The organism is Pseudomonas sp. GD03944 (assembly GCF_029839275.1).
GTDB lineage: Bacteria > Pseudomonadota > Gammaproteobacteria > Pseudomonadales > Pseudomonadaceae > Aquipseudomonas.
Genome location: NZ_JAOCAH010000016.1, coordinates 54,542 through 109,209 on the forward strand (window position 1 = coordinate 54,542; position 54,668 = coordinate 109,209).

Consider the following 54,668-nt stretch of genomic DNA (forward strand, 5'->3'; position numbering starts at 1 on the left):
CCATTCGGCGACCCAGCCGCGGGCCTGCCATTGCTGGACGGTCTCGACAAAACGTCGGTCGCGGGCGGTGAAGTACTGGGCACCCAGGTCGAGGGCGCCGCCGTCGCTGCGCTTGCTGGCCATCCGTCCGCCACTGCCCCGGCTCTTGTCGAACAGCTGCACCTCATGCCCGGCGGCGTGCAGGGCCTGGGCGGCAGACAGTCCGGCGATACCGGTACCGATGATGGCGATAGGGGCTGTTGCTGTCATGATCTACCTCGTGTGTCAGAGCGCCAGGGCGGGGCGCTGTGAAACCGGAACGGGCCCTACGCTACGCGGTCGGCAAAAGCTATACAATGCCGGCCTGCTGTACAGCTTTGCGCTGCGTCGAATCGTCCCTCGCTATAGTTGGGACAACCCCGAGTTGGATTTTAGGCACGTCGTTCCGCCCTAAATCAGACTAGGGCGATAAGCGTGTTACGTCATGCGAGGACGATGTCATGCACATATTGCTGACCGGCGGTACGGGTCTGATCGGGCGTGCGCTGTGCCGGTACTGGGCAGCCCAGGGCCACCAGTTGACGGTGTGGAGCCGCTCCCCAGGGCAGGTCGCGGCGCTGTGCGGCGAGTCGGTGCGAGGCATCGGCCGGCTGGAAGAGCTGGGCGAGGAACCGCTGGATGCAGTGATCAACCTGGCCGGTGCGCCCATCGCCGACCGCCCGTGGACGAGCAAGCGCAAACGCCTGCTGTGGGCCAGCCGCATCGGCCTGACCGAGCACCTGGTGGCCTGGCTGGAAAGCCGCACGCACAAGCCGGCGCTGTTGATCTCCGGCTCGGCGGTGGGGTTTTACGGCGATGGCGGGGAGCGCGAACTGCACGAGGACTCACCCCCGGTCAGCGAGGATTTCGCGGCGCAGCTGTGCGGCGCCTGGGAAGAGACCGCGATGCGGGCCGAGGCCTTGGGCATCCGCGTGATCCGGGTGCGCACCGGCCTGGTACTGGCGGCGGACGGTGGGTTTCTCAAGCGTCTGCTGCTGCCCTTCAAGCTGGGGCTGGGCGGGCCGGTCGGCAAGGGGCGGCAGTGGATGCCCTGGGTTCATCTGGCCGATCAAATCGGTCTGATCGATTTTCTCTTGCGGCACCCCGGGGCCGAGGGTCCCTATAATGCCTGCGCGCCGCAGCCGGTACGCAATGCCGAATTCGCCAAGGCGCTGGGCCGCACGTTGCATCGCCCGGCCGTGATGCTGCTGCCGGCCCCTGTGCTGCGTATCGGGCTGGGGGAGTTGTCGGGGCTTTTGCTGGGTGGACAGCGGGCCCTGCCAAGCCGGGCAATCGAGGCCGGCTATGTGTTTCGTTTCACCGATCTGAACGTGGCCCTTGCGGACTTGCTGGGCCGCCACTGACTGAAAAGGATTACCCATGAGCGATCACGCCCTGTTACTGGTCAACCTGGGGTCTCCCGCGTCGACCGATGTGGCTGATGTCCGGCGTTACCTCGACCAGTTCCTGATGGACCCCTATGTAGTTGACCTGCCATGGCCGCTGCGGCGCCTGCTGGTGTCGCTGATTCTGATCAAGCGCCCGGCGCAGTCGGCCCATGCCTACGCCTCGATCTGGTGGGAAGACGGCTCGCCGCTGATCGTGCTGAGCAAGCGCCTGCAGGAGGCGATGAAGAGCCAGTGGACCCACGGTCCGGTGGAACTGGCCATGCGCTACGGCGAGCCGTCGATCCAGACCGTACTGACCCGCCTGGCGGCCCAGGGCATCAAGCAGGTCACCCTGGCGCCGCTGTACCCGCAGTTCGCCGACAGCACCACCACCACGGTGATCGAGGAGGCCAAGCGTGTGGTGCGCGAGCAGGGCCTGAGCATGAACTTCTCGGTGCTGCCGCCGTTCTACGACCAGCCGGAATACCTCGACGCCCTGGTCGACAGCGCCAAGCCGTACCTGGAACAGGACTTCGACCACCTGCTGCTGAGCTTCCACGGGTTGCCCGAGCGCCACATTCGCAAGCGGGTCGCCGGCATCGATCCCAAGCATGACCTGCGCGCGGCCGACAGCCGTGGCGTGAGCGACGCGGTCATGGCGGTCTGTTACCGCAGCCAGTGCCAGCGCAGCGCCGAGCTGTTCGCCGCGCGCATGGGCCTGCGGCCGGAGCAGTGGTCGGTGTCGTTCCAGTCGCGCCTGGGCCGCGACAAGTGGATCGAGCCCTACACCGAAACCCGCCTCGACGAACTGGCCGCCCAGGGGGTGAAGAAGCTTCTGGTGATGTGCCCGGCGTTCGTCGCCGACTGCATCGAGACCCTCGAGGAAATCGGCGACCGTGGCCGCGAGCAGTTCGTCGAGGCCGGGGGCGAAAGCCTGCAGCTGGTGCCTTGCCTGAATGATCACCCCAGTTGGCTGGCCGCTCTGAAAACCCTCAGCGAGCGTGCGCCCAAGGGGCTGTGACGGGCATTGCCAGGGGGCGCCCTATCGGACTGGGCGGCCCCTGTCATTCGCCTGAAAGGATGCACTGCATTCGTCTGACTGATAACACCTTGGGGCGATACTCACCGCCCTGTATATCGGCCTAAGCTGGCAGCTCTTTCCAACCGTCGCGCACCGCGTCTGCGGTGTCGAGGAGACTGCCCGTGCATAACAACAATAACGGCTATCCCTCCAGTACCCGAGCCTGGGTCACTGTTGCCATTCTGATGGTGGCCTACGTGCTGTCATTCATCGACCGGCAGATTCTCAACCTGCTGGTGGGCCCCATCCGCCGTGACCTGATGATCAGCGACACGCAGATGAGCCTGCTGATGGGCCTGTCCTTCGCCTTGTTCTATACCGTCTGCGGCATCCCTCTCGGCCGTCTGGCCGATACCCGCAGCCGGCGCGGCCTGATCGCCATCGGCATCCTGTTCTGGAGTGCGGCCACCGCGGCCTGCGGCATGGCCAAGCTGTACTGGCAGTTCCTGCTGTGCCGCATCGGGGTTGGCGTGGGCGAGGCGGCACTGTCGCCGGCGGCCTATTCGCTGATTGCCGACAGCTTTCCCGCCGAGCGCCGGGCCACGGCGATTAGTGTCTATTCCATGGGCGTGTACCTGGGGTCCGGCCTGGCGTTCCTGCTGGGCGGGCTGGTCATCCAGTTCGCGTCGGCCCAGGGCGACGTGGTGCTTCCGGTGTTCGGTGAAGTGCGGCCGTGGCAGCTGATCTTCCTGATCCTTGGGGCGGCCGGGATTCTCTTCACCCTGCTCATGCTGGCGGTCAAGGAGCCGGCGCGCCGTGGGGTCGGTGCCGGCGTCGCGGTGCCCCTGGCGGACGTCGGTCGCTATATCCGCGCCAACCGCCGCACCGTGCTCTGCCACAACTTCGGCTTCGCCGGCCTGGCCTTCGCCGGCTACGGCAGCGCGGCCTGGGTGCCGACCTTCTTCATCCGCACCTACGGCTGGGATGCCGGCCAGGTGGGCATCGTGTACGGCAGCATCGTGGCGGTGTTCGGTTGCCTGGGCATCGTCTTCGGTGGCCGCTGGGCCGACTGGATGACCAAGCGCGGCAGCAGCGACGCCAACATGCGCGTGGGCCTGTATGCCGCCGTCGGCGCGCTGCCCTGCGTGATCGCCTTCCCGCTGATGGACAGTGCCTTCGCCGCCTTCGTGCTGATGGGCCCGACAGTGTTCTTCCTGAGCATGCCGTTCGGCGTGGCGCCGGCGGCGATCCAGGACATCATGCCCAACTCGATGCGCGGGCAGGCCTCGGCCATCTACCTGTTCGTCATCACCCTGATCGGCCTGGGCATCGGACCGACCGCGGTGGCGCTGGTCACCGACTACGTGTTCGCCGACGACAATGCGCTGCGCTATTCCGTCCTGATCGTCACCGCACTGGCAGTAGTCAGCTCGGTGATCCTGCTCAGCCAGGGGCTCAAGCCGTACCGCGAGAGCGTGGTGCGCTTGCAGAACTGGAGCGCCAACCCGGCGTGATGCCAGGGTAGTTTTCAAGAGCTGTTCGAGAGCGCCCGATGCCGTTGCATCGGGCGTTTTCGTTTGTGCGGGAGGCGGTGGAGGGGTTCAAGGAGCAGCTATCCCGGGTGTCGCTGCGCTCGACCCAGGCTACTTCGCTGGGGATTGTGCGATGAGTGAGCACAAAGACTAGGCGTCTGTAGGAGCCGCGACCCGCGGCGAATGGTGGTCACGACATGAATTCCATGGAGTGGCTACAATCGTTTCGCGCCGAGGGCGACGCTCCTACACCCCAGCCTCTGAACAGGCTCTGGTAGACGATATACAGGTTTGCACGCCAGAAAAATGCCGCTTTCCTGGCGAAAGGAAAGCGGCATTTCTCGTGTGAACAGCATTACCGCATTGGCGGGGCTTTTTTCGTTACGTCTCAGGCTGTTCGCCTTCCTTGAGCGCTTTGTTGCGCCAGCCCTGGCCGCCGGGCAGTACCAGGTTGAGCACCAGCGCGCAGATGGCGCTGAGGGAGATACCCGACAGGGCGAACTCCGGCGTGCCGATGGTCATGCCGCCGATACCGAACACCAGGGTCACCGAGACGATGATCAGGTTGCGCGCTTCCGACAGGTCGACCTGGTTGCGGATCAAGGTGTTCAGGCCCACCACGGCGATCGAGCCGAACAGCAGGCACAGGATGCCGCCCATCACCGGCACCGGGATGCTCTGCAGGGCGGTGCCGAACTTGCCGATGAAGGCCAGGGCGACGGCGAAGATCGCCGCCCAGGTCATGATCTTCGGGTTGTAGTTCTTGGTCAGCATCACCGCGCCGGTCACTTCGGCGTAGGTGGTGTTGGGTGGCCCGCCGAACAGACCGGCTGCAGACGTCGCCAGTCCGTCGCCGAGCAGGGTGCGGTGCAACCCAGGCTTCTTGATGAAGTTCTTGCCCGTGACGCTGCCGATCGCCACCACGCCGCCGATGTGCTCGATGGCCGGTGCCAGGGCAACCGGAACGATGTAGAGGATCGCGCCCCAGTGCAGCTCGGGGGCGACGAAGGCCGGTACGGCCAGCCAGGGCGCGGCAGCGATGTTGCTGGTGTCGATCACGCCGAACAGCGCCGAGACGATGCAGCCGACGATGATGCCGGCCAGGATCGGCACCAGGCGGAAAATCCCGCGCCCCAGCGCCGCCACCGCCACGGTGGTGACCAGGGCCGACATGGAAATCACCATGGCGGTGGCATAGGGCACCAGCGCCACGCTGCCGTCGCCGGCCTTGCCCATGGCCATGTTCACGGCCACCGGCGACAGGGCCAGGCCGATGGAGATGATCACCGGGGCGATCACCACCGGGGGCAGCAGGCGGTCGATGAAACTCGCCCCCCTGACCTGCACCACCAGGCTGAGCACGATGTAGACCAGGCCCGAAGCGATGATGCCGCCGAGGACCGCCGGCAAGCCGAATTCGCCCTTGGCGGCGAGGATCGGAGCGATAAAGGCGAAGCTGGAGGCCAGGAATACCGGCACCTGGCGTTTGGTGACCGCCTGGAACAGCAGGGTGCCGATACCGGCGGTGAACAGTGCGACGTTGGGGTCCATGCCGGTGATCAGCGGCATCAGCACCAGGGCGCCGAAGGCCACGAACAGCATCTGGGCGCCAGACAGGATCTGGCGCGGCAGCGGATCGTTGAATTCATCCTGCATGGATCAGGCGTCCTTCTGCTTGGTGCCGAAGATCTTGTCGCCGGCATCGCCGAGGCCGGGAATGATGTAGCCATGCTCATTCAGGCACTGGTCGATGGAGGCGGTGTAGATGGTCACGTCCGGGTGCGCGTCGTTCACCACCTTGATGCCTTCCGGCGCGGCCACCAGCACCATGGCGCGGATTTCCTTGCAGCCGGCTTTCTTCAGCAGGTCGATGGTGGCGACCATGGAACCGCCGGTGGCCAGCATCGGGTCGATGATCATGGCCAGGCGCTCGTCGATTTCCGGCACCAGTTTTTCCAGGTAGGTGTGGGCCTGCAGGGTTTCTTCGTTGCGGGCCACGCCCACGGCGCTGACCTTGGCACCCGGGATCAGGCTGAGCACGCCGTCGAGCATGCCGATGCCGGCGCGCAGGATCGGCACCACGGTGATCTTCTTGCCGGAGATCTTTTCCACCTGCACGGGGCCGGCCCAGCCAGGGATTTCATAGTTTTCCAGCGGCAGGTCCTTGGTCGCCTCGTAGGTCAGCAGGGCACCGACTTCCTGGGCCAGCTCGCGGAAGTTCTTGGTGCTGATATCGGCGCGGCGCATCAGGCCTAGCTTGTGGCGGATCAGCGGGTGGCGGATCTCGAGGACGGACATGGCGGGTTCTCCGGAGGTGCTGGCAAAAATGGCGTTAGATTAATGCATTGGGCGGCCCGGGCGGTATCGGGACTTGCAGTCCGTGGTGCCCGGGGTGGCAGAATTCGTCGCATTGACGACAGATGGCGGGTGCTTGCAGGCTGTTCGCCGCGTTTGTCCGGTGGGGCTTGCTCTGCTCGAGGCAGATGCGTACCTTTGCCGGCTTTTATTTTGACCCATCGATCAGCTTCCCTGTCTATTGCCAGGCTGGCTCGTCACCTAGAGGAAAGACCATGTCCGCTGATCTCGCGCACATCCGCCAAATCATGGCCGAAGCCGACTGCCTGTACACCGAAGCCCAGGTGGAAGCCGCCATCGACCAGGTCGCCGTGGCGATCAATGGCGAACTGGCCGAGCGCAACCCGGTGGTGTTCTGCGTGATGAACGGTGGCCTGATCTTCTCCGGCAAGCTGGTGCCCAAGCTCAACTTCCCGCTGGAGCTTTCCTACCTGCACGCCACCCGCTACCGCAACGAAACCAGCGGCGGCGAGCTGTTCTGGAAGGCCAAGCCGGAGATTTCCTTCATCGACCGCGACGTGCTGATCATCGACGACATCCTCGACGAAGGGCACACCCTGGGCGCGATCATCGATTTCTGCCGCCACGCCGGCGCCCGTGCGGTGCACACCGCCGTGCTGATCGACAAGGAACACGACCGCAAGGCACGTCCGGACCTGAAGGCGGACTACGTCGGCCTGTCCTGCATCGACCGCTACATCTTCGGCTACGGCATGGACTACAAGGGCTACTGGCGCAACGCCGCCGGCATCTTCGCGGTCAAGGGCCTGTAACCGTGCCGGCGCCGCGCTTTCTCGACCAGGCCCTGTTCGCCGAGCTGGCCGAGAAGGCCGCGGCCAACCCCCGGCAACGCCAGCACCACAACTTCCACCAGATGGAAGAGCCCTGCCACCGCCTGGCGGTCGGGCTGCAACCCGACACCTACATCGCGCCGCACCGTCACCTGTCCGCCGACAAGGCCGAAACCCTGCTGGTGCTCAAGGGGCGCCTGGGGCTGCTGATCTTCAGCGAGCAAGGCGAGTTGCTGGAGCGGCGCGTGCTGAAGGCCGGTGGCGATGCGGTGGGCGTCGACCTGCCGCCTGGCGTGTTCCATGCGTTGGTGGTGCTGGAGGCGGACAGCATCCTGTTCGAGTGCAAGGCCGGCCCGTATCGGGCGCTGGGCGAGGGCGAAACGGCCGAATGTGCGCCTCGCGAACGTGAACCGGGTGTGGCGGACTACCTGGCCTGGATGCGCGCACAGTTCGCTTGAAACTGCAGGTGTTGTAGCGCTAGTCGAGTAGATGGGAGGGACTTTAGCCGCGAGCTTCTCCGTTCTCGAGACAGGTCGCGGCTGAAGCCCTTCCCACGGTCCCGGTGGCCGATACTCCGTCTATCCATTCCAGCGCCTTGCGCCGCGCCTGCTCCAGGTTGCGCACGTAGGCGAGTTCACCATCCCGGCGCTGGATGCCGGCGTGGCGCAGTTGCAGGCGCACCTGGGCGGTGGTGCCGCTGAGGATCAGGCCGGTGCCCTGTTCCTGGTAGTCACGCAGCACATTCTCCAGGGCCGCCAGGGCGGTCATGTCCAGCAGCGGCACGGCGCTGATGTCGACGATCACCACCTTCACCTCGGGAGCCAGCCGGCGCAGCACGCTGAGTGCCTTCTCGGCCGCACCAAAGAACAGCGGGCCGCGGATGGCGTAGACCAGCACCTGCTCCGGCAGGTCGGTAAGCGACTGGCGCTTGGGCAGCTCAGCGGTGTCGGTCAGCTCGCTCATGCGCTTGATGAACAGGCCGGCCGCCAGCAGCAGGCCGACGCCCACCGCCAGCACCATGTCGAACAGCACGGTCAGCACCAGGCAGCTCAGCAGTACCAGCACGTCGCTGCGCGGCGCGATGCGCAAGGTGTGGCGCACATGGCGCGCTTCGCTCATGTTCCAGGCGACCATCAGCAACAGCGCGGCCAGGGCCGCCATCGGCAGATGGCTGAACAGCGGCGCCAGGTAGAGGATGGCGATCAGCACCACCCCAGCGTGGATCATCGCTGACAGCGGCGAGAACGCCCCGGCCCGCACGTTGGCGGCGCTACGGGCCAAGGCGGCGGTGGCGGTGATGCCGCCGAACAGCGGCGCCGCCAGGTTGCCGATGCCCTGGCCGACCAGCTCGGCGTTCGGGTCGTGCTTGCTGCCGGTCATGCCATCGGCCACCACGGCGCACAGCAGCGACTCGATGGCACCGAGCATGGCGATGGCGAACGCCGGGGCGAGCAACTGGCGAAACAGTTCGAAGGACAGCGACAACGGCAGGCCATCGGGACCGGGCAACTGCCAGGGCCAGGCGAAGGTCGGCAGAAACGGTGGAATGCCCGGGTACTCGACGCCATCCAGGCTGTAGCTGAAGCGTTCGCCCAGGGTGGCTACCGGCAGGCCGGCGCGCTCCAGTGCCAACCCAAGAAGCGCCCCCAGGGCCAGCGCCACCAAGTGGCCAGGCACCCGCGGCACCCAGCGCGGCCAGACGATCAGCACCAGCAGGCAGGCCATGGCCACCAGGCTGTCGCCGGGCTGCAGCGTGGGCAGGGCGTGCAGCAGCAGGTTCAGATGCTCGACGTAATTGTCCGGCTGGCTGGGCAGGCTCAGGCCGAACAGGTCCTTGAGCTGCAGCGTCGCGATGACGATGCCGATGCCGGCGGTGAAGCCCAGGGTCACCGGGTAGGGGATGAATTCGATCAGGCGGCCTGCGCGTAGCAGCCCCAGGGCGATCAGGATCATCCCGGCCATGGCGGTGCACAGCAGCAGCCCGCCCAGACCGAACTGCTGGGTGATGGGCAGCAGGATCACCACGAACGCCGCGGTGGGCCCGGAAATGTTGAAGCGCGAGCCGCCGAACAGGGCGATCAGCGGGGCGGCGACCAGCACCGTGTACAGCCCGTGCTGGGGTGCGACGCCAACGGCGATGGCGAGCGCCATGGCCAGGGGGATGGCGATGATGCCCACTGTCAGCCCGGCGCTCAGGTCGCCGCGCAGGCGCTTCCTGGTGAAGCCCAGGCGCAGGCTCTGGCGCCAGGCGGCGAACAGCGGCAGACGAGGCAAGGACATGGCGGCTCCCTATGGCTGCAGCGAGTATAAGGCGTGGCCGGGTGGGCTTGTGCTGACCTAAGTCGGGTGTCGGGTGCGTGGCACCCATGGTAAAACGTGCGGCTGTTTGCCCACGCCGAAGGCGGATGCGTTGAGCGCCGAGGCATGGCGGGGGTACACTGCCGGCCCCGTTGAGGCTTGGTTAGCTGGAGTGAGCAATGCGCAAAGACAAGAAGCAGGTGATTGGTGAAGAAATTGGCGACGAGCCGATCAAGCTGTTCCTGACGGTCGAGCCCGCCGATGCCACGCCGCCGTCCCTGCACAAGCTGGTCAAGGCCTACCGTGGCCTGCGCATCGATGACTTCGAGCGTTTCGTGGGGTTCTTCGTGGCCGAGGGCTATGACCTCAATGCCAAGGATGCCCAGGGCAACGACTTCATCGCCTTGATCCAGGACCAGCGCCAGGCCGAGCCCTATATCGAGGTGATCAAGGCCGCGCGCGGCTGAGGCCCCTGCAAGCCGACACCTGATCCCTTCAGGACGGCTTCAGCGCAAAACGCCCGGTGCAGTGCACCGGGCGTTTTTGTTTGTGCGGGCGGAGTGTGGTGGTACGTCCTCCGGGTGTCGCTTCGCTCGACCAGGCTACGGCTGAGTGAGCAAGCCGGGAGCCGTCAGATGACGCCCGCCTTCTTCCAGGCCAGGTAGCGGCTGACCAGCTCGGGACCGAGTTCGCCGGGGCGCGCGTCGATCACCGGGACGTTGTGGGCCGCCAGGCGTTCGTGCAGGTCGGCGCGGGCATTGAGGTAATCCACGGTGCCGCAATAGGCCAGGGCGCCTTCGAAATCCTGCACCGGGGTGTTGCGCAGGGTATCGAGCACGTCTTCACGCAGGCTGGCGATCAGTACCCGGTGCTGGCGGCCGAGGCGCTTGATGGCGGCCATCAGCTCCTGGTCGTCTTCATCACGCAGGTTGGTCACCAGCACCACCAGGGCCCGGCGCCGCTGACGGCTGAGCAGGGCATCGGCGGCCGCACTGAAGTCGGCGGGTTGCTGGGTGTTGCGCAGGTCGTAGACGGCATTGAGCAGCACGTTCAACTGGGCCGTGCCCTTGACCGGCGGCAGGAAGCGCTTCTGCTCGCTGGCGAAGGTCGCCAGGCCCACCGCATCGCCCTGGCGCAGCGCTACGTAGCTGAGCAGCAGGCAGGCGTTGAGGGCGTGGTCGAAGTGCGCCAGCTCATCGTCCTGGCTGCGCATGCGGCGGCCGCAATCGAGCAGGAAGACGATCTGCTGGTCCCGTTCGTCCTGGTACTCCCGGGCGATGGGGGTGCGCTTGCGCGCCGTGGCCTTCCAGTCGATCTGGCGCAGGGTGTCGCCGTCACGGAATTCACGCAGCTGGTGAAACTCCTGGCCCAGGCCGCGGCGTGGTTGCTGGCGCACGCCCATCTGGCTCAGCCAGTCATCCACCGCCATCAGCTGGGCGCCGTAGAGGCGGGCGAAGTCCGGGTAGACGCGGGTTTCCTGGGGCAGCTCCAGGTAGCGCCGGGCGTGCCACAGGCGCAACGGGCTGGGCAGGCCGATCTCGCAGCAGGGAAAGCTGAAATGCCCGCGCTGCAACGGCTTGACCCGGTAGCTGAAGGTGGTCTGCTCGCCCGGGTGCAGGTCGACGCGCTGCGGCAGGTGCTCGAAGGCCATGTCACCGGGCAGGTGATCGAAGACGTCCAGGTAGGCGCTCTGGGCGTAAGGGTGGTGCACGGTGAGGTGCACGTCGCTCCAGCGGCCCAGGGGCAGGTTGCCCGGCAGTTGGCGCTGCAGTTCGGGCGATGGCAGCCGGCGCAGGCGCAGGGCATCGACCACGGCGGTGGCCAGCAGCACCAGCAGCAGGCCCCACCAGATCGCGTGCAGCGTGTCCGGCAGGCGAACCCCCAGGGCGTCCAGCGCCCCGAGCAGAATGGCCAGCCCGAACAGTCCGCCGAGCAGCGCGAGGAGTGTGCGTGACGGCTTCATTGAGCACCTGTCATCGAGCTACTCACAGGCGCGGGGCCGGTACCTGGTCGAGCAGCTGCAGGAGCACCTGGTCGACCGACAGGCCTTCGATGTCCAGCTCCGGCGCCAGGCGTACGCGGTGACGCAGCACGGCCAGGGCGCAGCCCTTGATGTCGTCCGGCAACACGAAGTCGCCGCCGCGCAGCAGGGCACGGGCTCGGCCGCCGCGCACCAGGGCGATCGAGGCGCGGGGGCCGGCGCCCATGGCCAGGCCCGGCCAGGTGCGGGTGGCACGGGCCAGGCGCACGGCGTAGTCCAGCACCTGTTCGTCGAGCGGCAGGTCGCCGGCGATCTTCTGCAGGGCCAGTACATCCTTGGCCTGCAGCAGGGTGCGCAGCGGGCTGACTTCCAGCATGTCGGCCTTGGTCGAGCGGGTGACCTGGCGGACCATGTTCAGCTCTTCGGCCTGCTCCGGGTAATCCATGCGCAGCTTGAGCATGAAGCGATCCAGCTCGGCTTCCGGCAGCGGGTAGGTGCCTTCCTGCTCGATCGGGTTCTGCGTGGCCAGCACCATGAACGGCAGCGGCACTGGCAGTGCGCGGCCTTCCAGCGTCACCTGGCGCTCCTGCATCACTTCCAGCAGCGCGGCCTGGGTCTTGGCCGGTGCCCGGTTGATCTCGTCCGCCAGCAGCAGGTTGGTGAAGGCCGGGCCCTTGCGCAGCTTGAACTGCTCGGTCTGCAGGTCGTACACGGCGTGGCCGGTGACGTCGCTGGGCATCAGGTCGGGGGTGAACTGGATGCGCGCGAACTCACCGCCGAAGCAACGGGCCAGGGCACGCACCAGCAGGGTCTTGCCGAGACCGGGCACACCTTCCACCAGCACGTGGCCACCGGCGATCAGGGCCGTGAGCACGTCGTCGATCACCGCGCTCTGGCCGATCAGTGCCTTTTCCAGCTCCGCGCGCAGTGCCTGGGCCAACTGGCTGGCGCGCTGGCGCTGGGCGGCCGGGTTGGCGGCTGGTGCAGCTGCAGCCGGGGCCGTCGTAGCGGGCGCAGGGGCCGGTGCCGGCGCGGGGACGGCGGGCTCGGCAGCCGCGGTCTCGGGGTTCTGCTCGGGGGTTGGCTCGGTTGGCGTGTGTTCGCTCATAGGGCGTTCCTGAGGGTTTGCAGGTGGGCGACCTGACGGGTGAATTCGGTGGCGGCCAGTCGCTGTTTGGGCAACGGCCGCATGGCTTGGCTGATGGCGCTGGACGGCAGGCGGGTCAGGCGACCCAGGACTTGCCACTGCTCGGCCACGCCGAGCCGTTCGAAACCGGGGTGCCGGCGCCGCGCGCGGCGCTGGATGTCCTGTTGCAGGCTGTGCAGCAGGCTGTGCTGGCCGCTGCGGCGCAGCAGGAAGTCGGCGCTGGCCCGCAGGTGTTCCTGCAACTGCCGGCGGCTCGGGCTGGCCGGGATCTGCAGCGGTCCCTGGCGCATGCCGACGAACCACAGGCCGGCGACGATCAGCAGGCCCAGGGCCGCCAGCGCCTCGCCGAAGTGGCGCAGCAGCAGGCTGAACAGGTCGTCGCGGTCGGCTCGGTAGAGCAGGGTGACGGCGCTGTCCTGGCCCAGGTACCAGAGCAGCCAGGCGTTGTCGTACTGGGCGATGTTGAAGGTCTGCCAGATCCAGGCATCGCTCAGCACCGTGACCAGGCCGGCCCCGTGATAGAGCTGCAGCAGGTGGGTGGCGTCGCCGCTGTTGGCCCAGGCATGGGCGCGGTTCTCGGCGTCGTAGAGGTGGTAGCGCGTGTCGAAGTTGATGTACGCCGGCGCCTCTTCGTTTTCCAGGTAGAGCTGGGTCAGTTCGGCGTAGGGCTCGGGCTCCGCCTGCTCGGTGTTGGCTTCGGCCTGGGCGTCGTCCTCGTCGGTGGCCTCGTCTTCGCTGGGGAGTTCGAGTTCGTCGCTCTCGTATTGCTGAATGCCCAGGCTGTCCAGCAGCAGGTCGCCGCTTTCGCCGTCGTCCTCGTCCCACAGCCGTTCCGCCACGAACACCAGGTGCCCGCCTTTTTCCGCCCACTCCAGCAGGCGCGCGCTCTGGCGCGGTGTCAGGTCACGGCGGTTGCCCAGCAGCAACAGGGTGTGATCCTTGCTGGGCAGCGTCGGCAGGACATCCAGGCCGCTGGCCCGTGTCACGTCGAGGCCCTGCCGACGCAGGAAATGCTCGGCGGCCAAGTACGGGTTGGCCCGGGCTTCCGGCGCAGGGCCGTGCTTGACCTCTTCTTCGTAGGGCTCGGCCAGGCTCAGCAGGTAGGCGCCAAATACGCCGAGGACCAGCAGCACGGCCAGGCCGAACCCCAGTTGGGTGCGCCGATTCATGCCCGGCCCCCCTTGTCGAACAGGCGCCGCCAGCCTTCGCACAGGCCGCGCTTGAGCGTCTCCGGCGGCAGGCGGTGGCCATAGGCGAGGTTCTGCCAATGGCGGGTCAGGGCCTGGCTGAAGCGCTCCAGCTCATCCTGGTCGAGCCCCTGGACCAGGCGCAGCACCTCGGCCTCGGTGTGGGCGCTGCGCAGGGGCAGGCGATAGTCGTGCAGCAGCCGGCTGAGCAGCGCGCGGTAGAGCAGGCCAAGGGCGGCGCGGGGCTGCTCTTGCCACAGGCGTTCGGCTTCGCTGGCCACATCGTCGGGCAGGCTTTCCGGGGCGACTTCCAGGCCGAACAGTTGCGTCGGCGCGCGGGACGGCCGGACCCGGGGGAGCCCCAGGCGCCCGGTGAAGGTGCTCAGCCATTCGCGGTAGCGCCACAGCAGCAGGCCCACCAGGCCGAGCAGGGCGGCCCACAGCAGGGCTTCGAAGAACAGCGCGACACCGTCGATGCTCTTCCAGAACTCGCTGAGTTTGAAGAACTTCTCCATCAGGTCCAGCAGGCCGCGGACCTCTTCTTCAGTGGGCTGCTCGGGTTCGCTTTCTTCACCGAAGCGCCAGCGGGTGACGGTTTCACGGTTTTCGAAGGGCGGCTGGTCGAGCACCTGGGTGATGGCTTCCTGGGCCGCCGCGCTGGTCAGCGGCTGCTTGAGCAGGCGCTCGGCACGGGGGCCGTTCGGGTTCTGGTCGGGCAGGGGGCAACTGCTGTGGCTGCTGGCAACGCTGGCGGCTTCGCTGGCCATGGCCGGCGCCGGCAGTTGCATCAGCAGCACGCCGCAGCCGAGCAGCAGGGCATAGGCGACGCCGCTGATGCGCTGGCGCAGCTGGCGGAACACCAGCTCGATATCCCAGGCTTCTAGCGCCGTACGTCGGTTCAGGTAGAGGGTGAAGCCGCAGGCGACGTACACCGGTTCCCAGATCACCAGCCCCAGCACGTACAGCAGGTTGGACAGGTGCTCCAGGCTGCGCCATTCACCGCTGGCGGCGTTGACCAGGCTCTGCCAGCTCCAGTCCAGTTCGATCTGTTGCGGCAGCATCATGTAGAACAGGGTGATGAGGCCCAGCCACAGCGCGCCTTCCAGGTGCATGCCGACCACCGTCAGCCAGGTCGCGCCCCCGGCGTCGCGCTGCCCCAGCACTACCAGGCGCTGGGCGCGGGCATCGCCCGACAGGCCTTCGAGCTGCAGCACCGGCAGGTCGAAGCTGCGCGTCGGGCTCAGGCGGCGCCAGGTCAGGCTTGCCAGCAATTGCGGCTTGAGCAGGCGCGGCCAGGCGCGCAGGGCCTGCTTGAGCGTCGGCGTGTCGCCGAACAGGGCGTGGGACAGGATGTACAGCGGCAGTCGCTCGTAGGCCGGCTTCAGCCACCAGAACAGGAACACCGCGACGCTCGGGTAATCCCACAGCAGCAGGCAGAGCACGGCGAAGATCGGGATAGTGACCAGCGCCCAACTGGCCATCAGCAGGCCGGCATGACGGCGGGCCAGGAGCACACCGAGGTCGACGGCTTCCCAGGCGCTGCGTGGGCGGATGGCCACGCTGGCATCAGTCAGGCGCATGGTCACCTCGCCCGGCGAGCAGCAGGTAGGCCAGCACCAGCGCCCAGAGTGCGGCGCCCACCCCGTATTTGATGGTCGGCGTGGCGAAGGTCATCGATGACCAGTAGGCCTCGATAAAGGCGGCCAGCAGCAGGAAGGCGACCACGCCGCCGACCAGGCGCACGGCGCGTGAGGCCGCCCGGCGCAGGGCCTCGCCCCGAGTCAGGCGCCCTGGCGCGAGCAGTGCCCAGCCGAGCTTGAAGCCGGCGGCGCCGGCCAGGGCGATGGCGGTCAGTTCGAAGGCGCCGTGGCCGATCACGAACGACCAGAAGGTTTCGCTGTAGCCGATCTGGGTCAGGTGCCCGGCCACGGCGCCGATCATCAAACCGTTGAACAGCAGGAAGAACAGGCTGCCCAGGCCCAGCAGCAGGCCGCTGGCGAAGGTCTGAAAGGCGATGCCGATGTTGTTCATGATGTAGAAGCCGAACATCGCCCAGTCGTCGCTGGAGCCGCGGTCGCCGAAACGCCCGAGGCGTCGGGCGTCCGGGTCGTACATGCGCTCCATGTTCGCCACCTGGTCGGGGGAGACCACGCTGTAGATCAGATCCGGGAACAGGTAGGTCAGCACGCCCATGCCGAGCAGGCTGCCGAAGAACAGCAGGCTGGCGGCCACGACACTGCGCCATTCGGCCCGCACCAGCCGTGGAAAGCCCACCAGCAGAAAGCCGATCAGTTGCGTGCCCAGCGGGCTGCGGTGCCGGTAGAACTGCTGGTGACCGCGCAGCACCAGTTGCTGCAGGTACTCGACCAGGTGGTTGCTGTAGCCGCGCGACTCCGCCAGTGCAAGGTGCTGGCACAGGCGCCGGTAGGCCGCGGCGAAGCCCTTGCTCTGCTCGCCGTCGACCTTGCCGCGTTCCAGCGCGTCGAGCTGCTGGGCGAACGCCTGCCACTCGCCTTGGTGCTGGCTCTCATAGAGGCTCTGCTTCATGTCGGCCCCAACAGACCACGGGCAATACCGTGGATGTGGCGTTCAGCCTGGTCCGGCGGCACCTGCAGCGGCTCGGCGAGGATACCCGCCAGCTCGGTGCGGCGTGCGGTGGACAACTGCTCGGCGCGTTCGGCGAAGCCCATCAGCGCGCGCTGCTCGGCCAGGCTGAGGACGAAGGGCGCGCGCAGCGGTTCGGCGTCTGGCAGGGTCGGTGTGCCCGGGGTGGTGTCGCGGTACACCACCAGGGTGCCGGCGGCGATATCGCCCAGGCGTTTGAAGGCCCGGTGGTTGAGGCAACTGATGATGCCCAGGGTATAGGCGAACGGCAGGATATCGACGAAGCGCAACAGGTTGCGGGTCAGGGAGGCGGCCCAGCCGATGGGCGTGCCGTCATCGTGGACCACGCGCAGGCCGAGCAGCTGCTTGCCGGGGGAGCGGCCCTGGTTGAGCACTTCGAACAGCACCATGTACCACCAGGTCACCAGGAACAGCAGGATGGTGGCGAGCCCCATGCCGAACTGCCCCAGGCTGCCGAGGGCCACGTACACCAGCAGCAGGAACAGCCCGCGGATCACCAGGTCGATGGCGAAGGCCAGGGCACGCGGCACCAGGCCGGCCGGGCGCAGAATGAGGTCGATGCCTTCCGGGGTTTCCACGTGGTAACGGGTGTCCAGCAGCGGGGCTGCGGGGCGTGGAGAACGAGGTGGGAGCGGGGCGGTAGACGGCATCGGCTGACTGCGACGGAGAAACTCAGGATGCTAGCCACCCGCCAGCGGCTAAGCAACCGTCATGCGCGCAAACTGCGTGCTGGATCGTAGCCAGGCATGTCTGCCGGCAGTGCTAGACTGGCGCGGCCCTTCGCTTCAGGAATGCACCGTGACCTCCAGTCTGTTCTGGTACGACTACGAAACCACCGGTATCGACCCGCGCCGCGACCGCCCCGTGCAGGTGGCCGGCATCCGCACCGATGAAGACCTCAATGAAATCGGCGAGCCGCTGAATCTCTATTGCCAGCCGAGCGACGACATCCTGCCGCACCCTGCGGCCTGCCTGGTGACCGGCATCACGCCCGGCCTGCTGGCGGAAAAGGGGCTGCGTGAAGCCGAGTTCATGCGCCGCGTGCACGCCGAGCTGTCGCTGCCGGGCACCTGCGGTGTGGGTTACAACAGCCTGCGCTTCGACGACGAAGTGACGCGCTACAGCCTGTACCGCAACTTTTTCGACCCCTACGCCCGGGAGTGGCAGGGTGGCAACAGCCGCTGGGACCTGATCGACCTGGTGCGCACCGCCTACGCCCTGCGTCCGGAAGGTATCGTCTGGCCGGAAGAAGACGGGCGGGTCAGCCTGCGCCTGGAGCGCCTGACCGCTGCCAACGGCATCGACCACGGGCAGGCCCACGACGCGCTGTCCGATGTGCGGGCGACCATTGCCCTGGCACGCCTGGTGCGCAGCCGGCAGCCCAAGCTGTATGACTACCTGTACGGCCTGCGTAACAAGCACCGTGTGCTCGACCAGATCAAACTGCTGCAGCCGCTGGTGCACATCTCGGGCCGTTTTGCCGGCGCCCGGCATTACCTGGCGGTGGTGCTGCCCCTGGCGTGGCACCCGCGCAATCGCAACGCCCTGATCGTCTGCGACCTGCAGGCCGATGTGTCGCCGCTGCTCGACGAAGACGCCGATACCCTGCGCGAGCGCCTCTACACCCGCCGCGAACAGCTGGCCGACGGCGTCGCGCCGGTGCCCCTGAAGTTGCTGCACATCAACCGCTGCCCGGTGGTCGCGCCGCTGAGCGTATTGCGCGAAGGCGATATTCAGCGACTGCAACTGGATGTGACGAGTTACCAGCGTGCTGCCGCGCAACTCACCGAAGCCCAGGCGCTGTGGCAGGACAAACTTGCCGGTATCTATACCGAAGAGGCGTTTGCCCAAAACGACGATCCCGAGCAACAGTTGTATGACGGTTTTATCAACGACCGGGATCGGCGTTTATGCGAGCAAGTCCGGCAGGCAGAGCCTCAGCGCCTCGCTCAGGAAGTCTGGCCGTTCGACGATGCACGCTTGCCTGAATTGCTCTTTCGATACCGGGCGCGGAACTTTTCAGCCGGTTTGAATGCAGAAGAACATCAACGCTGGTGGCGGTTTTGCCAGCAACGTTTAACACTGCCCGAATTCGGTGCACCCAATACCCTGACAACATTCGATACGGCAATGGCAGAACTCTTGGCCACGGCAACTGTCGAGCAGCGTGCGGTATTGCAGGCCTGGTCCGAACATGCGCAGCACTTGCGCCAACGCTATGCACTGCCGGCCCCGGTATTAGATGCGCCTGGCTGAATCGCAGGCATAAAAAACGCCAGCGTCTGCTGGCGTTTTTGTGTGCAGCGGGTACGGCGGGGAATTAACCCAGCAGCGTTGCCCAGCCTTCAACCACGTCCGAACCCCATTTGGCTTTCCACTCTTTCAGCGTCTTGTGGTTGCCGCCTTTGGTTTCGATGACTTCACCGGTGTTCGGGTTCTTGTACTGCTTAACTTTGCGGGCGCGCTTGGTGCCGGTTGCTTTGGCAGCGGTACGCGGAGCCTTGTTGATTTTGGCTTCCGGGTCCATCAGGGCAATGACGTCGCGCAGCGACTTCTGGTATTCGCCCATCAGGGTGCGCAGTTTGCCTTCGAACTCCAGTTCTTTTTTCAGCTTGTCGTCTTGCGACAGCTTTTTCAGGCGCTCTTGCAGTTCTTTGATGGTTTCTTCTGTAGCGCGGTATTCGTTGATCAGCGACATGGGGGTGTCCTAATTCGTAAAGGAGGGTGGCAAGTGTTGGTAATAATAGTCACGCACTTTTAACAAGTAAACCGCTTTGTAGGAATTTGCCACAGTTGGCAATTAATGGAGTTCAATGTTGGCGCTACATTTCATTACAGTCGGTTTTATCCGTTTAAGTCCTTAATTTGCCGATACCCATCCGTCGATGACGGCGAATGACGTCTGCAGTTTTCTCTGGCGTTCGACGAGGCCCTGTGTCGCAGGGGCCTATGTTTCGTGGTGTGGCACACTTGCACCCCACCCGCGCGATGCGCGCTCATGCGCATACTGCAGTTTTTCTTCGCTACGGCTAAAATGGCCGACTTTGTAAAGTTTTCGGAGTTCTCCATGCGCACTTTTAGGCTGGTCATTGCCTGCCCTGACCGCGTCGGTATCGTGGCCAAGGTCAGTAATTTTCTGGCTACCTACAACGGTTGGATCACCGAGGCGAGCCACCATTCCGACACCCAGAGTGGCTGGTTCTTCATGCGCCACGAGATCCGTGCGGATTCCCTGCCGTTCGACCTGGATGGCTTCCAGCAGGCGTTCGCCCCGATCGCCCGCGAATTTTCCATGGAGTGGCGCATCACCGATTCGGCGCGCAAGAAGCGCGTGGTGCTGATGGCCAGCCGCGAGTCCCACTGCCTGGCCGACCTGCTGCACCGCTGGCACAGCGATGAGCTGGACTGCGACATTCCCTGCGTCATCTCCAACCACGACGACCTGCGCAGCATGGTCGAGTGGCACGGCATCCCGTATTTCCACGTGCCGGTCGATCCGCAGAACAAGCAGCCGGCCTTCGACGAAGTGGCGCGCCTGGTGGAAAGCCACCAGGCCGACGTGATCGTCCTGGCGCGCTACATGCAGATCCTGCCGCCGCAGCTGTGCCGCGACTACGCGCAGCGCGTGATCAACATCCACCACAGCTTCCTGCCGTCGTTCGTTGGCGCCAAGCCGTATCACCAGGCCTCGCTGCGCGGGGTCAAGCTGATCGGTGCCACGTCCCACTACGTGACCGAGGAACTGGACGCCGGCCCGATCATCGAGCAGGACGTGGTGCGCGTCAGCCACCGGGAAAGCATCGAAGAAATGGTGCGCCTGGGTAAGGACGTGGAGAAGATGGTGCTCTCCCGTGGGCTACGCTATCACCTGGAAGATCGCGTACTGGTGCACAACAACAAGACGGTGGTGTTCGACTGATCGCCTGGTCGTGCGCCGACAGGCCGTACGACAAGGAGTTCGATCATGCTCAAGTCAATCAAGGTGCGGGACTACATGACCCGTCACCTGGTGACCTTTCGGTCCGATACGGATCTGTTCACCGCCATCAATCGTCTGCTGGAGCACCGCATTTCCGGTGCTCCGGTGACCGATGCGCACGGTCACCTGATCGGCCTGTTGTCCGAGGGCGATTGCCTGCGGGGCATCCTGTCGGGTGCCTACTACGAGGCCACGGGCGGAACCGTCGGTACCTACATGTCCACCGAGGTGGAAACCGTGTCCCCCGAGGCGGACGTCATCGAACTGTCCGAGCGCTTCCTGCGTGGACGTCGGGGACGTTTCCCTGTGGTCGAGCAAGGGCGCCTGGTCGGGCAGATCAGCCGCAGCGACGTATTGCGCGCGGTCAAGGAGTTCGCGCAGCATGAGCAGGGTAAGCATGTCACTGAGTGATCAGGAGCCGCGAGCATGAGTGATCCACTGGAACGAGCCACATCCAAGGCGCCACCGACGGTGGGGGACGGTTGTGTCCGGCGATACGACCCGGACGCCCTGAGCCCCGAGGATGGCACCAGCTTCCCGGGTGCCGCCGAGCTGTGGGAGCAATTGCAGCGAGACCCGGCGAATGCGCCGGGTACCGATAACGAAAAAGGGCGCTGACAGCGCCCTTTTTCGTTTCAGATGCGGAAGCTGTCCACCAGCTGCTTCAGGCGTGAAGCCTGCCGCTCCAGGTCGCCGCAGGCGCGCAGGGTCGCCTGCAGGTTTTCCACGCCTTCCTGATTGAGGGTGTTGATCTCGATGATGTCCATGTTCAGCGACTCGATCACCGAGGTTTGCTCTTCCGTGGCGGTGGCCACCGACTGGTTCATGCCGTCGATCTCGCCGATGCGCTGAGTCACGCTGCCCAGGCGCTCGCCGGCCTGGTTGGCGATCTCCACGCTTTCCTCGCTGTAGCGCTGGCTCTCGGTCATGGTGGTGACCGACTCGCGGGAGCCGACCTGCAGCTCTTCGATCATCTTTTCGATTTCCTGGGCCGATTCCTGGGTGCGGTGCGCCAGGTTGCGCACCTCGTCGGCGACCACTGCGAAGCCACGTCCGGCTTCACCGGCCCGCGCGGCCTCGATGGCGGCGTTGAGGGCGAGCAGGTTGGTCTGCTGGGAGATGCTCTTGATCACCTCGAGGATCTGCCCGATGTTCACCGTCTTGCCGTTCAGCGTCTCGATGTGGCTGCAGGAGCTGCTGATCTTGCCGGACAGGTCGTTCATCGCGCGGATGGTCTGCTGCACCACCTGCCGCCCATCTTCGGCCTGCTGGCGGGCGTCGGAGGCCTGGTTCGAGGCATCGGCGGCGTTGCGCGCGATCTCCTGGGCGGCGGCGCCGAGCTGGTTGATCGCCGCGGCCACGCTGTTGGTGCGCGAGGACTGCTCGTCCGAGTTGGCCATCGACGAGTTGGAGGCGTTGACCACCAGCTTGGCCACCTCGTTCACCTGGCTGGTGGCGGACGAGACCTCGCGGATCGAGCCGTGGATACGCTCGACGAACTGGTTGAAGGCGCCGGCCAGGGCACCGAATTCGTCGTTGGACTGGATCGCCAGGCGCCGGGTCAGGTCGCCCTCGCCTTGGGCGATGTCCTGCATGGCCTTGCCCATCACGTGCAGCGGCTGCATCAGCACGCGGATCAGCATGCTCAGCAGGAGGATGATCAGCACCACGGCAATCACCGTGGCGATGATCGCCGAGGTGCGGAATTCGTTGAGCATCGAGTAGGCCTTGGTCTTGTCGACGGACAGGCCCACGTACCATTTCACCGACGGCAGGCCGGCGACCGGGGCGAAGGTCAGGATGCGGGTTTCGCCGTTGGCCTCGACCTCGCTGAAGCCGCTGCCAAGGCGCGGGGTGTTTTCCGGCAGCACGTCCTTGAGGCTCTTCATCACCAGGTCCTTGTCCGGGTGGACGAGGATCTTGCCGTCGGCGCTGACCAGGAAGGCGTAGCCGATGCCGTCGAAATCCAGCGAGTTGATGATGTCCACCAGGGTCTGCAGGCTCAGGTCGCCGCCGACCACACCGGCGCTCTGGGCCGGGGTGGCGATGGTGATGATCAGCTCGCTGGTGGCGGCGTCCACGTAGGGCTCGGTAAGCATGGTGCCGCCGGCGCTCATGGCGCCGGTGTACCAGGGCCGGGTACGCGCGTCATAGCCTTCGGGCATGGTGCTGTCGGGGCGCATGGTGAATGCGCCGTCGGCGCTGCCCAGGTAGGTGAAGGCGAAGGTCGAGGTCAGGGCCTTCTGCTCCAGCAAGCCGACTACGCTGTCGGGAGCCGGGGCGCGGGCCACCGCCTGGGCGGTGCTTTCCACCAGCAGGATGCGCCCGGACAGCCAGTTCTGGATGTTGCTGGCGGTGACGTTGCCCATCTCCTGCAGGTAGCTCTCCAGGTCTTCCCGGATGGCGTTGCGTTGCAGGTAATCGTTGTAGAGGGTGAACAGGGAAAAGGCGGCGATGACCACCAGGGATGCAGCGAGGAGAATCTTGTGACTGAATTTCAAACCATTGCCCATGACTTATTGCCTCGAGGATAACGCCATCCATGAGCAGCTACCGATCACCCGTACTATCGGCCATGATTAACGTGTCGGCACAACCGCATTAAAGCTTTAACTCAGGGGATGGCAAGATGCCTGCAACTAACCAGTTCTTTTTGGGTGCTGACCTTTCCGGTCAGCCTGTCGGCCAGGCGCTGCGCCTGGCCAATCGGCATGGCCTGGTCGCGGGCGCGACCGGTACGGGCAAGACCGTGACCCTGCAGCGCCTGGTGGAAACCTTCAGCGACGCCGGGGTGGCGGTGTTCGCCGCCGACGTGAAGGGCGACCTCTGCGGCCTGGGTGCGGCCGGATCGCCGCAAGGCAAGGTGGCCGAGCGAATCGCCGGCATGCCGTGGCTCAATCACCAGCCGGCGGCTTATCCGGTCACGCTGTGGGACATCCACGGGCAGAGCGGCCACCCGCTGCGCACCACCCTGAGCGAAATGGGCCCGCTGCTGCTCGGCTCGCTGCTGGAGCTGACCGACAGCCAGCAGGCGGCGCTGTACGCCGCGTTCAAGGTGGCCGACCGCGAAGGTTTGCTGCTGCTCGACCTGAAAGACCTGAAGGCGCTGCTGACCCACCTCAAGGAGCACCCCGAGGTGCTGGGCGAGGACAGCGCGCTGTTCACCAGCACATCGTCCCAGGCGCTGCTGCGGCGCCTGTCGGTGCTGGAGCAGCAGGGCGCCGAGGCGCTGTTCGGCGAGCCGGCCCTGCAGTTGGAAGACATCCTGCACCCGGATCGCGACGGCCGCGGCCGTATCCACCTGCTGGACGCCAGTCGCCTGGTCCATGAAGCGCCGAAGGTCTATGCGACCTTCCTGCTCTGGCTGCTGGCCGAGCTGTTCGAGCAACTGCCCGAGCGTGGCGATGCGGACAAGCCGTTGCTGGCGCTGTTTTTCGACGAGGCGCACCTGCTGTTCGCCGACACCCCGAAAGCCCTGCAGGAGCGCCTGGAACAGGTAGTGCGGCTGATCCGTTCGAAAGGCGTCGGGGTGTACTTCGTAACCCAGTCGCCCAGCGACCTGCCGGATGACGTGCTGGCGCAGCTGGGGCTGCGCATCCAGCACGGTCTGCGCGCCTTCACCGCCAAGGAACAGAAGGCCCTGCGCGCGGTGGCCGATGGTTTCCGCCCCAACCCGGCGTTCGACAGCCTGTCGGTACTCACCGAGCTGGGCATCGGCGAGGCCCTGGTCGGCACGCTGGAAGAAAAGGGCACGCCGGCCATGGTGCAGCGCGTGGCCATCGCCCCACCGCAATCGCGTATCGGGCCGCTGAACGAGACCGAGCGCGCGACCCTGATTCGTCAATCCTCGCTGGCCGGGCGCTACGACAAGCCGATCGACCGGGAGTCCGCCTATGAGCTGCTGACCGCCCGTGCCGCCCAGGCCAGTGCCGAGGCTGCCGAGCAGGCGAGTACGAAGTCCGCAGGCAAGGCCGCCAAGGAAGAGCCGGGTCTGGGCGGAATGGCTGGTGACCTGCTGGGCAGCCTGGCGGGCCAGGTGATGAAAACCGCCGTGCGCCAGGCCGCCAACCAGATCGGTCGGCAACTGGTGCGCGGTTTGATGGGCTCGCTGTTGGGCGGCAAGCGGCGCTGAGTCCGGGCGGTTATCGGTAAGGAGGGCGCTGTCGGCAGCGCCCTTTTTTATTGGCCCTTTTCATTGGACAGGCACACGCTAACCGCCAATGCCTGTGGGCAGCGGCAGCGTGAGCATATGTTTCATGAGCGAGGGCGCGGACGTTTACATCGTTTGAATGTATTCAGTCAGTGGCCGCTTCGGATCTCTCTTGAAGATCCTTTTCGATCTTTTCGATTTCTTTTTCGAAGGCCTGATCCTGAATGGTGGCCTTCTTGCGCCATGGCTTGCGCTCGGGGTCCGGTTGAGCGGCGTAGGTGATGACTTCCCCGCCGTAGACATCCTTGTAACGCTGCGCCTGGCGCTCGAGTTCGGCGCGCAGTTCGTCTTTCGTCACGATATTACCTAATGGTTTCAACGATACAGGTGACAACGTAAGGCGCTGTGCCTTACTGCAACGGTCACCGGTTCCAGGCGGCTAATGCCGCTCTACAGAAATGGAAACAGACACTGGCGGTAGTGCCAGGCTATTTCAATTTAAAAACAGCAACAGGGTATTGGAGTTGGTGTTCTTAAATAAGTTGCGTCATGCGACTCGCGGGCAATTATGGCGAACGACCGACAAATGTCCAGTGGTCCGTCCGCAAGCGGCGGCAAACTGAAGTTGGGTTTTACCGGGAGCGAAGTCGGGCTCCCGGCGATACCACGAAGTTGCCGTTGTACAAACGGCGCCCCTCACGCCAGTGGGCGGTAATGCAGGCTGAAGGACAGCTGGGTCGACTCGCCCTGATGCAACAACTGCAGCCCCGGACGGCCCGGCAGGTGATGGGCGTTGATCGGGTGGGACACCGGTTCGAAGCAGAAGAATCCCTGGTCGACCGGGCAGAACACCAGGTAATAACCCGCGCCGCTGGCCTGGCAGTCGAGGCGGTAGCCGGCATCTTCCTGGATGATCTGGCAGTGGCCGTCCCAGCCGCTGAACGCGTGATCGAGCAGGTCGTGGGGCAGGGGCGACTGGGCCTGGAAATTCCAGTGCGCCGGGATGTCGGCCTCGTGGGTCGGCAAGCCGCTGCCGTCACCCAGCCAGATACGCGCGGCGCGCGCGTGCAACCGGGTGTGGGCGGTGCGCGGCAGGTAGGGATGAAAGCCCAGGCCGTGCCACGCCGCCCGGGTATCGGTGTGGGTGACGCGCAGTTCGAGGTTCAGGCGGCCGTCTTCCAGGCTGATGCGCTGCTCGGCGCGGTAGGCGAACGGCAGCGTGCTCTCCAGGTGCAGCGCCAGGCTCGATTCGCTGTGCTCGCCCACCTGCCAGGCCTGCTGCCAGGCGCTGCCGTGGATGGGGTAGGGGTCGTGGCTGGTGTTGGGCGGCAGCTCCAGCCAACCGTCCGGCCTCTCGACGCCGCCCTTGGCGATGCGGTTCGACCAGGGGGCCAGCGGGTAGCAACCCAGACGGCGGGCTGTTCCAGCCTCCAGTGCGGCCTGATCGCTGTGGCGCAGCAGGGCCTGGTCGCTGCCTTTCACGGTCCAGTTGACCAGGCTGCCGCCTTGCTCGGGTGCGACACTGAGTCGCGTCAAACGGTCTTCTAAGTGCAGCAATCGTGTCGACATCTGATAAGGCTCCATTCGTTGTATACATTTGCCGCGTATGGATATGTCATCGTACAACCGCCTAGGCTATGATGATGACTTCGTCGCTAGTCGAGATAGATCGTCAATATGGAAAACCAGAGCGCGCAACCGCGTGTCCGCCGAAAGCACCGCAGCCTGGCGCAGGAGCTGGTCGCTGAGCTTTCCCAGCAGATTCGTGATGGGGTGATCAAGCGCGGCGATAAACTGCCCACGGAATCGGCGATCATGGAAGCGCAGGGTGTCAGTCGCACCGTGGTGCGCGAAGCCCTGTCGCGCCTGCAGGCTTCCGGTCTGGTGGAAACCCGCCACGGCATCGGTACCTTCGTCCTGGACACGCCGAGCCCGAGTGGCTTTCGCATCGATCCGGCGACCATCGTCACCCTGCGCGAGGTGCTGGCGATCCTCGAGCTGCGGATCAGCCTGGAAGTGGAATCGGCCGGCCTGGCTGCCCAGCGCCGCAGTCCGGAGCAACTGGCTGCCATGCGCGCCGCCCTGGATGCGCTCGGCTACAGCGCGGCCCATTCCGGCGATGCGGTGGCCTCGGACTTCCAGTTCCACCTGACGATTGCCGAGTCCACCGGCAACCGCTACTTCACCGACATCATGAGCCACCTGGGCACCAGCATCATTCCGCGCACGCGCCTGAATTCGGCCCGTATCGCCCAGGATGACCAGGAGCACTACCTGGCGCGCCTGAGCCGCGAGCACGAGCAGATTTTCGAAGCGATTGCCCGCCAGGACTCCGATGCGGCCCGTGCCGCCATGCGCCTGCACCTGACCAACAGCCGCGAGCGCCTGCGTCAGGCCCACGAAGCCGCCGAAGCGGAAACCCGGCACGCCTGAGCCATCAGGAACAGGCGACCGGGTCGTCATTCGTCAGTTGGCCTTGCGATAGGCCAGCATGACGATGCCGCCCACCACGATCAGCCCGCCAACCACCTGCAGGCCACCCAGGACCTGGTTGAGAATCAGCCAGCCCAGCACCATGCCGGCCACCGGTTCCATGTTCATCACCGGTGCGTTGCGCGCGATGTTCAGGCGCGGCATGCAGATGAACAGGGTGGAGAACGCCGCGCCGTAGAGCAGCACCAGGCAGGCGAGGGCGATCCAGCCTTCGGTGGCGCTCGGCAGGCTCAGGCCACCCGGGATCAGCCCGGTGGCACCGAGCAGGGTCGAGGCGCCGAATACCACCGACAGGGTCAGCATGCTGCGCACCGAGCCGGCCATCTTGGACAGGCGGTGCTCGGTGACCCACAAGGCTACGGCGAACACCGCGGCGGCGGTCAGGCCGAAGAGAATCCCGGCAACCCATTCCGCATCCGGCTCGCCGGCGCTGAACAGGCGTCCCGGCACATCCAGCACCAGTACCAGGCCAAACAGGATCACCCCCATGATGCCCAGCGCCTGGCGCGTCGGTGCGGCGCCGCCCAGTGCCCAGGTGAGCAGGGCCAGCAGGATCGGCGAGAGGTTGACCACCAGCAACGCCAGCGCCACCGGAATCCGTGCCACCGCCGAGTAGATGCAGAAACTCTGGATCGCGATCAACAGGCCCAGCAGGATCTGCCAGCCCCAGGTGGCGCGGCTCAGATTCAGCGATTCACGCCGCCAGAACACCAAGGCTGCCAGGGCCACCAGGGTGACCCCGGCCCGGCAGAGCATGGCCAGCAACAGGCCGGTGTCGTGGTCGAAGGCGATCCGCGCGGCGACGTGGTTGGCGGCGAAGGAGCACGCCAGTGTCGCGAGGATCAGGACGGCGATGTGACGCGGAAACGGGGTGGAACCTTGCATGACGAAATTCCTGTTTGTCATGGCGCTGTTCAGCGCCTATTTACTGCCTGCTGCGTCAGCCAGTTCGATTGAAACCGGGCTTGGAAGCGGCGCTTCTTCACCGGGTTTCGCCTTGCCTGACTCCAGCCCGCGAGACGTTCAATAGGCGCTACAGGCCCTAAAAGCAAAACGCCGCCCGATTGGGCGGCGTTTTCGTTCAATGCCCGGGGTTGCTGTCAGAGCACGACGCTCGGCAGCCACAGGGAGATGGCCGGAACATAGGTCACCAGCATCAGAACCATGAACAGTGCTGCGTAGAACGGCAGCAGTGCCTTCACGGTATTTTCGATGGTGACCTTGCCGATGGCAGCCCCCACGAACAGTACCGCACCCACCGGTGGCGTGATCAGCCCGATACCCAGGTTGACCAGCATGATCATGCCGAAGTGTACCGGGTCGACGCCGAAAGAGGTGACGACGGGCAGCAGGATCGGGGTCAGGATCAGGATCAGCGGTGCCATGTCCATCAGCGTGCCGAGCGCCAGCAGCATCATGTTGATGCACATCAGGATCACGTAGCGGTTATCCGACAGGGTCAGGAAAGCGGTGGTGATCTTCGACGGGATCTGCATCAGGGTCATGATGTAGCCGAACGCGGCGGCGAAGGCGATGAGGATCATCACGATCGACAGGGTGCGCACCGTGCGGTGCAGCATCTTCGGCAGTTCGCTCCACTTGTAGTCGCGGTAGATGAACATGGTGACGAAGAGTGCCCAGAGCACGGCAACCGCAGCGGACTCGGTGGCGGTGAACACGCCGGAGAGAATACCGCCGAGGATGATGATCATGGTCATCAGGCCCCACAGGGCTTCGACGCAGATCTTGATCGCCTGGCGCAGCGGGATCACTTCGCCTTTCGGGTAGTTGCGCTTCTTGGCGAACCACAGGCACAGCGCCGCCATGGTGGCGCTCATCAGCAGGCCCGGGCCGATACCGGCCATGAACAGCGCAGCGATGGACACGGTGCCGCCGGCGGCGAGCGAGTAGATCACCGAGTTGTGGCTGGGCGGGGTGAGCAGCGCCTGCACCGAACCGGACACGGTCACGGCAGTGGCGAACTCACGCGGGTAGCCCTTCTTCTCCATTTCCGGGATCAGCACCGAACCCACCGAGGCGGTGTCGGCCAGGGACGAGCCGGAAATGGCGCCGAAGAAGGTCGAGGCGGTGATGTTCACCAGCGACAGGCCGCCGCGAACGAAACCGACCAGAACCCCGGCGAAGGCCACCAGACGGCGGGCCATGCCACCTTCGGCCATGATCGCACCGGCCAGCACGAAGAACGGAATGGCCAGCAGGGAGAACTTGTTGACCCCGCCGGCGATCTGGATCATCACGGCGTGCAGGGGGATATCGATCCACCAGGCACCGATCAGGGCCGATATACCGAGCGAGTAAGCAACGGGGACGCGCAGCAGAATCAGAAAGATGAAACTGCCTACGAGAATGGCGGCATCCATTTACGCGGCCTCCTTGGAATCTTCAACGTATTCGAAATCGACGGCACGGCGCTTGTGTTGATCGCCATACAGCAGCTGCTCGAGGACGAACAGCAGGGTGATGAAACCGCCCACCGGGATCGGCATGTAACTGATGCCGACGCGTACCGAAGGCAGGGTGCTGAGGTACTGGTTCCATGTGGCGACGCACAGCTTGTAGCCCCAGATCAGCATGAACAGGGCGATGGCGCCCATGCACAGGCGCACGAACAGGGTGAACACCGGCTCCAGGCTTTGCGGCAGTCGATCGGTAAGGGATGTCACGGCCATGTGAGCACCGGCACGGTAGCCGGCAGCCGCGCCGATGAAGGTGAAGACCACCATCAGCAGAACGGAGATGGGCTCGGGCCAGCCCAATCCTTGACCCAGCACGTAACGGCTGAAGACGCCCCAGGGGATGATCGTGGCCATGATCACGATCGCCACGCTGGCGACCAGGATACAGGCGCGGTAAATGGCGTCATTGACGCCCAGAACCAGGTTTTTCATGAGACTTCACCGGATGGCATGACACCGACGGAACGCCGGTGTCATGCGCTTGCGCGAGGGGATTACTTGACGGCTTCGATGCGCTTGATCAGATCGGCGAACTGCGCGCCGTACTTCTCGCGAACCGGAGCGGTTGCGTCGTAGAAAGGCTTGGTGTCGACTTCGATGAACTCGACGCCTTCAGCCTTCAGCTTCTCGTTGGATGCGGTTTCCTTGGCGACCCACAGATCACGCTCTTCCAGCTGGGCTTCCTTGGCCAGTTTCTTGACCAGTGCCTGCTGCTCGGGGGTCAGCTTGTTCCAAGTGGTCTTGGACATCAGCAGCGGCTCGGGCAGGATCAGGTGGTGGGTCTGGGTGTAGTACTTGGCTTCGCGGAAGTGGTTGTGCTCGAGCAGGGTCGGCGAGTTGTTCTCGGCGCCATCGATCACGCCGCTTTGCAGGGCGCTGAAGATTTCACCGGTGTCCATGGCGATACCGTTGCCGCCCATGGCGTTCAGGGTGTCGATGAACAGCGGGTTGCCGATCACACGGATCTTCATGCCTTTCAGGTCTTCGATGCTGCGCACCGGCTTCTTGGTGTACAGGCTGCGGCTACCGGCTTCCATCCACGCCAGGCCGACCATGTTGAAGTCGGAGTTGGTGATGGCATCGAGGATTTCCTGGCCGATTTCACCGTCCACCACTTTGCGCATGTGGTCGATGTCGCGGAACACGAACGGCATGTTGAAGACGTTGGTGGCCGGAACGACCGAGCCCACGGAACCCAGGCTGACGCGGGTCAGCTGAACGGCGCCGATCTGGGTCTGCTCGATGACCTCTTTCTCGGAACCCAGTACGCCGCCGGAGAACATGCGCGACTTGATTTCGCCGTTGGTGGCGGTATCGAGCTTCTTGCCGAGGTTTTCCATGGCGACTACGGTCGGGTAGCCGGCGGGGTGGATTTCAGCGATTTTCAGGGTCATGTCGGCCTGTGCCAGGGAGGACAGACCGAGGGCCAGCGGAAGTGCGGCGATAAGCAACTTGCGTTTGAAATTCATGGTGGAACTCCATCTTGTTGTTGTAGGTGTGCAGCGTTGCGAACCCCGGGGTGGCAGCTGTCAGGCAACCGCTCCCCAGGTGTTGAACTCAGTGAGCGAACGGCGTTTCCTCCAGCCCGGCGATACCGGGTTGCAGGGCGAACACGCCGCCTGCCAGGGGTTGGTCGGCCAGGTCACCGCCGGGGCGGATCGAGGTGACGAACAGGGTGTCCATGTTGCGGCCACCGAAGGCGCACATGGCGGGCTTCTTCACCGGCACGGCGAGGGAGCGGTCGAGGCGGCCGTCGGGGGTGAAACGGTGAACCAGGCCGGCGTCGTTGCCGCAGATCCAGTAGCAGCCTTCGACATCGATCGCAGCGCCATCCGGGCGGCCCGGGTAGGCGTTCATGTCGATGAACAGGCGGCGGTTGTGCGGGGCGCCGGTATCGATGTCGTAGTCGAAGGCCCAGACCGCCTGCACGGTAGGGTGCGAGTCGGACAGGTACATGGTCTTGCCGTCGGGGCTGAAGGCCATGCCGTTGGGCACGATGAACGGGGAGAGCTGTGGCGCCAGCACCGGTTGTCCCGGCTCGTGGCGATACACGGCACCAGCTGAGATGCCGGCGGCCATGTCCAGCAGCATGGTGCCGGCCCAGAAACGACCCTGCCGATCGCAACGACCGTCGTTGAAACGCATGCCGGCCTGGGCATGCTCCACGCGGTTCAGGCGGGTGCTGACCAGGCGACCGTCGGTGCCGGTCTCCAGGCGGAACAGGCCGCTTTCCATCCCGGCGATCCAGGCGCCGTCGCGGCCCTGGGCGATGCAGGCGATCATTTCGTCGCCTTCCCAGCTCTGCGTGGCGTTGTCGGACGGGGTCCAGCGGTTCAGGCGCTTGGCCGGGATATCGACCCAGTACAGGGCCTGCTCCCGGCTGCTCCAGACCGGGCTTTCACCGGTGGCATTGCGTGCGTCGAGAATCAGTTCAGCGTGCATGGCAGCTCGTTCTCTGTTGTTCTTGTTGTCGGTGTTGCGTGTCCGGATCAGTCGTCGCCGAACGGACCGGCCGCGACGAAGGCGCCGCCGTGGTAGATCGCTGCCGGGTCATCGGCGGCCGGCTTGGGCTGCGCTTCGACCTGGTCGCGGAAGACTTCCGAGGTGTCCTGCGGCTTGTAGCCCAGGTGATCGGCCAGGCGGTTGTCCCACCAGACTTCCTTGTTGTCGGACATGCCGTAGACCACGGTGTGGCCGACGTTCGGGGTGTAGAGCGAGCGCTCGATCAGCTGGGTCAGGTCGCGGAAGCTCAGCCAGGTGCTCATCATCCGGCGGTTCTGCGGGACCGGGAAGGACGAGCCGATGCGGATGCTGACGGTCTCGATGCCATAGCGATCGAAGTAGAAGCTGGCCATGTCCTCGCCGTAGGACTTGGACAGGCCGTAGTAGCTGTCCGGGCGGCGGGCGCAGTTGGCGTCGATGGTTTCGTTCTGCTGGTAGAAGCCGATGACGTGGTTGGAGCTGGCGAAGATCACGCGCTTCACGCCGTGGCGGCGGGCGGCTTCATAGATATGGAACACGCCGCAGATGTTGGGGCCGACGATTTCTTCGAAGGGGCGCTCTACCGAGACACCACCGAAATGCACGATGGCATCGACGCCTTCGACCAGCGCGTGGACGGCGGCTTTGTCGGAGAGGTCGCAGACCTGGATTTCTTCATGCGGGCCGGCGGCAGGTGCCATCTCGGCAATATCGGACAAACGAATGATGTTGGCGTAAGGACGCAGGCTTTCCCGCAGAACCTTGCCTAGCCCGCCTGCTGCGCCGGTGAGCAGCAGGCGATTGAAGGGGGTGTTGGCGTTGGACGTCGTGGTCATGGCAGGACTCTGCATTGTTGTTATTGGATGTCATCTGTTGTCGTATGACTTGCGCCGATTATCATCATCGGGCCATCAGTTTGTCAACGCGACCATGGGAGGAATTTGCGCAGTTGGCCTGGCGTTCGTCGGCGCTGAGCACCGCGCGAAGGTGCCGCGAAAAAGGCGGATTTTTAACGGGAGGAAGGCTCTAGCTCGGCGTTCTGTTGAAATCGTAGTGCCACCGTCGTCATCCGCGGCCAGCGGCTGGGCGGGCGGTGAAATATCAGCGTATTTCAGGCACTTATTGTTGTATGACAACGTATCTCTTATGCCTTTTAGGAATGATCCGAATGCCGGGCCGCCAGGCGGATGGCGTCGCGCATCGGCTGGCACGCCGGGTTGTCATTGTCGTCGCGCCACACCAGGTGCAGTTCGCTCCGCACGCCGGGGTCCAGGGTGATGGGGCAATAGCGCACCTGCCCGAAGCCGATGCGGCTGGCGCTGCGCGGCACCAGAGCCACGCCGAGGCCGGCGTTGACCAGCGACAGGATGGTCAGGGTAGAGCCGCTGTGCTGGACGATGTCCGGCGCCACCCGTGCGGAGCGGAACATGCCCGTCAGCAGCTCGTTGAACGGCTGCCAGGCGGCGTGCGCGTACAGAATGAGGGGCTGTCCGGCCAGGGCGGTGATCGCCAGGTCCGGGTGATCGGCCAGGGCATGTCCGGCAGGCACCGCCAGCACGAACGGCTCGCGCAGCAGGCATTCGCTGACCAGGCCTTGCTGGGGCACGGGTGTGCGCACGATGCCCAAGTCGATGCGCCGGGTGCGCAGGGCCTCGAACTGATCGAAGGTGGGCATCTCGTGCAGCGACACCGTCAGGCCGGGGTGTTCCTGGCGCGCCCAGCTCACCACCTGGGGCAGGAAGTCATGCGTTGCGGCGGCGATGAAGCTGATGCCGATCGAGCCGGCGTCGCCCCGAGCGATCCGTTGCGCGGCGGTGGCGGCGTTCTGCGCATGTTCGAGCAGCGCCTGGGCTTCGATGAAGAAGGCGCGGCCGGCGGCGGTCAGGCTCACCGAGCGGGTGCTGCGATGGAGCAGGCTGACCCCGAGGCTGTGCTCCAGCAATTGTATCTGCCGGCTCAGTGGCGGTTGCGTCATGTTCAGGCGTTCGGCGGCGCGGCGGAAATTCAGCTCGGTGGCCACCGTGGTGAAGCAGCGCAGTTGGGACAGTTCGAGCATTGATGCCTTTTCTGTATCAATCGCAAGGTTCATTAGATTAGACGCTTTCAATGAGCGTCGTCATGCTCGGCCACCTTGTCCATCTGGAGAGGTCGCAGTGATGAATGAACAGGCTGAGCGGGACCGTATTGTCTGGGTGGGGCTGCGCTCCATCGAGTTGCCACTGAACCTGGCTGTCAGTGATGCCAAGGTGCTGACCGGGCGCCAGCGCCCGCTGGACAGCGTGTCGATTCTGCTGGCCGAGGTGCAGAGTGCGTCCGGCCACAGCGGGCTTGGATTCGGCTACACCTTGCGCATGGGACGTGCGGCGCAGTTCGCCCAGGCCTGCGAGCTGGCGCCGCTGCTGCTGGGTGAAGACCCCAGCGACACCGGCCGATTGTGGGAAAAGCTGATGTGGGGGTGCGCCTCGATCGGACGCGGCGGCCTGAGCGCCCAAGCCATCGGGCCGCTGGACACGGCCCTGTGGGACCTCAAGGCCCGGCGAGCCGGCCTGCCATTGGCCAAGCTGCTCGGCGCCCACCGCGACGCCGTGCCCTGCTACAACACCTCTGGCGGTTACCTGCAGGCGCCCATCGAGCAGGTGATCGAGAACGCGCAGGGCTCCCTCGCGCGGGGAATCGGCGGTATCAAGCTCAAGGTCGGGCAGCCGGACCAGGCCCTGGACCTGCAGCGCGTCCGCGCGTTGCGCCGCGCCCTGGGGGACGGGGTGGCGCTGATGGTGGACGCCAACCAGCAGTGGGACCTCACCAGCGCCCTGCGCATGGGCCAGGCCCTGGAAGATCAGCACCTGGAGTGGATCGAGGAGCCACTGGACGCCCATGACGTCGAGGGGCATGCCGCGCTGTCCGCGCAACTGGTCACGCCGGTGGGCAGCGGGGAAATGCTCAGCTCGGCGACGGACGTGTGCGCCTTTATCGACCGCAACGCGGTGGATGTGCTCATGCCCGACGCGCCCCGGGTCGGGGGGATCACGCCGTTCCTGCAGGTGGCCGAAGCCGCGCGGCGCAAGCGGCTGTGCCTGGCGCCGCATTTCGTCATGGAAATCCACATTCACCTGGCCGCTGCCTACGAGCACCGCGTCTGGGTCGAGCATTTCGAGTGGCTGGAGCCGCTGTTCAACGAGCGCCTGGAGATTCGCGATGGCTGCATGCAGGTACCCGCGCGCCCAGGCCTGGGGCTGAGCCTGAGCGAGCAGGTCGAAGGATGGACCGTGGCGCGCTGGAGCGTTGGCCAGCGCGTCTAGAAGAAGGGCGCGGCACCCGACGATCGGGTGCCGCGCTGCGCTCAGCCCTGCTGCTTGCGGCCGATGCTGGGTTGCTTGGGGTCGTATTTCCAGCCAGGGATCAGGTATTGCATGGCCATGGCGTCGTCCCGGGCGCCGTTCGCCACTTTCTTGTACAGCGCGTTGGCGGCCTGGATGCGGTCCATGTCCGGCTCGATGCCGAGGCCCGGTTTTTGCGGCACCTTGACCTGGCCGCCGACGATCTGCAGCGGTTCGTGGGTCAGGCGCTCCTGGCCTTCCTGCCAGATCCAGTGGGTGTCGATGGCGGTGATGCGGCCCGGTGCCGCGGCGGCGGCGTGGGTGAACATGGCCAGGGACACGTCGAAGTGGTTGTTCGAGTGCGAGCCCCAGACCAGGCCGAACTCCTCGCACATCTGTGCCAGGCGTACCGAGCCCTGCATGGTCCAGAAATGCGGGTCGGCCAGGGGGATGTCCACCGCTTCGAGGCGCAGCGAGTGGCCCATCTGGCGCCAGTCGGTGGCGACCATATTGGTAGCGGTGGGGATGCCGGTGGCGCGCTTGAACTCCGCCATGATCTCGCGACCGGAGTAGCCGTTTTCCGGACCGCACGGGTCTTCGGCGTAGGCCAGGATGTGGCCCTGGCCCTTGCACAGGTCGATGGCTTCGGCCAGGGACCAGGCACCGTTGGGGTCGAGGGTGACGCGGGCGTCGGGGAAGCGCGCCTTGATGCCAGCGATGGCCTGCATCTCCTCGGCACCGGTCATGACGCCACCCTTGAGCTTGAAGTCCTTGAAGCCGTAGCGCGCGTGGGTCGCTTCGGCCAGGCGGACGATCGCCTCAGGCGTCACCGCTTCCTGATGGCGCAGCTGGTACCACGCATCGCCGGTTGTGTCGCCCGCAAGGTACGGCAGGTCGGTGCGGGTGCGGTCACCTATATAGAAGAGGTAGGCGAGCATCGGCACGCTGTCGCGCTGTTGGCCGCTGCCCAGCAGGTCGGCCACCGGCACGTCCAGGTGCTGGCCCAGCAGGTCGAGCAGGGCGGCCTCCACGGCGGTGATCACGTTGTCCAGGCGCAGGTTGATTTCGTGGGGCTGCTTGAGCACCGCGGCTTCGGATTCCGAGGTGACCTGGTGCACGGTGGCTTGCGGGCCGTTCCCGTCGCGCCCGGCAATGGCCCGGCGCAGGGTGTTCAGCGTGCGGTTGTACAGGCCGATGGGCTGACCGATGACCAGGCCGCGCACCCGCTCCAGGGCCTGGCGAATGCCTTCGCCGCCGGGGACTTCACCGATCCCGGTACGGCCGGTGCTGTCCTTGAGCAGCACCAGGTTGCGTGTGAAGTAGGGGGCGTGGGCCCCGCACAGGTTGAGCAGCATGCTGTCGTGGCCCGCCACCGGGATGACGTCCATCTCCAGCACCGTCGGGGTTGTCGTGCGCAGGTGTTCAACCATGGGGGTATCGCTCCAGTGATGCAGCGCGGGGCTGCTCGTTGAGGAAAGCCGGGGTGGCCAGGGAAATTCGGGCGCGGGTTCGCAGGCCGGGGTGGGGCAGGGTGGTCGCGGCAAGCGGGCGAGCGGGCGAGCGGGCGAGCGGGCGCAGGGTGATCGTCGGGCGAATCGGGCAGGGCCGGGGGTTGCGGCTGTGCCGATGCCTGGGAGGTGAGCAGGCAGACCAGCGCGGCGGCGGACCTGGCGTGCGGATGAGGCGCTGGCCTCGTGGCCGGTGATAACGTGATCATGGCTAGGCTGTTTGTGTTTTGTTTTTATAGGGCCGTTATACGTTGTCGTACGACGTGTCGCGATTATCGTTAGGGGTTTTGCGGCTTGTCAACGCGACCATTGAAGTGACCAACGGTCGGTCGTCGGACGTTATGCTCGCCACCGCCTTGCGGGTGGAAGCCCCGGTCAAAACCAGGCAAAGCCTGCGTTCTGCCTCGTTTTCAGCGGTTTTTGCAGGGCGAAGGCGCCGTCGCACGCGACGATGAAAAAGAGTGGTTTTGTTTTAAGTTGTACGATAACGTATCTCTCACAGCTCAGGCTGACGTACTTCATCACAACTCGCTTTACAGGGTGCTCGAATAATGAATCCACAAGAACTGAAGTCCATCCTTTCCTCCGGTCTGCTGTCCTTCCCAGTGACCGACTTCGATGCTGCCGGTGATTTCCGTGCTGACACCTATGCGCGCCGCCTCGAGTGGCTGGCCCCGTACGGTGCGTCGGCGCTGTTCGCCGCTGGTGGTACCGGCGAGTTTTTCTCCCTGACCGGCAAAGAGTATTCGTCCGTCATCAAGACTGCCGTCGACACCTGTGCTGGCAGCGTGCCAATCCTGGCCGGCGTCGGTGGCCCGACCCGTCAGGCGATCGAAATGGCTCAGGAAGCCGAGCGCCTGGGCGCCAAAGGCCTGCTGCTGCTGCCGCACTACCTGACCGAAGCCAGCCAGGAAGGTGTTGCCCTGCACGTTGAAGCCGTGTGCAAATCGGTGAAGATCGGTGTGGTCGTGTACAACCGCAGCGTCTGCCGCCTGAACGCCGCGCTGCTGGAGCAGGTTGCCGACCGTTGCCCGAACCTGATCGGCTACAAGGACGGTGTCGGTGACATCGAGCTGATGGTTTCCATCCGTCGTCGCCTTGGCGACCGCCTGAGCTACCTGGGTGGCCTGCAGACCGCTGAAGTCTACGCCGCTGCCTACAAGGCCCTGGGCGTGCCGGTCTACTCGTCGGCCGTGTTCAACTTCATCCCGAAAACCGCGATGACCTTCTACCATGCAATGGCCCGTGACGATCACGCGACCGTTGGCAAGATCATCGACGAGTTCTTCCTGCCTTACCTGGCCATCCGCAACCGTTGCGCCGGTTACGGTGTCAGCATCATCAAGGCCGGTGCCAAGATCGTCGGTCACGACGCAGGCCCGGTGCGTACCCCGCTGACCGATCTGCTGCCGGAAGAGTACGAAATGCTCGCCGCGCTGATCGAAGCCCAGGGCGCCCAGTAAGTTTCACGCAGTACCGCTTCTCCCTGACACAGCGGCGCCTTCCCTCCCGGGATGGCGCCGTTTTTCATCATAAGGAGACAACTCGTGGCTAATGCTCAACGTTTCGACAACTACATCAATGGCCAGTGGGTCGCCGGTGCCAGTTACGCCCCCAACGTCAACCCGTCGGACCTGTCCGATGTGGTGGGCGACTACGCCCAGGCCGATGCCGACCAGGTCAACCAGGCCATCGCTGCTGCCCGCGCGGCCTTCCCGGCCTGGTCCACCTCCGGCATCCAGGCGCGCAGCGATTCCCTGGACAAGGTCGGCAGCGAGATCCTCGCGCGCCGTGAAGAGCTCGGCGCACTGCTGGCCCGGGAGGAGGGCAAGACCCTGCCTGAAGCCATCGGCGAAGTGACCCGCGCCGGCAATATCTTCAAGTTCTTCGCCGGCGAGTGCCTGCGCCTGGCCGGTGAGCTGCTGCCGTCCGTGCGCCCCGGCGTGTCGGTGGAAATCACCCGCGAGCCGCTGGGCGTGGTCGGCCTGATCACCCCGTGGAACTTCCCCATCGCCATTCCGTCCTGGAAGGTCGCCCCGGCCCTGGCCTACGGTAACTGCGTGGTGTTGAAACCGGCTGATCTGGTACCGGGCTGCGCCTGGGCCGTCACCGAAATCATCTCGCGCGCGGGCTTCCCGGCCGGGGTCTTCAACCTGGTGATGGGTACGGGCCGCGTGGTGGGTGAAACCATCGTGCAGAACAAGCAGGTCGATGGCATCAGCTTCACCGGTTCGGTGGGTGTGGGTCGTACCATCGCCGCCAACGCCATTGCCCGCGGTGCCAAGGTCCAGCTGGAAATGGGCGGCAAGAACCCGCAGGTGATCCTCGATGACGCCGACCTGGACGTCGCGGTGGAGCTGGCGGTGCAGAGCGCCTTCTACTCGACCGGCCAGCGCTGCACGGCCTCCAGCCGCCTGATCGTCACGGCCGGTATCTACGACCGTTTCGTCGCGGCCATGGCCGAGCGGATGAAGTCGATCAAGGTCGGCCATGCCCTGGACAAAGGCACGGACGTCGGCCCGGTGGTGTCGCAGGCCCAGCTGGATCAGGACCTGAAGTACATCGAAATCGGCAAGCAGGAAGGTGCACGCCTGGTCTGCGGTGGCGAGCGGGTGGGCAGCGAGAAGGAAGGCTTCTACCTGGCGCCGACCCTGTTCGCCGACAGCACCGGCGACATGCGCATCAGCCGCGAGGAAATCTTCGGCCCGGTGGCCAACATCGTGAAGGTGGCCAACTACGAAGAAGCCCTGGCCATGGCCAACGACACCGAGTTCGGCCTGTCGGCGGGCATCTGCACCACCTCGCTGAAGTACGCCAACCACTTCAAGCGGCATGTCCAGGCCGGCATGGTCATGGTCAACCTGCCGACGGCGGGGGTGGATTACCACGTGCCGTTCGGTGGTCGCAAAGGGTCTTCCTACGGCAGCCGTGAGCAGGGCAAGTACGCCCAAGAGTTCTACACCACGGTGAAGACCACCTACATCGGCTGATCCTGCTGTGCCCGGTCTTGTCGGCGGTTCGCCCGTCGGCATGACCGGTTTCCCTCCGTCGAGCCTCAGGTTTCAGCCCAGGCACGGCGCCCGCTCCAACGCACTCCCGGGTGGCAACACCACGAAACCTTGCCCCTCTAGGCACTGCACGAAAGCGCCCGGTAAGATGCGGCTTCCCTCGTGAAGTCAGTCTCCCCGCCATGGCGAAGAAGCCCACCCGATCTGCCCTTGCGCCGCCCGCCGTTGCCGGAAGCCCCAGCATCACGTTGATCGATGTAGCCCGGGTGGCAGGCGTGTCGCCGATCACCGTGTCGCGTGCCCTGAACCGCCCCGAGGTGGTCAGCGAAGCCGCGCGCAACAAGGTGCTCGAAGCTGTGCGGCAGACCGGTTACGTGCCCAACATGCTCGCCGGCGGCCTGGCCTCCAACAAGAGCCGGCTGGTCGCGATCTTCGTGCCGACCATTGCCCACACCATCTTCGCCGAAACGGTGCAGGCGCTCATGGATCACCTGGCGGCTGCCGGTTACCAGACGCTGCTCGGTCTCACCGGTTATTCCGCCGAACAGGAGGAGCGCCTGCTCGGTGCCGTGCTCGGGCGTCGGCCGGACGGCATCGTGCTGACCGGCACGTTGCATACCCAGGAAAGCCGTACCCGTCTGAGCGCAGCCGGCATTCCGGTGGTGGAGGCCTGGGATCTGGGCAAGACACCGATCGACATGCAGGTCGGCTTCTCCCACGAGAAGGTCGGCAGCGCCATCGCCACGCACCTGCATGGCAAGGGCTATCGGCGTTTCGCCATCGTTTCGGTCGACGACTCCCGCGCCCTGAAACGCAGCCGCAGCGTGGTGTCGCAGTTGAAGAAACTGGGCATCGACGACGTGCCGACGGAAGTGCTGGCCGCACCGGCCTCGGTGCTCAGCGGGCGGGAAGGGCTGCAACGGTTGCTGGAAAAGGGCCATCGCCCGGATGTCATCGTCTGCAGTTCCGACACCGTGGCCCAGGGCATCCTCGCCGAAGCCGCCTGCCAGGGCATTCGCGTACCCGAGCAACTGGCGGTGATGGGCTTCGGTGATCTGTCCAGCGCAGCCCATGTTTTCCCGGCACTTTCCACGGTCAACGTGGACGGTTCGCGCATGGGCAAGCTGGTGGCCAATGCCCTGTTGCAACGCTTTCGCGACGGTGCACAGCCGCAACCGGTTCGGCTGGATACCGGCTTCACCCTGATCGACCGCGCGACCACCTGACCTCTTGTCCGGCAAACCCGTCTGGAACGCATTTTTCGCTTGAATGATTGCGCAATCATAGTAAAGTCATTCCCGTAGCGAACTGGGTAGTGGACTGCCCTCCGAGCTGATTTGATTGCGCAATCATCGTGCCAGCGAACAGCCGATCCACTGCCGACAAATAAGGATAATAACCGTGAAAAACGCCAGTCCCTGCTTCTCCCACCAGGCCCCGAACGGGGGCTTCTTCCGTTCATCCGCATCCGTCGCATTGCGGCCGAGGCCCGGCTTCCTGCCCGTGCCCGCCTAGGGCTCTCGGCTTCGCCCGAGCGCCCGATCGTACGAACTGCTTTCCGAAACTGCCTCTCGTAGGCGGCCGGCGCCTGCACGCGCCCGTTATCGACAAAAACAATACATGACGAGGTATGCCCATCATGGGTGATACGAAGAAAACCCACGTTCGGTACCTGATTCTGCTGATGCTGTTTCTGGTCACCACGATCAACTATGCCGACCGCGCCACCATTTCCATCGCCGGCTCCAGCATGCAGAAGGACCTGGGCATCGATGCGGTGACCCTCGGCTACATTTTCTCCGCCTTCGGCTGGGCCTACGTGATCGGCCAGATCCCGGGTGGCTGGCTGCTCGACCGCTTCGGCTCCAAACGCGTCTACGCCGCGGGCATTTTCATCTGGTCGCTGTTCACCCTGCTGCAGGGCTTCGTCGGCATGATGCCGGTGGCCTGGGCCGTGGTGACCCTGTTCGTACTGCGCTTCATGGTCGGCTTCGCCGAAGCGCCATCCTTCCCGGGTAACGCGCGCATCGTGGCCGCCTGGTTCCCCACCGCGGAACGCGGCACGGCCTCGGCGATCTTCAACTCCGCGCAGTACTTCGCCACCGCGCTGTTCGCCCCGCTGATGGGCTGGATCGTCTACAGCTACGGTTGGGAACACGTGTTCGTGGTCATGGGCGTGCTGGGCATCATCTTCGCCGGCGTGTGGATGAAGACCATCTACAACCCCAAGGAGCACCCGCGCGCCAGCGCCGCCGAGATCGAGCACATCGCCAGCAACGGTGGTCTGGTCGACATGGATCAGGCCAAAGGCAGCGGCGGTCCCAAGTGGAACTACATCGCTCAACTGCTCACCAACCGCATGATGGTCGGCGTCTACCTGGGCCAGTACTGCATCAACGCCATCACCTACTTCTTCCTCACCTGGTTCCCCGTGTACCTGGTGCAGGAGCGCGGCATGACCATCCTCAAGGCCGGCTTCATCGCCTCCCTGCCCGCGATCATGGGCTTCGTCGGCGGCGTGCTCGGCGGGGTGATCTCCGACTGGCTGCTGCGTCGTGGCCACAGCCTGACCCTGGCGCGCAAGCTGCCCATCGTCTGCGGCCTGATGCTGTCCACCAGCATGGTGCTGTGCAACTACGTGTCGGCGGAGTGGATGGTGGTCGGTTTCATGACCCTTGCATTCTTTGGTAAAGGTCTCGGAGCGCTCGGCTGGGCCGTTGTGTCGGATACTTCGCCCAAGCAGATCGCCGGCCTTTCCGGTGGCCTGTTCAATACCTTTGGCAACATCGCGTCGATCACCACCCCGATCGTCATCGGCTACATCATCAGCGCCACCGGTTCGTTCAAGTGGGCCCTGGTGTATGTAGGTGCCAACGCCCTGGTAGCGGTATTCAGCTACCTGTTCATCGTCGGTCGCATCCAGCGCGTCGTGCTGAAGGATGAGAACGGACTGGCGGTCAACGACCAGGCTTCGCCTGCACCGGCAACCTGACCCTGTTCACGACCTCGCCTGGTATCCGCGGGCGAGGTCGTGGCGTGTTCCTACAACAAGAAAAGGATTAGCCCCATGGAACTGATTCAACATCTGGACTCCCCGCGATACATCCGCCTGCATGCCGACGACAACGTCGGCGTCGTGGTCAATGAACAGGGGGTAGCGGCCGGTGGCCGTTTCGTCGATGGCCTGGAGGCGCTGGAGGGTATCCCGCAGAGCCACAAGGTGTCCCTGGTGGCGATTCCCGAAGGTGGCAGCGTCGTGCGTTACGGCGAAGTCATCGGCTATGCCCTCAAACCCATTCCTGCCGGCAGCTGGGTGACCGAGGCGGTGCTGCGCATGCCCGAGCCCCCGGTGCTGGACAACCTGCCCAAGGCGACGATCAAGGCCCCGGTGCCGGAGCCGCTGGAAGGCTACACCTTCGAAGGCTTCCGCAACCCGGATGGCACCGTGGGCACCCGCAACATTCTCGGCGTGACCACCACCGTGCAATGCGTGGTCGGCGTGCTCGACCACTGCGTGGACCGCGTGCGCAAGGAAATCCTGCCCAAGTACCCCAATGTCGACGACGTGGTGGCGCTGTCGCACAGCTATGGCTGTGGCGTGGCGATCAACGCGCCGGACGCTGTGGTGCCGATCCGCACCCTGTACAACATCAGCCGCAACCCCAACCTGGGTGGCCAGGCACTGGTCATCAGCCTGGGCTGCGAAAAGCTGCAGGCCAACCAGTTGATGGATGGCGACCAACTGACCAATAGCATGGAGGAGGAGGACTGGCTGTTCCGCCTGCAGGACTCCAGCACCGGTTTCACCGGCATGGTCGAAGAAATCATGGCGATGATCGAGACGCGCCTGAAAGTGCTCGACCAGCGTCGCCGCGAAACCGTACCGGCTTCCGAACTGGTGGTGGGCATGCAGTGCGGGGGCAGTGACGCCTTCTCCGGTATCACCGCCAACCCGGCGCTGGGGGTCGCCTCGGACCTGCTGGTGCGGGCCGGTGCCACCGTGATGTTTTCGGAAAACACCGAAGTGCGTGACGGCATCCACCTGCTGACGCCGCGGGCCTCGACCCCTGAAGTCGCCGATGCGCTGATCCGCGAGATGGAGTGGTACGACCGCTACCTGGAACGCGGCATGGCCGATCGCAGCGCCAACACCACGCCCGGCAACAAGAAGGGCGGCCTGAACAACATCGTCGAAAAAGCCATGGGCTCCATCGCCAAGTCGGGCAACAGCCCGATCGTCGGTGTGGTGGCGCCGGGTGAGCGGATTCGTGGCAAGGGCCTGTACTTCTGTGCCACCCCGGCCAGCGATTTCATCTGCGGCACGCTGCAACTGGCGGCCGGCATGAACATGCACATTTTCACCACTGGTCGCGGTACGCCCTATGGCCTGTCCATGGTGCCGGTGATCAAGGTGGCCACCCGTACCCAGCTGGCCGAGCGCTGGCCGGACCTGATCGACGTGGACGCCGGGCAGATCACTTCCGGGCGCATGACCCTGGATGAAATGGGCTGGCACATCTTCCAGCTGTACCTGGATATCGCCAGTGGCAAGAAACAGACCTGGGCGGAGAAACACCGCCTGCACAACGACCTGGTGCTGTTCAACCCGGCCCCGGTGACCTGAGGAGAAACCACGGTCGTCTGTCCTACGCGACCACCCGCATTGGGGTGGTCGCCCCTGATAAGTGAGCTGGCATTCGCCACTCGCCTATACGCTGCCATGGGTCACAAGCCCCGCGGCGTCCTTTCCTAGAGCCTCACCTGCAATACCCCGCGGTGCGCCAAAAGCGCACCGCTTTTTTTTGCCTGGACTATTACTTGATGCGCGGTGATTCGCCGTTGCAAAAATAGTTTGCAGGCGTTGTCGAATCACCGTGGTGCGCAACGACTACTCAGTACCCAGCGATCAATGCCGTCACGGAGAACACCATGAAATACCTTTGCCTGGTCTACAGCGATGAGCACGCCCTGCACAACTCGCCCGACAGCCCCCGTGACGAGGAGTGCCACGCCTACGCCTCGTCGCTGGCCGCCAGCGGTCGCATGGTCGCCGGCGAAGCCCTGCAGCCAGTGCGCACGGCCACCACGGTGCGGGTGCGCGGCGGGCAGCTGTCGATCACCGACGGCCCGTTTGCCGAAACCAAGGAACAGCTCGCCGGCTTCTACCTGATCGACGCCCGGGACCTCAACGAAGCGATCCAGATCGCCGGGAAGATCCCGCCGGCCCGGGTCGGCTCCATCGAAGTGCGGCCGGTCCGTGAACTGGATGTCTGAGTGCCGATGAACCTGGCGCTGCCTGCGCCCGTGACCGAGGAGGAGAACATGGCCATGAAGCCTGTCGAATACCCGGACGTCGTCAGCCGCGAGCAATGGCTGGTGGCCCGCAAGGCCCTGCTGGAGCAGGAAAAGGCCCTGACCCGCCAGCGCGACGCGGTAAGCGCCGCGCGTCGGCGCCTGCCCATGGTGGCGGTGACCGAGGACTACCGGTTCCAGGGCCCCGATGGCGAGTGCCGCCTGGTCGACCTGTTCGAGGGCCGCCAGCAACTGATCGTCTACCACTTCATGTACCTGCGCGATCGCGGCGAAGGCTGCGACGGATGTTCGCTGGTGGTCGACAACATCGGGCACCCGGCGCACCTGCATGCCCGTGACACCCGCCTGGTGCTGATATCGCGGGCGCCCCTGGAGGAGCTGGAGGCCTTCAGGCAGCGCATGGGCTGGACGCTGCCCTGGTACTCCTCCTGGGAGAGCCGCTTCAACTACGACTACCACGCCACCAATGACCCAAGCGTCGCCCCGGTCGAGTACAACTACCGCGATCAGGCGGAACTGGAGCGCCTGGGCATGGACTACCACACCCGGGGCGAGCAGCACGGCGTCAGCGTGTTCCTGCGCGATGGCGAGCAGGTCTATCACTGCTATTCCAGTTATGGCCGCGGCGTCGAGACACTCATGAGCACCTTCGACTACCTGGACCTCACGCCCTTCGGCCGTGGCGAGGGCTGGGACGGCATGCCCGACCTCCAGGGCAAGGGCCTGAACTGGACACGCCTGCACGACCGCTACGACCAACCCGCCGCCCACGCCTGCTGTGGCGGTGACGCATCCATTCGAACCACCGACAACAAGAAGGATGAATGACATGAACACCAAACACGCGACAGCCGAACAGCAGCAACAGATCCGCAGCGTCCTTGACGACTGGGCCCAGGCCTCCCAGGCGAAAGACGTGGAACGCATCATCAGCCACTACGCCGACGATATCGTCGCCTTCGATGCCGTCGGCCCGCTGCGTTTCGTCGGGCGCGACGCCTACAAGGCGCACTGGGATTTCTGCATGACGGTGTGCCCGGGCCCCAGCCTCTTCGAACTGCATCAGCCCACCATCCTGGTCAGCGGCGAGTTGGCCGTTTCCTATGCCCTGTTGCATTGCGGAGGCACCAACGAACAGGGGCAGATGGAGTCGTCGTGGATGCGGGTGACCCAGTGCCTGCAACAGTTCGGTGGCCAGTGGCGGATCGTGCACGAGCACTTCTCCGCGCCGTTCGACATGGAAAGCGGCAAGGCGTCGTTCGACCTGCAGCCCTGATCGCCGCGTGCTCTGGCGTCGGCTACTGACTCACTGGGTCAGGCGCAGCAGGCGTTCGGCCTGTTCGCGCACCGCCAGGCGCAGTGCCTCGGGCTGGATGACCTGGAAGTCGAAGGGCAGGCCGATCAGTTGCCGGGCGAACCAGGGGATGTAATCGGTACGGGTGCTCAGGCGCACCCCGTTGCCGTGCGGGACCAGCATGCCGAGCACATCGCCCCACTCGTTGCTGGCGCTGTGCAGGTCGGTGTGCAGCTGCACCTCCACGGCGTGGGCGCGGGGCAGGTTGGCGATGCTGCTGGCGAGGTGTTCGGCGGCGTCGAAATCGCCGGGCCGCACGAAGTGGTTCGGCAGCGGCTCGACGGCCTGGACGCGGTCCAGGCGAAAGGAGCGCAGGGCCTGGCGCAGGTGGCACCAGCCGCTCAGGTACCAGACCCCCCAGCGGTAGACCAGGCCGTAGGGATCGACTTCGCGCTGGCCGGGGTCGGCCTGTTCCGCGCAGTAGGTGAGCCTGACCCGCTGGCGCGTCTGCGCGGCATCCGCCAGCTCGGCCAGCCAGGTGGTGTCGCTGGTTGGCGGGCGGCGCGGCATCACCAGGGTGACGCTTTCGCTCAGGGCGCGCACGCGCCGTTTCAGTTGCGCCGGCATCACCCGTTCCAGCTTGGCCTGGGCACTGGCCAGGGCTGGCGTGGTTTCGGCCAGCTCCAGGCTGCGCGCTGCCAGCAGACCGAGGGACACCGCCTGGGCTTCGTCGGGGGTGAACATCATCGGCGGCAGCTTGAAGCCTGCCACCAGGCGATAGCCGCCGTAGCGACCACGCTCGCTGGTCAGCGGAATCCCCAGCTCTTCCAGGGTGCTGATGTAGCGGCGCAGGGTGCGGCCGTCGACGCCGAGGCGCCGGGCCAGCTCGCTGCCGCTGATCTGCCCGTGGCTCTGCAGCAGCTCCAGCAGGGCGAGGACGCGGGTCGTCGGGTTGGCCATGGGTTTTTTCCAGTGCCGATTTTCAATAGGGCGGAATATAGCCTAATTGGGTTTTAGCCTGTGTCCTGTCGCGCCCCCTGGCGCTCCGCACAGAGAAGGAACCCCTCATGCACCCGGTATTGTTCTATGGCGTCCCGCAAGGCTGCTCGTTCGGCTCCATCGTCGCGCTGGAGTGGTTGCAGCAGCCCTACCAGCTTTGCCGCATCGACATGCTCGAGTACCCCTGGGACCGCCTGTTCGGCCACCTCAACCCGCTGTACCAGACGCCCGCGCTGCTCACGGCCGACAACCGGCCGCTGAGCGAAAGCCTGGCGATCCTCCTGCACCTGGCCAGCCAGGCCGAAGGTTCGCCCCTGGGGCCGCGCCAGTGCACCCCGTCGTTCGACCGGCTCAACCAGTGGCTCGCTTATCTGGTGACCGACTTCTTCTCGGCCTTCGCGCCGCTGTGGATCACCTACGAGAAGGACGACCTGAGCGACGCCCAGCGCGCGGTGCTGCGCGAAGTCGGGCGCGAACAGGTGGCCAATGCCTGCCGCCACCTCGAGACGCACTTGGCCGGACGCGAGTGGCTGCTTGGCGAGCAGCGCAGCCTGGCCGACGCCTACCTGGCCGGGCTGGCGCGCTGGGTGGATTACCACCGCCTGTTCGACCTGTCGGCGGATTACCCCGAACTGGCCCGCTACCTGGATCGGCTGGCGAGCGACCCGGCGGTGCGTTTCGCCACGGCCATCGAAGAGGGTGCCCAGGCCGCCGGCAACGGTGCCTTCCGCGGGCACGTGAGCCTGGCGGACGTGCGCGATCGCCTGCCTACCGACTGACCCACCTGACAGACACGAGAGCATGACGATGATCGATCACTTTTCCATTGTGGTAGCTAACTACAACCGTAGTAAGCGCTGGTACACGGAGGCCTTGGCGCCCTTGGGCTATGAGCTGAAGTGGGATGGCGAGCAGGGGCCCGTGCGGGTTGCCGGTTTCGGCCCGAAGGAGGCGGAGCAGGGCGTGCTGTACCTGATCAGCGCCACCCGCGAGCGCGGCGTGTGCGAGCCGCGCCCGCACTTCTGCTTTCGTGCCGACAGCCGCGAAGCCGTGCAGGCGTTTCACCAGGCGGGGCTGCTGGCTGGTGGCGAAGACAATGGCCGGCCGGGCTGGCGCGACGAGTACGGCTACTACGCCGCCTTCGTCCACGACCCCGACGGCTACAACGTCGAGGTGGTCTGCTACGCCTGATGCCGTGCCGCGTCAGAGTGCGGAAAAGCGCTCGGGCAGCCGCTGCTGGTTGAAGTGCTCGACCAGGCTGTCGATGAAGGCACGGGTTTTCGCCGGCAGCAGGGCGTGGGCGGAGAAGTACACGCTGATGTGCCCGGCGTCCACGTACCAGGCCGGCAGCACCCGCACCAGGCGACCCTGTTCCAGGTAGGGCAGGGCGTGGGGCAGGCTTACCAGGGCGATGCCCAGGCCCATCTCGGTGGCGCGGCAGGCAGCGTCCGGGTCGCTCAGGGTCATGCGTTGCTGCAGGTCGACGGGGGCTTCGTCGTGCTGGCGGTTGCGCAGCGACCAGGGGCGTATCCGTCCGGTCTGGGGCGAGCGCAGCAGGATGCCGGCGTGCTGCGCCAGGTCGGCCGGTGCCTGTGGCGCCGGGTGCTGGGCGAGGTAGGCCGGAGCGGCGACCAGGATCCGGTGGGCCGGCGCCAGCTTGCGTGCGACCACCCCCGGCGACAGCTCCGTGGCGCCGCTGACGGCGGCGTCGAAGCCCTGGGCGATGAGGTCCACCGGGGCATTGTCGAAGTGCCAGTCCGGGACGATCGCCGGGTAGCGCTGCAGAAAGGTATCCAGCATGGGCACCAGGTAGTCGCGGCCGAACGTCACGCCCATGCTGACCTTGAGGGTGCCGGCCGGCTGCCCCGCGGCGCTGGCCAGGTTGGCCACGGCGAGCTGGATGGTGCTCAGGCCGCCACGCACTTCGCCCAGGAAGCGCTCACCGGCTTCGGTCAGGGTCAGGCGGCGGGTGCTGCGCTGGAACAGCCTGACCCCCAGGCTGGCCTCCAGCCGCGCCACGTTCTTGCCCACTGCCGCGGGCGTCAGGCCCAGGCGGCGGGCGGCTTCGGCAAAGCTGCCGGCTTCGGCACTGCGGACAAAACTTTCCAGGCTGCTGAGGGTTTCCATCGCGCTCACCTAAACCATTGGTATCGAGTGAATATAGCGACTACTGGCTTATCGGTATGCAATCACATGGGGATACTGACCTGGACCCCGGGCAACCGCCCGACACTTTCTGGAGTATTCCCATGTCTCAGATCAGCAGCCGTCCCCTCAACGATTCCGTCGCCCTGATTCAGGGTGGCTCCCGCGGCATAGGTGCCGCCATCGCCCTGCGCCTGGCCCGTGAAGGCGCCGCCGTGGCCCTCACCTACGTCAGCTCGCCGGACAAGGCCGCCGACGTGGTGCGCGCCATCGAAGCCGACGGTGGTCGGGCCATCGCCATCCAGGCCGACAGCGCCGATGCCGATGCGGTACGCAACGCGGTCAGCCGCACCGTGGCGCACTTCGGTCGCCTCGACATCCTGGTCAACAACGCCGGGGTGCTGGCCGTCGCGCCGCTCGAGGAATTCAGCCTGGAGGATTTCGACCGTACCGTGGCGGTCAACGTGCGCAGCGTGTTCGTCGCCAGCCAGGAAGCCGCCCGCCACATGACCTCGGGTGGTCGCATCATCACCATCGGCAGCACCAACGCCGAGCGCATGCCTTTCGCCGGTGGTGGCGTCTACGCCATGAGCAAGTCGGCCATTGTCGGGCTGACCAAGGGCCTGGCCCGTGACCTGGGACCGCGCGGGATTACGATAAATAACGTGCAGCCCGGCCCGGTGGACACCGACATGAACCCGGAGAACACCGAGTTCGCCAGCGCCCTGAAAGGACTGATGGCGATCGATCGCTACGGTCGTGCCGAGGAAGTCGCCGCGTTCGTCGCCTACCTGGCCGGCCCGGAAGCCGGGTACATCACCGGCGCCAACCTGACCATCGACGGTGGCTTCGCCGCCTGAGTCAGCCATCATGAAAAAAGCCCCGGCGGGATGACCGCCGGGGCTTTTTCGTGTGTCGGTGCTGGACGATCAGGGCAGGCTCTTGAGCGTCTCGCAACTGGCCGCGTACTGCTTTTCGCAGGCGCTGGTGAGTAGCCGCTTGGCTTGGCTGGGATCGCGGGGTACGCCCTGGGCGCCGCGCAGGTAGAGGTTGCCGAGGATGTGCTGGGCCATGGGGTTACCGCCCGCCGCAGACTGGTTGAGGTACTTGAGCATGCCCTGCTGGTTGGCGAAAGCCGGGTCGTCGCGACCGGTGTACAGGTAGGCGAGGCTGACCGCGGCCATGGGGTGGCCCTTGTCCGCTGCCTGCTTCCACCACTGCTCGGCCTGCTTGAGGTCCTTGGTCGGCTTGCCGACGAAGTAGGCGCTGCCCAGCTGGAACTGGCTGTCGAGGTCGCCACGGCTGGCCTGCTGGCGCAGTTGCCCGAGTTCATCGACCTGTTGCGGTGGTGCTTCGGCCGGGGCTTGCGGTGGCTCGGCGTCATCACGGCTGGCGCAGCCGGCGAACACGGCGAGGAGGCCGAGCAGGACGGCCATCGAAGCCCGTTGCGGTCGTGGTACGGCGATCATGGACATGTGCTCCTGGAAAAGTGTGTGCGGGCCGGGGGACATTGCCCCGGCGTGTGAACGTCTGACCGGTGCTCGGGCGCAGGGTTCGCTCGGCGGGCAACCGTTGGCCGGTTGAACAGGATAGTCCTTGGCTTTGTGAAATTGTCTGTGTAGATTTTCATGAAAATTTATATTTGAAATTTCACGAGACGCCCATGTTCAAGCAATCCGCCCAGCATATCGGCACCTACTACGCCCGCACTTATCCCGGGGCAATCCCCTTGCGGCCGCGGCAGGAGGGCGCTCTGGACTGCGACGTGGTGATCGTTGGCGGTGGCTTCAGCGGCCTGCACAGCGCACTGCGTCTGTCCCTGGCCGGCAAGCGCGTGGTGCTGCTGGAGGCCAGCCGGCTCGCCTGGGCGGCGTCGGGACGCAACGGTGGCCAGGCGTTGCTCGGCTGGTCCTGCGACATGCCCCCGCTGGAAGCCGCGCTCGGCCAGGAGCGGACCCAGCGCCTGTGGGACAGCATGCGCTGGGCCGCCGAAGAAATGCGCGAGTTGCCGCAGCGCCACGGCTTCGACATCGATTACCGCACCGGCAGCCTGTGGACTGCGGTGCAGCCGCGCCGCGTCACCGAGCTGCAGCACGCCCAGCGTGACCTCGAAGACAAGTGGGGCTACCGGCAGATGCGCTTCATCGACCGCGCCGAACTGCCGGAATGGATCGCCAGCCCGCGCTACCTGGCGGCGCTGTATGACCCCGAGGCCGCCCACCTCAACCCGCTGAAACTGGCCCAGGGCCTGGCGAATGCCATCGAGCAGGCCGGCGGGCAGATCTTCGAGCAGAGCCAGGCGGTGGCGTACCACGAGGCCAACGGCGGCTACAGCGTGCGCACCGAGCACGGGGAGGTGCGCGGCGACGTGCTGGTGCTGGCGTGCAATGCCTACATCGACCGGTTGGACCGCCACCTGTCCAGCCGCCTGCTGCCGGTGGGCTCCTACCAGGTGGCGACGGTGCCGCTGGATCCCGAGCAGGCCCGCGCTCTGCTGCCGCGCAACAGCTGCGTGATCGACAACCAGTTCGTCCCCGATTACTTCCGCCTGACCCCGGACCATCGTTTGCTGTTCGGCGGTGGCTGCACCTACCTGGGTGGCATCCCCCGGGATGTGGCGGCGGCCACCCGGCCCTACCTGGAGCGGGTGTTCCCGCAGTTGCGGGGCGTCGAGATCGAGTTCGGCTGGGGCGGGCACATCGACGTCAGCATGAAACGCACCCCGGACATCGGCCGTCAGGGCCAGCGCTATTGGCTGCAGGGCTTCTCTGGCCACGGCATCCTGCCGACCCTGGCCGGCGCCCGGGCGGTGACCGATGCGATCCTCGGCAACGACGACCTGCTGACGCTGTACCAGGCACTCGACAACCCGCGCTTCCCGGGCGGTTCGCGGCTGGCTGCACCCTTGGAGGCGGTCGGCAAGGCCTGGTACCGCCTGCGCGACGTGATCTGAAGGACGACCGGCATGGACATGCAGGATGAAGTCGAAGGCCTCGCGATCCTGATTCGCGACCTGCGCAAGCACAAGAACATGACCCTGGGCGAACTGGCGGCGAAGATCGACCGCTCGGTGGGCTTCCTGTCCCAGGTCGAGCGCGGCCTGTCGCGCCCGACCGTGGCCGACCTCACGGCCATCAGCGAGACCCTGGGAGTGCCGACCACCTACTTCTACAGCCTGAGCAAGCCCCGCGCGCTGCCCTGGGTCACCCGCCCGGGCGAGCGCCGCACCCTGTACTACGCCGGCGGCATCACCGATGTGCTGGTGTCGCCGAGCATGTCGGCCGGCTTCGCCATGCTCGAGAGCCTGCTGGCGCCTGGCGCCACCAGTGGCGACGGGCACCTGGACGACAGCTCGGAGCAGGGCGGCTTCGTGCTCGAGGGCGAGCTGAGCATATGGCTGGACGACCAGCCGGAGCCGGTCACCCTCGGCCCCAACGACAGCTTCCAGCTGCCGCCGCACAGCCAGTTTCGCTACGCCAACCTGACCGACCAACCCACGCGAGTGCTCTGGGTCTTTCGCTGAACCCAGGCCGCAGGATTCCCGTCATGACCCCAACAAAAAACCGTTCGGCCCTGCTCGATGAAGTCCGCGCCTTTCGCGACGCGAACCCCGACGTGCGCTATGTCGACCTGATTTCCCTGGACATCCCCGGGCATTTCTACGGCAAGCGCTACCCCATGGACATGCTGGAAAAGGTGGCTGCCGGCGGCCCGCTGAAGCTGCCACAGAACTGCGTGCTGCTCGGCGTGCAGGGCGGCCTGCACCCGATCGGTGACTACTGCTTCAACGACGGCGACCCGGACGCGCCGCGGCGCCTGGTGCCCGGCACGCTGAAGCCGGTGCGCTGGGAAAACCAGCCCCTGGGGCAGATGCTGATCAGCTCCGACGGCACCGAATCGCCCATCGAATTCGAGCCGCGCGAGGTGCTGGCGCGCGTGCTGCAGCGCCTGTCCGGACGCGGCATTCGCGCGGTGGTGGCGTTCGAGCTGGAGTTCTACCTGTTCGACCGGGCGCTCAAGGACGGCTTGCCGCAGTTCCCCCGCGACCCGCTGTGCGGCGATACCGATGACCAGCCGAACATGCACATCGAGCGCCTGTCACGCTTCTCCGACGTGCTGCACGAGATCGTCGACGCGGCCAACGAGCAGGGGGTCGACGCCAACGTGATCACCGCCGAGCTGGGCCCGGGGCAGTTCGAGATCAACTTCGGCCATTGCGACGACGGCCTGCAGGCGGCGGACTGGGCGGCGCTGTTCTGCCGCAGCACCCGCGGCGTGGCGCTCAAGCACGGCCAGCGCGCCAGCTTCATGAGCAAGCCCTATCTGGATGCGCCGGGCAGCGGCATGCACGTGCACGTCAGCCTCTACGATGAGGCCGGCAACAACCTGCTGGATGCCGATGACCAGCGTCCGTTGCGCCACGCCGTGGCCGGTTGCCTGGCGCTGCTGCCGCACTGCATGCCGATCTTCGCCGCCAACCACAACGCCTTCCGCCGCTACGGCGCCATGGTCAACGCGGCGAGCCGCGCCAGCTGGGGCTTCGAAGACCGCGATGCGTGCATCCGCATTCCCGAATCGGACGGCCGCAACCTGCGCATCGAACACCGCCTGGCCGGCGCGGATGCCAACCCCTACCTGGTGCTGGCGGCGATTCTCACCGGCATGGAGCACGGCCTGGATGCGCGGCTCGAACCCATCGCGCCGCTCAACGACGACCGCCAGAGCGGCATCGATTTTCCCCAGGACATGCTCGGTGCGGTGGCGGCCATGCGCGACCACCCGGTGGTCAACCAGGGCCTGGGCAGCGAGTTCGTCATGGTCTATTGCGAGAACAAGCGGCAGGATCACCTGCAGTTCATGAACGATGTCAGCGCCCGGGAGTACCGCTGGTTCCTCTGAGGCGGTGACCTGGGTGGCCGTTCCGTGGAGAATGCTGGCAGGCGTTCTCTCGCCCTCACGCGTCCCCACCCAGCCTGGAGCCGAACATGAAGTTGATCTACGCCGCTGCATCGCCCTACGCCAGAAAAGTCCGGGTCATGGCCAGCGAGGTCGGCCTGCTGGATTCCATCGAGCTGGTGGCCACGGCGGTACTGCCGACCACCGAGAACGACCTGGTCAACCCGCTCAACCCGCTGGCCAAGATTCCGGTGCTGCTGACCGT

Annotated in this window: 54 protein-coding genes (2 of these 54 running past the window's edge); 29 read left to right on the plus strand and 25 right to left on the minus strand. The window is 65.5% G+C overall.

Annotated features, from left to right (window positions below):
* A protein-coding gene (locus N5C28_RS20595) for an NAD(P)/FAD-dependent oxidoreductase (RefSeq protein ID WP_279825148.1) crosses the window boundary here: on the minus strand, window positions 1-249 show its start. It extends 744 nt beyond the left edge of the window; 249 of the gene's 993 nt are visible here — the first part of the coding sequence; it begins with the start codon at window positions 247-249; its stop codon lies off the left edge, out of view.
* 230 nt (window positions 250-479) lie between these two features.
* Here N5C28_RS20595 and N5C28_RS20600 point away from each other — a divergent pair, with 230 nt between their 5' ends.
* From N5C28_RS20600 to N5C28_RS20610, 3 genes are all read left to right on the plus strand, one after another.
* Window positions 480-1,382 (plus strand): TIGR01777 family oxidoreductase, encoded by a 903-nt coding sequence (locus tag N5C28_RS20600; protein WP_279825149.1) that lies wholly within the window; start codon window positions 480-482, stop codon window positions 1,380-1,382.
* Between the two features lie 16 nt (window positions 1,383-1,398).
* On the plus strand, window positions 1,399-2,427 hold the full coding sequence (hemH, locus tag N5C28_RS20605; RefSeq protein ID WP_279825150.1) for a ferrochelatase: 1,029 nt from the start codon (window positions 1,399-1,401) through the stop codon (window positions 2,425-2,427).
* Window positions 2,428-2,609: 182 nt separating this feature from the next.
* The gene (locus N5C28_RS20610) at window positions 2,610-3,941 is read left to right on the plus strand and encodes an MFS transporter (RefSeq protein ID WP_279825152.1); all 1,332 of its coding nucleotides are present in this window, start codon (window positions 2,610-2,612) and stop codon (window positions 3,939-3,941) included.
* Between the two features lie 399 nt (window positions 3,942-4,340).
* Here the strand turns inward: N5C28_RS20610 and N5C28_RS20615 are convergent, their stop codons facing one another.
* A complete protein-coding gene (locus N5C28_RS20615) occupies window positions 4,341-5,615 on the minus strand; it encodes a uracil-xanthine permease family protein (RefSeq protein WP_279825154.1) in 1,275 nt (424 codons plus the stop codon).
* A 3-nt stretch (window positions 5,616-5,618) separates the two neighbouring features.
* A complete protein-coding gene (upp, locus tag N5C28_RS20620; RefSeq protein ID WP_279825156.1) occupies window positions 5,619-6,257 on the minus strand; it encodes a uracil phosphoribosyltransferase in 639 nt (212 codons plus the stop codon).
* Window positions 6,258-6,529: 272 nt separating this feature from the next.
* On the opposite strand from upp, the gene N5C28_RS20625 reads away from it, so the two are divergent.
* Entirely contained in the window at window positions 6,530-7,087 is a 558-nt protein-coding gene (locus N5C28_RS20625) for a hypoxanthine-guanine phosphoribosyltransferase (protein ID WP_279825157.1), read from the plus strand.
* A gap of 2 nt (window positions 7,088-7,089) precedes the next feature.
* Window positions 7,090-7,563 carry a WbuC family cupin fold metalloprotein gene (locus N5C28_RS20630; RefSeq protein ID WP_279825158.1) on the plus strand — a complete coding sequence of 158 codons (474 nt, stop codon included), beginning with the start codon at window positions 7,090-7,092 and terminating at the stop codon, window positions 7,561-7,563.
* A gap of 43 nt (window positions 7,564-7,606) precedes the next feature.
* Here N5C28_RS20630 and dauA read toward each other — a convergent pair whose 3' ends face one another.
* Window positions 7,607-9,385 (minus strand): C4-dicarboxylic acid transporter DauA, encoded by a 1,779-nt coding sequence (gene dauA, locus N5C28_RS20635; protein WP_279825159.1) that lies wholly within the window; start codon window positions 9,383-9,385, stop codon window positions 7,607-7,609.
* A 197-nt stretch (window positions 9,386-9,582) separates the two neighbouring features.
* Here dauA and N5C28_RS20640 point away from each other — a divergent pair, with 197 nt between their 5' ends.
* A complete protein-coding gene (locus N5C28_RS20640) occupies window positions 9,583-9,870 on the plus strand; it encodes a PA4642 family protein (protein ID WP_279825161.1) in 288 nt (95 codons plus the stop codon).
* Between the two features lie 164 nt (window positions 9,871-10,034).
* Here the strand turns inward: N5C28_RS20640 and N5C28_RS20645 are convergent, their stop codons facing one another.
* From N5C28_RS20645 to N5C28_RS20670, 6 genes are read right to left on the minus strand one after another with little or no spacing between them, the layout of a single operon-like run.
* Entirely contained in the window at window positions 10,035-11,366 is a 1,332-nt protein-coding gene (locus tag N5C28_RS20645) for a DUF58 domain-containing protein (protein WP_279825163.1), read from the minus strand.
* A 22-nt stretch (window positions 11,367-11,388) separates the two neighbouring features.
* Complete coding sequence (locus N5C28_RS20650) at window positions 11,389-12,492, minus strand: MoxR family ATPase (RefSeq protein WP_279825164.1); 1,104 nt, start codon at window positions 12,490-12,492, stop codon at window positions 11,389-11,391.
* The gene (locus N5C28_RS20655; RefSeq protein WP_279825165.1) at window positions 12,489-13,700 is read right to left on the minus strand and encodes a DUF4350 domain-containing protein; all 1,212 of its coding nucleotides are present in this window, start codon (window positions 13,698-13,700) and stop codon (window positions 12,489-12,491) included. The genes N5C28_RS20650 and N5C28_RS20655 overlap by 4 nt, the downstream gene beginning before the upstream one ends.
* Entirely contained in the window at window positions 13,697-15,298 is a 1,602-nt protein-coding gene (locus N5C28_RS20660; protein ID WP_279825166.1) for a DUF4129 domain-containing protein, read from the minus strand. The genes N5C28_RS20655 and N5C28_RS20660 overlap by 4 nt, the downstream gene beginning before the upstream one ends.
* Entirely contained in the window at window positions 15,285-16,265 is a 981-nt protein-coding gene (locus tag N5C28_RS20665) for a stage II sporulation protein M (protein ID WP_279825167.1), read from the minus strand. The genes N5C28_RS20660 and N5C28_RS20665 overlap by 14 nt, the downstream gene beginning before the upstream one ends.
* A complete protein-coding gene (locus N5C28_RS20670) occupies window positions 16,262-16,993 on the minus strand; it encodes an RDD family protein (RefSeq protein ID WP_279825168.1) in 732 nt (243 codons plus the stop codon). The genes N5C28_RS20665 and N5C28_RS20670 overlap by 4 nt, the downstream gene beginning before the upstream one ends.
* A 148-nt stretch (window positions 16,994-17,141) precedes the next feature.
* Here N5C28_RS20670 and sbcB point away from each other — a divergent pair, with 148 nt between their 5' ends.
* Window positions 17,142-18,599 (plus strand): exodeoxyribonuclease I, encoded by a 1,458-nt coding sequence (sbcB, locus tag N5C28_RS20675; protein WP_279825170.1) that lies wholly within the window; start codon window positions 17,142-17,144, stop codon window positions 18,597-18,599.
* A 64-nt stretch (window positions 18,600-18,663) separates the two neighbouring features.
* Here sbcB and mvaT read toward each other — a convergent pair whose 3' ends face one another.
* The gene (mvaT, locus tag N5C28_RS20680) at window positions 18,664-19,041 is read right to left on the minus strand and encodes a histone-like nucleoid-structuring protein MvaT (RefSeq protein WP_279825171.1); all 378 of its coding nucleotides are present in this window, start codon (window positions 19,039-19,041) and stop codon (window positions 18,664-18,666) included.
* A 369-nt stretch (window positions 19,042-19,410) separates the two neighbouring features.
* On the opposite strand from mvaT, the gene purU reads away from it, so the two are divergent.
* The 3 genes from purU to N5C28_RS20695 are packed head-to-tail and all read left to right on the plus strand — an operon-like array spanning window position 19,411 to window position 20,940.
* A complete protein-coding gene (gene purU, locus N5C28_RS20685; protein ID WP_279825172.1) occupies window positions 19,411-20,262 on the plus strand; it encodes a formyltetrahydrofolate deformylase in 852 nt (283 codons plus the stop codon).
* Window positions 20,263-20,307: 45 nt separating this feature from the next.
* Window positions 20,308-20,733 carry a CBS domain-containing protein gene (locus N5C28_RS20690; RefSeq protein WP_279825174.1) on the plus strand — a complete coding sequence of 142 codons (426 nt, stop codon included), beginning with the start codon at window positions 20,308-20,310 and terminating at the stop codon, window positions 20,731-20,733.
* A gap of 15 nt (window positions 20,734-20,748) precedes the next feature.
* Window positions 20,749-20,940, plus strand: a complete 192-nt coding sequence (locus tag N5C28_RS20695; protein ID WP_279825175.1) for a hypothetical protein — start codon at window positions 20,749-20,751, stop codon at window positions 20,938-20,940.
* 17 nt (window positions 20,941-20,957) lie between these two features.
* Here the strand turns inward: N5C28_RS20695 and N5C28_RS20700 are convergent, their stop codons facing one another.
* On the minus strand, window positions 20,958-22,835 hold the full coding sequence (locus N5C28_RS20700; RefSeq protein ID WP_279825177.1) for a methyl-accepting chemotaxis protein: 1,878 nt from the start codon (window positions 22,833-22,835) through the stop codon (window positions 20,958-20,960).
* A gap of 116 nt (window positions 22,836-22,951) precedes the next feature.
* On the opposite strand from N5C28_RS20700, the gene N5C28_RS20705 reads away from it, so the two are divergent.
* Entirely contained in the window at window positions 22,952-24,454 is a 1,503-nt protein-coding gene (locus tag N5C28_RS20705; RefSeq protein ID WP_279825178.1) for a helicase HerA-like domain-containing protein, read from the plus strand.
* A 163-nt stretch (window positions 24,455-24,617) separates the two neighbouring features.
* Here the strand turns inward: N5C28_RS20705 and N5C28_RS20710 are convergent, their stop codons facing one another.
* Window positions 24,618-24,830, minus strand: coding sequence for a hypothetical protein (locus tag N5C28_RS20710; RefSeq protein ID WP_279825179.1), 213 nt, complete (start codon window positions 24,828-24,830; stop codon window positions 24,618-24,620).
* 338 nt (window positions 24,831-25,168) lie between these two features.
* The gene (locus N5C28_RS20715; protein WP_279825181.1) at window positions 25,169-26,041 is read right to left on the minus strand and encodes an aldose 1-epimerase; all 873 of its coding nucleotides are present in this window, start codon (window positions 26,039-26,041) and stop codon (window positions 25,169-25,171) included.
* Between the two features lie 108 nt (window positions 26,042-26,149).
* On the opposite strand from N5C28_RS20715, the gene N5C28_RS20720 reads away from it, so the two are divergent.
* Window positions 26,150-26,905, plus strand: coding sequence for a FadR/GntR family transcriptional regulator (locus N5C28_RS20720; protein ID WP_279825182.1), 756 nt, complete (start codon window positions 26,150-26,152; stop codon window positions 26,903-26,905).
* A 33-nt stretch (window positions 26,906-26,938) separates the two neighbouring features.
* Here the strand turns inward: N5C28_RS20720 and N5C28_RS20725 are convergent, their stop codons facing one another.
* The gene (locus N5C28_RS20725; protein ID WP_279825183.1) at window positions 26,939-27,850 is read right to left on the minus strand and encodes a DMT family transporter; all 912 of its coding nucleotides are present in this window, start codon (window positions 27,848-27,850) and stop codon (window positions 26,939-26,941) included.
* Here N5C28_RS20725 and N5C28_RS20730 point away from each other — a divergent pair.
* Entirely contained in the window at window positions 27,849-27,995 is a 147-nt protein-coding gene (locus tag N5C28_RS20730) for a hypothetical protein (RefSeq protein WP_279825184.1), read from the plus strand. The genes N5C28_RS20725 and N5C28_RS20730 overlap by 2 nt on opposite strands.
* A 70-nt stretch (window positions 27,996-28,065) precedes the next feature.
* On the opposite strand, the gene N5C28_RS20735 is transcribed toward N5C28_RS20730, so the two are convergent.
* The 6 genes from N5C28_RS20735 to N5C28_RS20760 all read right to left on the minus strand — a co-directional run bounded on the left by N5C28_RS20735 (window position 28,066) and on the right by N5C28_RS20760 (window position 33,979).
* Window positions 28,066-29,346 carry a TRAP transporter large permease gene (locus N5C28_RS20735; protein WP_279825185.1) on the minus strand — a complete coding sequence of 427 codons (1,281 nt, stop codon included), beginning with the start codon at window positions 29,344-29,346 and terminating at the stop codon, window positions 28,066-28,068.
* Complete coding sequence (locus tag N5C28_RS20740) at window positions 29,347-29,874, minus strand: TRAP transporter small permease (RefSeq protein ID WP_279825186.1); 528 nt, start codon at window positions 29,872-29,874, stop codon at window positions 29,347-29,349.
* A 62-nt stretch (window positions 29,875-29,936) separates the two neighbouring features.
* A complete protein-coding gene (locus N5C28_RS20745) occupies window positions 29,937-30,911 on the minus strand; it encodes a TRAP transporter substrate-binding protein (RefSeq protein WP_279825187.1) in 975 nt (324 codons plus the stop codon).
* An 88-nt stretch (window positions 30,912-30,999) separates the two neighbouring features.
* Window positions 31,000-31,884 (minus strand): SMP-30/gluconolactonase/LRE family protein, encoded by an 885-nt coding sequence (locus N5C28_RS20750; protein WP_279825188.1) that lies wholly within the window; start codon window positions 31,882-31,884, stop codon window positions 31,000-31,002.
* A gap of 47 nt (window positions 31,885-31,931) precedes the next feature.
* Complete coding sequence (locus N5C28_RS20755; RefSeq protein ID WP_279825190.1) at window positions 31,932-32,759, minus strand: NAD(P)-dependent oxidoreductase; 828 nt, start codon at window positions 32,757-32,759, stop codon at window positions 31,932-31,934.
* A 317-nt stretch (window positions 32,760-33,076) separates the two neighbouring features.
* Window positions 33,077-33,979 carry a LysR family transcriptional regulator gene (locus N5C28_RS20760; RefSeq protein WP_279825192.1) on the minus strand — a complete coding sequence of 301 codons (903 nt, stop codon included), beginning with the start codon at window positions 33,977-33,979 and terminating at the stop codon, window positions 33,077-33,079.
* A gap of 100 nt (window positions 33,980-34,079) precedes the next feature.
* Between N5C28_RS20760 and N5C28_RS20765 the strand changes: the two genes are divergently transcribed.
* A complete protein-coding gene (locus N5C28_RS20765) occupies window positions 34,080-35,222 on the plus strand; it encodes a mandelate racemase/muconate lactonizing enzyme family protein (RefSeq protein ID WP_279825193.1) in 1,143 nt (380 codons plus the stop codon).
* 41 nt (window positions 35,223-35,263) lie between these two features.
* Here the strand turns inward: N5C28_RS20765 and N5C28_RS20770 are convergent, their stop codons facing one another.
* A complete protein-coding gene (locus N5C28_RS20770; RefSeq protein WP_279825195.1) occupies window positions 35,264-36,670 on the minus strand; it encodes an enolase C-terminal domain-like protein in 1,407 nt (468 codons plus the stop codon).
* Window positions 36,671-37,299: 629 nt separating this feature from the next.
* Here N5C28_RS20770 and kdgD point away from each other — a divergent pair.
* From kdgD to N5C28_RS20810, 8 genes are all read left to right on the plus strand, one after another.
* On the plus strand, window positions 37,300-38,211 hold the full coding sequence (kdgD, locus tag N5C28_RS20775) for a 5-dehydro-4-deoxyglucarate dehydratase (RefSeq protein WP_279825196.1): 912 nt from the start codon (window positions 37,300-37,302) through the stop codon (window positions 38,209-38,211).
* Window positions 38,212-38,295: 84 nt separating this feature from the next.
* Window positions 38,296-39,738 carry an aldehyde dehydrogenase family protein gene (locus N5C28_RS20780; protein WP_279825197.1) on the plus strand — a complete coding sequence of 481 codons (1,443 nt, stop codon included), beginning with the start codon at window positions 38,296-38,298 and terminating at the stop codon, window positions 39,736-39,738.
* A gap of 200 nt (window positions 39,739-39,938) precedes the next feature.
* Window positions 39,939-40,982: a LacI family DNA-binding transcriptional regulator gene (locus N5C28_RS20785; RefSeq protein WP_279825199.1), complete on the plus strand. Its 1,044-nt coding sequence runs from the start codon at window positions 39,939-39,941 to the stop codon at window positions 40,980-40,982.
* A 413-nt stretch (window positions 40,983-41,395) separates the two neighbouring features.
* Entirely contained in the window at window positions 41,396-42,748 is a 1,353-nt protein-coding gene (locus N5C28_RS20790) for an MFS transporter (RefSeq protein WP_279825200.1), read from the plus strand.
* A gap of 75 nt (window positions 42,749-42,823) precedes the next feature.
* Entirely contained in the window at window positions 42,824-44,380 is a 1,557-nt protein-coding gene (gene garD / locus N5C28_RS20795) for a galactarate dehydratase (RefSeq protein ID WP_279825201.1), read from the plus strand.
* Window positions 44,381-44,685: 305 nt separating this feature from the next.
* Complete coding sequence (locus N5C28_RS20800; RefSeq protein WP_279825203.1) at window positions 44,686-45,030, plus strand: YciI family protein; 345 nt, start codon at window positions 44,686-44,688, stop codon at window positions 45,028-45,030.
* Window positions 45,031-45,078: 48 nt separating this feature from the next.
* A complete protein-coding gene (locus tag N5C28_RS20805; RefSeq protein ID WP_279825205.1) occupies window positions 45,079-45,897 on the plus strand; it encodes a DUF899 domain-containing protein in 819 nt (272 codons plus the stop codon).
* Between the two features lies 1 nt (window position 45,898).
* Window positions 45,899-46,345: an SgcJ/EcaC family oxidoreductase gene (locus N5C28_RS20810; RefSeq protein WP_279825207.1), complete on the plus strand. Its 447-nt coding sequence runs from the start codon at window positions 45,899-45,901 to the stop codon at window positions 46,343-46,345.
* A gap of 30 nt (window positions 46,346-46,375) precedes the next feature.
* Here the strand turns inward: N5C28_RS20810 and N5C28_RS20815 are convergent, their stop codons facing one another.
* Entirely contained in the window at window positions 46,376-47,323 is a 948-nt protein-coding gene (locus N5C28_RS20815; protein WP_279825209.1) for a YafY family protein, read from the minus strand.
* 107 nt (window positions 47,324-47,430) lie between these two features.
* On the opposite strand from N5C28_RS20815, the gene N5C28_RS20820 reads away from it, so the two are divergent.
* On the plus strand, window positions 47,431-48,141 hold the full coding sequence (locus tag N5C28_RS20820; protein ID WP_279825210.1) for a glutathione S-transferase family protein: 711 nt from the start codon (window positions 47,431-47,433) through the stop codon (window positions 48,139-48,141).
* A gap of 22 nt (window positions 48,142-48,163) precedes the next feature.
* Entirely contained in the window at window positions 48,164-48,553 is a 390-nt protein-coding gene (locus N5C28_RS20825) for a VOC family protein (RefSeq protein ID WP_279825211.1), read from the plus strand.
* 12 nt (window positions 48,554-48,565) lie between these two features.
* Here the strand turns inward: N5C28_RS20825 and N5C28_RS20830 are convergent, their stop codons facing one another.
* Window positions 48,566-49,489 carry a LysR family transcriptional regulator gene (locus N5C28_RS20830; protein WP_279825212.1) on the minus strand — a complete coding sequence of 308 codons (924 nt, stop codon included), beginning with the start codon at window positions 49,487-49,489 and terminating at the stop codon, window positions 48,566-48,568.
* A 131-nt stretch (window positions 49,490-49,620) separates the two neighbouring features.
* Between N5C28_RS20830 and N5C28_RS20835 the strand changes: the two genes are divergently transcribed.
* Complete coding sequence (locus N5C28_RS20835) at window positions 49,621-50,367, plus strand: 3-oxoacyl-ACP reductase FabG (RefSeq protein ID WP_279825236.1); 747 nt, start codon at window positions 49,621-49,623, stop codon at window positions 50,365-50,367.
* 69 nt (window positions 50,368-50,436) lie between these two features.
* Here N5C28_RS20835 and N5C28_RS20840 read toward each other — a convergent pair whose 3' ends face one another.
* A complete protein-coding gene (locus N5C28_RS20840) occupies window positions 50,437-50,976 on the minus strand; it encodes a tetratricopeptide repeat protein (RefSeq protein WP_279825213.1) in 540 nt (179 codons plus the stop codon).
* A gap of 194 nt (window positions 50,977-51,170) precedes the next feature.
* Between N5C28_RS20840 and N5C28_RS20845 the strand changes: the two genes are divergently transcribed.
* The 4 genes from N5C28_RS20845 to N5C28_RS20860 all read left to right on the plus strand — a co-directional run.
* Window positions 51,171-52,460, plus strand: a complete 1,290-nt coding sequence (locus tag N5C28_RS20845) for an FAD-binding oxidoreductase (RefSeq protein WP_279825214.1) — start codon at window positions 51,171-51,173, stop codon at window positions 52,458-52,460.
* A gap of 12 nt (window positions 52,461-52,472) precedes the next feature.
* Window positions 52,473-53,030, plus strand: a complete 558-nt coding sequence (locus tag N5C28_RS20850; protein ID WP_279825215.1) for a cupin domain-containing protein — start codon at window positions 52,473-52,475, stop codon at window positions 53,028-53,030.
* 23 nt (window positions 53,031-53,053) lie between these two features.
* Window positions 53,054-54,406, plus strand: a complete 1,353-nt coding sequence (locus tag N5C28_RS20855; RefSeq protein ID WP_279825216.1) for a glutamine synthetase family protein — start codon at window positions 53,054-53,056, stop codon at window positions 54,404-54,406.
* An 86-nt stretch (window positions 54,407-54,492) separates the two neighbouring features.
* On the plus strand, window positions 54,493-54,668 hold the 5' portion of the coding sequence (locus N5C28_RS20860; protein ID WP_279825217.1) for a glutathione S-transferase. The gene runs 433 nt beyond the window's last position; 176 of the gene's 609 nt are visible here — the first part of the coding sequence; it begins with the start codon at window positions 54,493-54,495; its stop codon lies beyond the right edge, outside the window.

Excerpts from the sequence above, each read along its gene's own strand:
- N5C28_RS20725 (WP_279825183.1), bottom strand. The coding sequence starts at position 27,850 with ATGCAAGGTTCCACCCCGTTTCCGCGTCACATCGCCGTCCTGATCCTC.
- N5C28_RS20850 (WP_279825215.1), top strand. The coding sequence starts at position 52,473 with ATGGACATGCAGGATGAAGTCGAAGGCCTCGCGATCCTGATTCGCGAC.
- N5C28_RS20735 (WP_279825185.1), bottom strand. The coding sequence starts at position 29,346 with ATGGATGCCGCCATTCTCGTAGGCAGTTTCATCTTTCTGATTCTGCTG.
- garD (WP_279825201.1), top strand. The coding sequence starts at position 42,824 with ATGGAACTGATTCAACATCTGGACTCCCCGCGATACATCCGCCTGCAT.
- N5C28_RS20660 (WP_279825166.1), bottom strand. The coding sequence starts at position 15,298 with ATGCGCCTGACTGATGCCAGCGTGGCCATCCGCCCACGCAGCGCCTGG.
- kdgD (WP_279825196.1), top strand. The coding sequence starts at position 37,300 with ATGAATCCACAAGAACTGAAGTCCATCCTTTCCTCCGGTCTGCTGTCC.
- N5C28_RS20760 (WP_279825192.1), bottom strand. The coding sequence starts at position 33,979 with ATGCTCGAACTGTCCCAACTGCGCTGCTTCACCACGGTGGCCACCGAG.
- N5C28_RS20645 (WP_279825163.1), bottom strand. The coding sequence starts at position 11,366 with ATGAAGCCGTCACGCACACTCCTCGCGCTGCTCGGCGGACTGTTCGGG.
- N5C28_RS20670 (WP_279825168.1), bottom strand. The coding sequence starts at position 16,993 with ATGCCGTCTACCGCCCCGCTCCCACCTCGTTCTCCACGCCCCGCAGCC.
- N5C28_RS20600 (WP_279825149.1), top strand. The coding sequence starts at position 480 with ATGCACATATTGCTGACCGGCGGTACGGGTCTGATCGGGCGTGCGCTG.
- N5C28_RS20695 (WP_279825175.1), top strand. The coding sequence starts at position 20,749 with ATGAGTGATCCACTGGAACGAGCCACATCCAAGGCGCCACCGACGGTG.
- purU (WP_279825172.1), top strand. The coding sequence starts at position 19,411 with ATGCGCACTTTTAGGCTGGTCATTGCCTGCCCTGACCGCGTCGGTATC.
- N5C28_RS20765 (WP_279825193.1), top strand. The coding sequence starts at position 34,080 with ATGAATGAACAGGCTGAGCGGGACCGTATTGTCTGGGTGGGGCTGCGC.
- N5C28_RS20740 (WP_279825186.1), bottom strand. The coding sequence starts at position 29,874 with ATGAAAAACCTGGTTCTGGGCGTCAATGACGCCATTTACCGCGCCTGT.
- N5C28_RS20720 (WP_279825182.1), top strand. The coding sequence starts at position 26,150 with ATGGAAAACCAGAGCGCGCAACCGCGTGTCCGCCGAAAGCACCGCAGC.
- N5C28_RS20855 (WP_279825216.1), top strand. The coding sequence starts at position 53,054 with ATGACCCCAACAAAAAACCGTTCGGCCCTGCTCGATGAAGTCCGCGCC.
- N5C28_RS20840 (WP_279825213.1), bottom strand. The coding sequence starts at position 50,976 with ATGATCGCCGTACCACGACCGCAACGGGCTTCGATGGCCGTCCTGCTC.
- N5C28_RS20615 (WP_279825154.1), bottom strand. The coding sequence starts at position 5,615 with ATGCAGGATGAATTCAACGATCCGCTGCCGCGCCAGATCCTGTCTGGC.
- N5C28_RS20715 (WP_279825181.1), bottom strand. The coding sequence starts at position 26,041 with ATGTCGACACGATTGCTGCACTTAGAAGACCGTTTGACGCGACTCAGT.
- N5C28_RS20785 (WP_279825199.1), top strand. The coding sequence starts at position 39,939 with ATGGCGAAGAAGCCCACCCGATCTGCCCTTGCGCCGCCCGCCGTTGCC.
- N5C28_RS20800 (WP_279825203.1), top strand. The coding sequence starts at position 44,686 with ATGAAATACCTTTGCCTGGTCTACAGCGATGAGCACGCCCTGCACAAC.
- upp (WP_279825156.1), bottom strand. The coding sequence starts at position 6,257 with ATGTCCGTCCTCGAGATCCGCCACCCGCTGATCCGCCACAAGCTAGGC.
- N5C28_RS20755 (WP_279825190.1), bottom strand. The coding sequence starts at position 32,759 with ATGACCACGACGTCCAACGCCAACACCCCCTTCAATCGCCTGCTGCTC.
- N5C28_RS20700 (WP_279825177.1), bottom strand. The coding sequence starts at position 22,835 with ATGGGCAATGGTTTGAAATTCAGTCACAAGATTCTCCTCGCTGCATCC.
- N5C28_RS20815 (WP_279825209.1), bottom strand. The coding sequence starts at position 47,323 with ATGGCCAACCCGACGACCCGCGTCCTCGCCCTGCTGGAGCTGCTGCAG.
- N5C28_RS20790 (WP_279825200.1), top strand. The coding sequence starts at position 41,396 with ATGGGTGATACGAAGAAAACCCACGTTCGGTACCTGATTCTGCTGATG.
- N5C28_RS20810 (WP_279825207.1), top strand. The coding sequence starts at position 45,899 with ATGAACACCAAACACGCGACAGCCGAACAGCAGCAACAGATCCGCAGC.
- N5C28_RS20690 (WP_279825174.1), top strand. The coding sequence starts at position 20,308 with ATGCTCAAGTCAATCAAGGTGCGGGACTACATGACCCGTCACCTGGTG.
- N5C28_RS20830 (WP_279825212.1), bottom strand. The coding sequence starts at position 49,489 with ATGGAAACCCTCAGCAGCCTGGAAAGTTTTGTCCGCAGTGCCGAAGCC.
- N5C28_RS20625 (WP_279825157.1), top strand. The coding sequence starts at position 6,530 with ATGTCCGCTGATCTCGCGCACATCCGCCAAATCATGGCCGAAGCCGAC.
- N5C28_RS20770 (WP_279825195.1), bottom strand. The coding sequence starts at position 36,670 with ATGGTTGAACACCTGCGCACGACAACCCCGACGGTGCTGGAGATGGAC.
- N5C28_RS20705 (WP_279825178.1), top strand. The coding sequence starts at position 22,952 with ATGCCTGCAACTAACCAGTTCTTTTTGGGTGCTGACCTTTCCGGTCAG.
- N5C28_RS20640 (WP_279825161.1), top strand. The coding sequence starts at position 9,583 with ATGCGCAAAGACAAGAAGCAGGTGATTGGTGAAGAAATTGGCGACGAG.
- N5C28_RS20655 (WP_279825165.1), bottom strand. The coding sequence starts at position 13,700 with ATGAATCGGCGCACCCAACTGGGGTTCGGCCTGGCCGTGCTGCTGGTC.
- N5C28_RS20730 (WP_279825184.1), top strand. The coding sequence starts at position 27,849 with ATGACGAAATTCCTGTTTGTCATGGCGCTGTTCAGCGCCTATTTACTG.
- dauA (WP_279825159.1), bottom strand. The coding sequence starts at position 9,385 with ATGTCCTTGCCTCGTCTGCCGCTGTTCGCCGCCTGGCGCCAGAGCCTG.
- N5C28_RS20820 (WP_279825210.1), top strand. The coding sequence starts at position 47,431 with ATGCACCCGGTATTGTTCTATGGCGTCCCGCAAGGCTGCTCGTTCGGC.
- N5C28_RS20665 (WP_279825167.1), bottom strand. The coding sequence starts at position 16,265 with ATGAAGCAGAGCCTCTATGAGAGCCAGCACCAAGGCGAGTGGCAGGCG.
- hemH (WP_279825150.1), top strand. The coding sequence starts at position 1,399 with ATGAGCGATCACGCCCTGTTACTGGTCAACCTGGGGTCTCCCGCGTCG.
- N5C28_RS20745 (WP_279825187.1), bottom strand. The coding sequence starts at position 30,911 with ATGAATTTCAAACGCAAGTTGCTTATCGCCGCACTTCCGCTGGCCCTC.
- N5C28_RS20845 (WP_279825214.1), top strand. The coding sequence starts at position 51,171 with ATGTTCAAGCAATCCGCCCAGCATATCGGCACCTACTACGCCCGCACT.
- N5C28_RS20650 (WP_279825164.1), bottom strand. The coding sequence starts at position 12,492 with ATGAGCGAACACACGCCAACCGAGCCAACCCCCGAGCAGAACCCCGAG.
- N5C28_RS20750 (WP_279825188.1), bottom strand. The coding sequence starts at position 31,884 with ATGCACGCTGAACTGATTCTCGACGCACGCAATGCCACCGGTGAAAGC.
- N5C28_RS20825 (WP_279825211.1), top strand. The coding sequence starts at position 48,164 with ATGACGATGATCGATCACTTTTCCATTGTGGTAGCTAACTACAACCGT.
- mvaT (WP_279825171.1), bottom strand. The coding sequence starts at position 19,041 with ATGTCGCTGATCAACGAATACCGCGCTACAGAAGAAACCATCAAAGAA.
- N5C28_RS20805 (WP_279825205.1), top strand. The coding sequence starts at position 45,079 with ATGGCCATGAAGCCTGTCGAATACCCGGACGTCGTCAGCCGCGAGCAA.